A 57,671-nucleotide genomic window follows, 5' to 3' on the forward strand; every position below is an offset into this window, starting at 1 on the left:
AACCAATCTCTCAATGAACTTGCGTGTTTTGCGGGGTGCAAAGGTAAGCAGCGTTTTCAAATCTCACAAGCTTTTTTGAATCTTTTTTTTATTTTGTTTTCTCAAACTTTTCTAAAAAATTAATCCTCTTTTCTTGTCAGTCTATCAGGGAACGTCTGTCTTGTTGCGGGTGCAAAAGTAGCCCCTTTATTCGCATTCACAAGCTTTTTACTTTGCTTTTTTTACCTTTTTTTCAATCTTTTTCTTAACTTACTGGTAATGGTGTTTTTACAAAACTTAAGTTTTTGTGGTTTTTAGGAATTTTCTTTCATGTTGTGGTTTTATCTTGTTGCTGTTCTTTTGGAAGGGCTGATTTTGCTGGGGTTTTGTTCTTTTGAGGGTTTAGACTCTCGGAGTTATTCTTGCTTCTCGGGCTCTCTCTTTACTCTGGATAGTCTCGCAAAGACGCAAAGGCGCCAAGTTTCTTCTTTTTTTGATGTTGGGGCTTGTGGACTTAGAATAATAAACCCGACAGGTTTTGAAAACCTGTCGGGTTGGGGAATATAAACCATTACCACCTACATAACCAAGAAGAAAATCTACTAACAACCTGATTCTACATCAAAAACGCAAAGAAAGATTAGAATCAAACCTACCACCAAACACCCCTCCTCTACCAAATCCATTCATAAACAAAAAACCTACAGCTATTAAAAAACTCAGAGATTCAAAACTTAAATTATCCAGCAATACATTAGAACAACAAAAGCCTTACTAATTATATATGCATATAAACTTCTACTTACATATTGTAAGTGTTTTTGTAATGCGCTATATTTGCATTCACAAAATTATAAACAATGATTAAGATTACTTTACCCGACGGGTCAATTAGAGAGTTTGCCTCAGGTGTAACTCCGATGGAGGTTGCTAAAAGCATTAGTGAAGGATTTGCAAGAAACGTGATTTCTGCGTCTTTTAATGGTACAACAATAGAAACCGAAACTCCATTGACGACCGACGGTAGTCTTATTTTATATACCTGGAATGATGCGGAAGGAAAAAAAGCTTTCTGGCATTCGACTTCTCACGTAATGGCGCAAGCTCTTGAGGAACTTTATCCTGGAATTAAACTGACTCTTGGGCCAGCAATTTCAAACGGGTTCTATTATGATGTAGATTTCGAAGATCAAAAGATAACTGATGCTGACTTCAAAAAGATTGAGGATCGTGTTCTTGAAATTTCAAGAGAGAAACATGAATTCAAAATGCGTCCGGTTAGCAAAGCAGATGCTTTAGCAATGTATAAAGACAACGTTTACAAGACAGAATTGATTTCTAACCTTGAAGACGGAACTATTACATTTTGTGATCATTCCACTTTTACTGATTTATGTCGTGGTGGACATATACCGAATACTGGTATCATCAAAGCCATGAAAATCATGAGTGTTGCAGGTGCTTACTGGCGTGGTGACGAGAAAAACAAACAGCTGACTCGTGTTTACGGAACTTCTTTCCCTAAACAAAAAGACTTAACTGAATATCTGGAACTTCTTGAAGAGGCTAAACGTCGTGACCACCGTAAACTTGGTAAAGAACTTGAATTGTTTGCTTTCTCTCAGAAAGTTGGACAAGGTTTACCTTTATGGTTACCAAAAGGAGCAGCACTTAGAGATCGTTTAGAACAATTTTTAAAGAAGGCTCAAAAGAAAGCCGGATACGAACAAGTAGTAACTCCACATATTGGACAGAAAGAGCTGTATGTTACTTCTGGACATTACGCAAAATATGGTGCAGATAGTTTTCAGCCAATCAATACTCCTGCCGAAGGTGAAGAGTTTTTATTGAAGCCTATGAACTGTCCTCATCACTGTGAAATTTACAATGTAAGACCTTGGTCATATAAAGATTTACCGAAGCGTTATGCAGAATTTGGTACTGTATACCGATATGAGCAATCCGGTGAATTACATGGATTGACTCGTGTAAGAGGTTTTACTCAGGATGATGCACACATTTTTTGCACTCCAGAGCAATTGGATGAAGAGTTTAAAAAGGTAATTGACCTAGTATTATATGTATTTGGTTCATTAGGCTTCGAAAACTTTACAGCTCAAATTTCTTTAAGAGACCAGGAAAACAGAGAGAAATACATAGGTTCTGATGAAAACTGGGAGAAAGCTGAAAATGCCATTATCAACGCTGCAGCAGACAAAGGATTAAACACTGTAATAGAATATGGTGAGGCTGCTTTTTACGGTCCGAAGCTTGACTTTATGGTAAAAGATGCTTTAGGCAGACAATGGCAATTAGGGACTATTCAGGTTGATTATAACCTACCAGAGCGTTTCGAATTGACTTACAAAGGTGCTGATAACGAATTACATAGACCTGTAATGATTCACAGAGCTCCTTTTGGATCTATGGAACGTTTTATCGCTATTTTGCTAGAGCACACTGCAGGAAATTTCCCACTATGGCTAATGCCTGAGCAGGCTATTATCTTGTCTTTGAGCGAGAAATACGAAATATATGCTAAAAAAGTTTTAGATTTGCTAGAAAATCACGAAATTCGCGCCCTAATTGACAACCGAAGTGAAACTATTGGTAAGAAAATTAGAGATGCTGAAATGCAGAAAATACCGTTTATGCTTATTGTAGGTGAGGAAGAGGAGAAAAACGGAACAATTTCTATTCGTCGCCATGGTCAAGAAGGAAAAGGGAATATTACAGTTACAATTGATGAATTTGTCGCTATTGTAAACGAAGAAATAAAAAAGACATTAAAAGTTTTTACAGTTTAACTTAAATTATAAAGTCATAGCAATAAGAAGCAACAGAGGTTACCAACCTCGAGTAGAAAAAAAAGATGCACACAGAATAAATAATCATATTCGTGGTGTACAAGAAGTAAGACTAGTAGGCGAGAACATCGAACCAGGTGTATTTAAGCTTGCTGAAGCTTTACGTTTAGCGGATCAATTCGAATTGGATTTGGTTGAAATTTCGCCAAACGCTGAGCCGCCGGTTTGTAAAATCATGGATTACAAGAAATTTGTTTACGAACAAAAGAAACGTGACAAGGTTTTAAAAGCTAAGTCAACGCAAGTTGTAGTAAAAGAAATTAGATTTGGTCCTCAGACAGATGAGCATGATTACGAATTTAAAAGAAAGAATGCTGAGAAATTCCTTAAAGAAGGAGCAAAACTAAAAGCATTCGTTTTCTTTAAAGGTCGTTCTATCATCTATAAAGATCAAGGTCAGATTTTATTATTACGTTTGGCAACCGATTTAGAAGAGCACGGTAAAGTAGAAGCAATGCCTGTGTTAGAAGGAAAGAGAATGATTATGTTCATTGCTCCGAAGAAAAAGAAATAGTGTTCAGTTTATAGTTTCAGTATTCAGTTTTACAACCTGAAACTTTAAACATGAAACAAAGATATAAGTAAGTAAGAATAAATTAAAACACTAGGAAAAATGCCTAAAATGAAAACAAAATCTAGCGCCAAGAAACGTTTCAAAGTTACTGGTTCTGGAAAGATTAAAAGAAAGCATGCTTTTAAAAGTCACATCTTGACTAAAAAATCTAAAAAACGTAAATTAGCTTTGACACACTCTGCGCTAGTTCACTCAACAGATATGAAAAGCATTAAACAACAATTAAGAATTATCTAATAATTCTTTCGGTTAAAAATTATTTATATAACCTTGGAGTATGGCCATTAAGTTCCTTTGATTTAATTCAGGACGCCTGCTACAAAAACACATTAAAATTATGCCAAGATCGGTAAATTCAGTTGCTAAAAGAGCAAGAAGAAAAAAAATAATGAAGCAAGCCAAAGGTTTCTTTGGTAGACGTAAAAACGTTTGGACAGTAGCTAAGAATGCGGTAGAGAAAGCAATGTGCTACGCTTACCGTGACAGAAAACAGAACAAAAGAAATTTCCGTGCTTTATGGATTCAACGTATTAACGCTGGAGCTAGATTAGAAGGAATCTCTTATTCTCAATTCATGGGGAAAGTTAAGGCTAACGGAATCGAATTGAACCGTAAAGTTCTTGCAGATTTAGCTATGAACCACCCTGAAGCTTTCAAAGCTATTCTTAATAAAGTAAAATAAACGTTTTATAAACTCAATTTAAGATTACTTACTTATCATAGAAAACCCAGTCAATTGACTGGGTTTTTGCTTTTATACCTTCCTCAATAAATCTCTTTTTACAAACTAAATTTAAAAAGTATATTTACACAAAAGTAAAACGCAGCATGTACCAACCTCTTCTTACTCATATCGCAAAATATATCACATTAGAACCTTCTGAGATCAATACTTTGGAGTCTTGCTTACGTTTGTCTAAAATAAAAAAGAAAGAGTGTCTATTACAGGAAGGACAAATTTGCAATACAATGTACTTTATACTAAAAGGCTGCATTAGACAATACATTATTAACGCTAAAGGAACTGAACAAACGCTTCAATTTGGAATTGAAAACTGGTGGATTACCGACTATTTGAGCTATCACAATCATGTTCCTTCACATTTTTATATTCAGGCGGTTGAGAATTGTGAAGTCATTGCTATTGAAAAAACCGTACTTGAATCACTATTACTTCAGATTCCTAAACTGGAACGTTACTTTAGAATTGTATCTCAGAAGTCTTTTGGAGCAGCTCAAATGCGCATCAAATTTTTATTTACGATGTCGGCAGAAGAATGATATCATCATTTTAACAATCAGTTTCCGGAATTCGTACAACGTATCCCTCAGTATATGCTTGCCTCCTACTTAGATTTTTCAGCTGAATTTATGAGTAAAATCAGATCCGGTAAAATTTAATCTTCATTTCTTGAACTACTTCAAGTTTTCTAAAGCTGATTTTGTTGAACTTTGTATCAAACTTTAAAAGACAAGTACAATGAAACCAAGAATAGTTATTCCAAAAGTAGCTCCGGAAGCATACCAGGCAATGTTAGGCTTAGAAAAATACATCGCTTCAACATCATTAAGTCCTATTCATAAGGAATTAATCAAAATTAGAGCCTCCCAAGTTAATGGTTGTGCGTATTGCATCAATATGCATACTACAGACGCCCGTAAATTGGGTTTAAGCGAACAGCGCATTTATTTACTAAGCGCATGGCGTGAGGCTGATGTTTATACTGAAGAAGAACAAGCGATCTTAGCACTAACAGAAGAAGTCACCTTGATAAGTAATCATGTTTCTGAAGAAGTTTACCAAAATGCTGCTCGCTTTTTTGACGAAAAATACCTTGCCGAAATTATAATGATGATCATCACCATCAATGCCTGGAACAGAATTGGAATTACTACAGGCTTAAGGGCTGTATAATTTTAAAGATAATTTTTACAAAAAAAACACTAATGCGAACCCTCACCTGTGAGGGTTTGTTTGTATATAACTGTATATGAGAAATAGATATTATACATTTAAAAAAAAATCTAAAATACCGTATTTATACGTATTGTCATTTGACAGATTTTTCTACTTTTGGCGCAATGATACCACAAAGAATACACACTTACCTCTTTATATTCCTTACTCTCGTTGTTTTCTCTTCTTGTCAAAAGAAGCCTGTTGCTATCACACAAAAAACGAAACCTAATACCGAAATTCGACAGCTGATTGCGACAGCTGATAAATTCAGAACAAACAAACAACTTGACAGTGCTTTCTATTATTATAACAAAGCTAAAATTAACTGTACTCCTACTAACCCCATTAGTGATTATGCGTATTGCGTAACGAATATGGCCGACATACAGCAAACTTTGGGCGATTTCCTTGGCAGCGAAACTACCCTAGTCAAAGCCCTTCCACTTTTAAGCAGCCTGAAAAACCCTGATTCTTTATGGAAAATATATACTATTCTAGGCACAAACTATAGTAACATTTACAATTACGACACTGCACTATCCTACTTTTATAAAGCACTATATTTAAACACTGATGTCGTTAAAAAGTTAACTACAAAAAATAATATTGGAGCTATTTTTATAAAACAAAAAAAATACAATACCTGCTTACAAATTTTACTTCCTTTAACCAATTCTACAAGTGTCCAGGAAAATAGTGAGCAATACTCCAGAATACTGGACAATATCGGTTTTTGCTATTTTAAACTTGAAAAAAAAGAAGCTCTTTTGTACTATACTAAAAGTCTGGAAATAAAATCTGAACTAAAAGACGCTTATCAATTGGGTAAAACCTATTATCATCTAGCCGAATACTATCAAAAAAACAATCTGCCTTTATCAATAAAATACGCCAAACTGAGTTACGAAAAACATCGTAATTCAGATTGCATAGATCAGACATTAAAAGTTCTTGCTTTTCTTATAAAAAATGATTCCGGTAAAGAATTAGAGAAAAATTCTATTACCTATGTAAAATTGACAGACAGTATTTCTGAAGTCAAACAGAAAGCAAAAAATTTATTTGCAAGAATAAAATACGATTCAAAAAAAGAAAAGGATGAAAACTTAAAACTTAAAGCACAAAAAATAAAAAATGAACTACAGCTAGAAGGACAGGAAACGAGAAATAACATCTCATACATCATTATTTTACTGACTCTTGTTCTGATCCTCATTCTGTATTTTTATCTAAACTCAAGAGCCAATCGAGAAAAACTAAAAGCAACTTATCACAGCGAAACCCGCATTTCAAAAAAACTACACGACGAACTTGCCAATGATGTTTATCATGCTATGGCTTTTGCTGAAAACAGAGACCTTTCAATAATCGAAAACAAAAACAATTTAATAAATAGTCTTACTGATATTTATTCCCGAACAACAGATATTTCAAAAGAAAACTGTCCAATCATAACCGACATCAATTACATCATTTCTTTAAAGGACATGATTTCCGGATTTAATACCTCAAATGTCACTATTGTACTAAGTGGTTTAGATACCATTTTGTGGGATGAAATTGAAAAAACAAAAAAAATAACCATCTATAGAATTCTGCAAGAATTGCTTGTAAACATGAAAAAACACAGTAAAGCAACCTTAATCGGGATTACAATAAAAAAGACAGCAGATGTTATCCTTATTAATTACGCTGATAATGGACAGGGTATTGATCTTAAAAAAATAGGGTTTAAAAATGGACTACAAAATATAGAAAATAGAATTGCTACTATAAAAGGAGGCGTTACTTTCGACTCCAATCCAAAAGAAGGCTTTAAAGTTTTTATTAAACTCCCTTTATACCACTAATAAAAACATGGATATTTCTACAAAAGGGCAATCGCTACTGCCTCTTCTATTTAAAATAATTACTGTACTATTGATTACCTTATCTCTACATTCCTGTAAAAAAGAGAATTGGATCAATCGCAAAAAGGAAAAAACTACTACTCAGATCAAGAAAATTATTGATACTGCAGATGTTTTACTCGATCTTAAAAAAAGAGATAGTGCTTACTATTACTTTAATAAGGTGCTCCCCTTAATTGACCCGAAAAGAAATCCTGACGAATTTGTTTACACTTTGACGTGTATGGCCGAAATTCAGCATTTTAAGGGCAACCCTATTAAAAGCGAGTCTTATCTGACCAAGACCATGCCTTATCTGGAAAAAATAAAAAATCGTGGGTACAAATGGACGGTTTATACGATTATGGCCAATAATTACCATACTTCGTACGATCTGAAAAATGCTCTTTTGCACCATCAAAAAGCATTAAACTATACATCCACTACCTTACAAAGAAATCAGACACTGCATAATATAGCACTAGTATATTGTGATCAGGAAAAATACATTGATGCAATAGAAATCTATTTACCGCTTCTCGCGAAACATACTACGGACCCCGAAAATTTAAATATCGACGAGACCAATTATGCCATGGTACTAAACGATCTGGGGCATTGTTATTACAAAACGTACAATCCTAAAGCATTGGAATGTTTTAATGAGAGTTTGAAAATCAACCAACAAATTAAAAATCAGGAAGGGATCATGTTCAATCACTGGTTTATCTCTCTTTATTATTTAAAAAGCAATCCAAAATATGCATCGAAACATGTTAAATTGGCTTATGACATCTCTTGTCGCCATAATTACACAACCAAAAGAATCCAATATTTAAGTGCACTTGTAAAATGCAGTACCGGGCCTGAACAAAAAAAGTATGCGCTTGCCTATATACAGCTTTCTGATAGTATTAAAGAGGTGAGACTGCGAACGAAAAATCAATTTTCTCAAATTAAATACGATTCAAAACTAGACAAAGCCGAAAATTTACAACTCAAAACTCAAAAGGCAGAAAATAAATTACAACTGGAACGAGAGAAAAACCGGAACATCATTTCGTATATCCTGATCTTATTCATTCTGGTTATTTTACTATTTCTCTCCTCTTATTTAATCTTAAAAGGAAGAAGAGAAAAAAACGACGCCATCTATGAGAGCGAAATGCGCATCTCTGCAAAACTAAAAAGTGAGCTTTCTAACAACATTTACAACCTGATTCTATTTGCAAGCACCGAAAATCTGGAAAGCGAGGAAAACAAAGAGCAGTTACTAAATAATCTAGAGGTCATCTATTCCCGAACGAGAAACATTTCAAAGGAAAACAGCAGTATACTAACCGACGAAAATTATACTTTGATTTTAAAAGAAATGATTTCTGAATTTAAAACCCAGGACATCAATATTTTTTCAAGTGGTTTAGATACGATTCCGTGGAAACAAATCGATAAAAACAAAAAAATAATTCTCTACAGAGCACTTCAAGAGTTATTTACCAACATGAAAACACATAGTAAAGCAACTTTGGCAAGTATAACTTTTAAAATAAAAGACAAAAAAATAATCGTAACTTACGCAAATAACAGCGTTGGGACTACAAAAAACAACACTGCCTTAAAAAATAGACTACAAAATGTGGAAAGCCGTATAAAAACTATCAATGGAACTCTTATTTTTGACACCTACTCTCAAAGTGGGTTCAAATTAAGTTTTACTTTTCATTTATAAAAAATATAAATATGTTTAAAAAAGTTTTAGTTGCAGAAGATTTAGACAGCATAAGCATAACTGTTATTCAGGTTTTGGAAGATTTAAATATTCCAGTAATTGATCATGTAAAATATTGTGATGATGCTCTGCTAAAAATAAAAAAGGGAATAGCCGAAAAAGATCCCTATGACTTAATAATTAGCGACTTATCATTTAAATCTGATCACAGGAAAGTAAAATTATCTTCGGGAGAGGAACTTATAGCTGCAATAAATAAAGTTCAGCCTTCCATAAAGAAAATTATATTCTCCATAGAAGATAAGTCCTATCGCATACAATCTCTTTTTAATGACTTAGCCATTAATGCTTATATTTCAAAAGGAAGAAATAGTATCGATGAACTAAAAAAGGCTATTGAAAGAACTTTCAGAAATGAAGAAAAAATAGTATCCTCTAATCTTTCTTCCACTTTTAGTGACAAAGCTGTAATTGAAATTGAGTCGTATGATATTTCAATTTTGAAACTGCTGGCGAAGGGTTATACTTTAGAAAATATTTCAAGCGAATTTAAAAACGTATCCATAACACCAAACGGCACCAGCAGTATTGAAAAAAGAATCAACAAATTAAAGACATTCTTTAAAGCGAACAATAATGTACATTTGATCGCTATTGCAAAAGATCTTGGCTTGATATAGTTGCATTATTTTTACGGGTTTACGTAAGGAATTCTGCTTTTATAATTTTAAATTTGCAGCAGAATCTATTAAACTACGAATGAAGTCGAAATACAGTATTACTAATTTAGAGAAAAATCAAATTCAAAAATTAATCTCAAACACTAGTACATCCAAAAATGAAACTGCTTTAAAAGCTATGATACTTGGCTTTGTATTTGTAATTTGTTTTGCCTTTCTATCAGAGAAAGCTGGATGGCTAAAAGTAAATTGGAATATCATTTTTATCCCTGTTCTTTTAGTTTTGCAAATACTAATTATAACAACTGCATTAAAAAACAGATACAAGAGAATTTAAAAGAATTTGTCTTTAAAGTTTTTCCTCTTTTTTAACAAAGTAGCCCTTTTAGAACGCTATATTTGATCCTTTCCCCTTTTCATGAAAAACATTCTCTGCCTTTTTGTTCTACTTGTAACTTTTCAGTCCTTTTCTCAGGTAAAAATTCTATCCTGGAATATCGAGAACTTTGGAAAATCAAAAACAGAATCTCAATTAGATTTTATCGCCAATACGGTTCGCGACTATGATATTATTGCTGTTCAGGAAGTTGTGGCGGGTCATGGTGGCGCTCAGGCAGTAGCTAAATTGGCCGGTGTCCTGAATAAAAAAGGTTCAAAATGGGATTATCGCATCAGTGATCCTACCAGTGGCAGCAGCTATAAAAAAGAGCGTTATGCTTTTATCTGGAAAATCAATAAAGTCCAACTGAAAGGGAATACCTGGCTTGAAAAAAAATACGGTCTTCAAATTGATCGTGAGCCTTATTTTGCCAGTTTCGAAATTGGAAAAAAAACGATTACAGTAGTTAATTTTCATGCGATTACCAAAAGCAAGCAACCGGAAACAGAAATAAAGTACTTTAAATTTCTACCACAACAATACCCTAATTTAAACTTAATTTTTGCCGGCGATTATAATTGTCCACAGTCTCATACTGTTTTTAATCCCTTAAAAAAAATGGGGTACTCTCCCGTTTTTCAAAACCAAAAAACCACTTTAAAACAAAAATGCAAAGGAGAAACCTGCCTGGCATCAGAATTTGATAATATCTTTTACAGCACCAATTCCTTGTCTCACCTTAATTCGGGAGTAATTTTGTTTTATAAAAAATTTAATTCCTTAAAAGAAGCCCGAAAAATATCGGATCACATTCCTGTTTGGCTGGAATTTTCAGTTAAATAGAATTAGGTTTTCAATTTTTTCTTTCTTGCTGCAGGGAACAATACATTATTTAAAATTAATCGATACCCCGGAGAATTAGGATGCAAGTCTAAAACGGTCGGCGGATCACCTACCTGATGCTGAAAATCTTCGGGATCATGTCCGCCAAAAAAGGTAAACATTCCTTTTCCTTTTTCACCATGAATGTATCTGGACTCTCCATTTAACTCGCAAACTCCCATTACCAACACATTGGATTTAATAAAAGAGGAATCAAAAGAGGTGGTTTGTCCCATAAAACCCTTTACCAATTGTGTATGATTCTGACATAACATACTCGGAATTGGGTCCCATTTTGCAGAAAACTCCATCAATGAGAAGTAATCTTTTTCCATCGGGATTCTACGTTTGGAAGTCATGTCAATATCTGAAAACTCATATACTTCCGGTTTTCTTTCTAGTGTGAAGTTTTTAAAGGCAAATGAATTTGAATAATTCAGTTTTGATTGATAATTGGGTTCACTGGCATCTCCGTCAAACATCGCTTCACAAATATCAACTCCGTCTGCAGCAAGTGCAATATCAAAACTATCCGTTGCAGAACACATGGCAAACATAAATCCTCCACCGATAACAAAATCACGTATTTTTTTTGCCACTGCTCCTTTTTCCTGCGAAACTTTGGGATAACCTAATTTAGTAGCCAATGCTTCTGCATCACTTTTTTGATCAATATACCAAGGAGTATTTTTGTATGCGGCATAAAATTTACCATACTGACCTGTAAAATCTTCGTGATGTAAATGCAACCAATCGTAAAGAAGCAATTGATCACTCAAAACTTCTTCATCATAAATTGGGGTAAAAGGGATTTCGGCATACGTTAAAACTAAGGTTACGGCATCGTCCCAAGGTTGTTTTCCTTTTGGTGTATATACTGCAATCTTTGGTGCTTTCTCCAAAACAACCGATTCCATATTTTGTGAAGGGCTGGAAATTTCGTTTAAAATAGAAGTTTCTTCTGCATCTGAAATTATTTCAAAACTAACGCCTCTGATTTTACATTCTTTACGGATTTCCTCTACATCGGGCAATAAAAAGGAACCTCCCCGATAATTCAGCAACCAACTGGCTTTGTAATCTTTACTCAAACACCAATAGGTAATTCCATATGCTTTCAGATGATTTTGCTGTGTCGTTTCATCCATCGGCAATAGAATAAACGAAGCCTTAGCGGTTAATGAAAACAGAAGTACAACAATATAAACTAGGCTTTTATTCATCAGAAAATTATTTTAGTAAAGATATAAAGGAAGCTGTAAAAAACACAATTGCATCGCCAATTTATTCCGCTTTCCAATAAAATCAGTAAACTGCTACAAGAATAACAAAATCACGTAAAAACACCTGTATTTTAACAACTCTTTCTAATTAAATTTGTTGACCAAAATAACCATTTTTTACTATATCGATGAAGAATTTAACTATGAGATCCAATGAAGGCAACAATAAACAAAAAAAAATAAATATAATTCGAAGAATAGGTGTTTGTGCACTTGTTCTGACTATAATCTTATATTATGTTTTATCGATTCAATTTTTAGCAAGCTAAACTTAAATGTTTAAAACCGCAATTTCGTTTTGAATTGCATATACTACTAATCCGGCAATATTTCTGGATTCTGTTTTAAGCAATAAATTATTACGATGTCCTTCTACAGTTCTTGGACTTAAAAAAAGTTGATCTGCAATTTCAGAAGTTGTTTTTTGCAGGCAAATAAGTTGAAGAATTTCTATTTCTCTAGGGGACAGAAAACCGGTTTCTAAGTTTGACTTATTATTTTTTGAGGAAATAATGGTATCCTGAATGGTTCTTAAAACAGTCTGACTGTAGTAAAACCCCTTTCGTGATACTTCATTAATGGTATGAATTAGATCTTTTGGAGTGGTGTTTTTTATTAAATAGGCAACAGCACCAACCTGTATCATATTAGCGATAAACGATTTTGTATCGTAACTGGTTAAAGCAATTATTTTGATATCCGGATAGGATTTACGAATAATTTTAGTGGCTTCAACCCCATTTAAAATAGGCATTTTTAAATCCATGACTATAATGTCCGGCTTTATTTCATAATCTTCTAAGCAAAAAATAAGGTCTTCCCCATTTGAAGCTTCGAAAATAATTTCAATATTATCCTCTTTTTGCAGTAAAAAAGAAATTCCTTTCCGGAATAAAACTTCATCATCGACTAAAGCAATTTTAATAGCGTTACTCATTTTTTTACTAGGTTTTGGTCGTTTTTAGTATACCGAAATTACAAAATATGCATTGAAAAACAGCGAAATGCCTGTATTTATTGGAAAAAAAATGCTTTTTATTTCAAAATGGACTTTAAAAAGTAAACATTACCGCAATACCACTACCAATTTGAGAGTCTATTTTAATTGTTCCATTCAGAAATGATACCCGACTGTCAATATTTTTCATGCCAAGTCCCTTCTGATTTTCTAATTTCCCGGCATCAAAACCGACTCCGTTATCTTCATAATGGCAAACATTCATCTGATTTTCACTTTTAAAACCAATTTTGATTACATTGGCTTTTCCGTGTCGCAGGGAATTATTCATCAATTCCTGTAAAATTCTAAAAACATGCAAATGGCGGTCCATTTCTAAAGGATCAAACTCAATTTCATTTTTGTAAGATACCTTAATAACTTTACAGCTTTCAAACTCATCACACAATTCTTCAACTGCTGCATGAAGTCCAAATTTTTCGAAAACAGGGGGTAATAAATTATGGGCAATCTTTCTTGAATTCTCTAATGCTTTTGCGGTTAGATTGATAATATTCTCCGTAATTTCTAACGTTTCTTTTTCCGTTAAGTTGGGAGCACTTAATAAATGACTGTTTAAAGATACTATATTCAGTTTAGAACTAATGTCATCATGCAAATCCTGAGCGATTCTTTTACGCTCTTCTTCCTGAGTAAGTATTACAGCCAACAGCTGTTCTTTCTGATAATGAATTTCTAAATTCTTCTTTTCTACTTCTTCTTCAATAATTTTTTTCCTTGAAAAATAGAAAAATACAACCAAAGCGATTGCCATCAACATTAAAAAAAGAGAGGTGTACAATATGATTACCACAATCTCTTTTTCCGGAATTGAAATTAAACTTGTGGAAACTACCGTTAACATTCCATTTTTTTTTATCAGTTATTACTCTAAAAACCAAATGTATTGTATTTTACTTAATTTTAAAGGCAACATATAAAAAACTTAAAATAAAAATCGCTGTCAGAATTTTACCCCTGACAGAGATTGTATTCAAATTCACTCTTTTTTATAGCTTAAAATCATTCAAAATTGGCTGGATCGCCTTTAGGCGGGCATGGTTCCGAAAAATCATAAACAGCTGCCGCCTCTTTTGATGTCGGTGTTGTTTTTTTAATGTCATTATTTTTGTCTAAACCGATCAGAACAGTAGTTACTTTTCCTTTTGTATTCAGACCTAAAAACAAACCAATGTTTGCTGTATTTCCACTGTCCACCATCGCTAAAATCACCTCAGACTCTAAACTAAAATAACGAAAACGTACTCCCTCATAAGAAGTTACCTCTTCTAAGTCAGTAACAGCACTCAATTTCTGTTGCCAGGCTTCAATACCGGCGAAAGCGTCTTTAGGCAACAATGAATGTGCATTTAATAACGCCGTTCTTTTGTTGGTTTTGCTAACAGTCAACTGGTTAAGTTTACTCAGCTTACCGCTATAATTTGATTCTTTTAATACGGTTGCGCTTACAGTTCCTAGTTTTTTGCCGGATTTGTCAACACCTGTCACACTAATTTGAATCGTATGATCAGCATAACCTAATACAAAACGTACAGTTGTGACATTTGGTGTTTTGACTAATGCCTCCATTTTATCTGCCGGAAACAAATAGGCCGTAACCTGTTTTTGCGAACTTGCAAATTTCGAATCCAAAGTAGCCGTAAGCCAGTTTTCCTTTTGTTCTGTTGTCACAACCTTGCTCTCTTCCTGAGCACTTTCCTTTTGGCAGGAAGACATAAAAAACAGCGTCACTAATGCAACGCTTAAAATTGCTTTTTTCATAGTTTATTCTTTGTTAGGGTTAAATTAAAAAAAATCCAGAGTTTGTTTGTCTTTAAAACTCCCTCTGAATCTCAAAATTATTAATGCGATTTACAACTTCCGTAGGGCGGACATGGGCGGACACCATCAAAAATACTGACAGCGATATTAATTCCCCCAGTTATCCCCTGAGCAAACTCTTTTACTGCATTGTTTTTGTCCAATCCAATTAAGATCGTAGTAACCTTGTCTTTTGGATTTAATCCTAAAAACAAGCCAATGTTTACTATATCCTCATGATCCACCATAGCGGCTACAACATCTGCTTCTAAACTAAAATAGCAAAAACGCGATCCCTCATAAGAAGTTATTGCGTTCAGATCAGAAACCGATTTTAGCTTTTCCTGCCAGGCTTCAATACCTGCAAGAGCATCTTTTGGGAGCAACAAATGTTCTTCTACTACCGGTGATCTCATCTCTGTTTCGCTAATAGACAACGCACTAAGCCTGCTTAGTTTCTCTTGATAATTGGATTCTTTCAGTATGGTAGGATTGACGATTCCTAATTCCTTTCCAGACTTATCGACACCGATTATACTAATCTGAATCGTATTGTCTGCATACCCCAGAAGAAAACGAACTTCTTTAATATTGGGGGTTTTAACCAGTGTTGCCATTTCACTGGTCGAGAACAAATAAGCCGTAACTTTCTTTTGAGAAGTTGCAAACTTAGCATCCAGATTTGCAGTCTGCCAATTTTCTTTTTCTTCTTTAGACATAGCCTTGCTTTCTTCCTGAGTGTTTTCTTTTTGACATGATGTCATAAAAAACAGCGCTATCAAAGTAGCACATAAAGTAATTTTTTTCATGGTTGATTTAGTTTAAATTGGGTTAAAATCGGTTTAACAGAACATTTACTTTCTATTAAAATATCATTAATTTAAAAGCAACTAGACAATCTTACTATTCATTTTCAGGATCACTATTCAAGGAGGATATAGGCGGGGTATCCTAAACACAGACAATTTATTTGACGTTGCGGTTCATTCTTTTACGGTATTGTTACTATCTAAAACTATTAAAACAGTAGTTACTTCAGCTTATGAATTCAATCCTAAAAAACGCATCAATTTGTGTTGTACATCCTTTATCAACTACAATAAATTTGAACTAAAGTAGCGAAAACGTGATCCCTTCAATCTCTATTATTGGATCAAGTCAAAAAGTTGTGGAGTAATTTGTGTAAATCTCCTCCATGGCATTAGCATTAACAGCTCTTGATGTTTGTTTTGTTGTTGATTTTCCAGACTTTATTTCTCGCAAAGACACTGTGCCTTCAAGTTTTTGTATTGATTTTTTAACTCCGCGACTTTTCGACTTCGCGAGATTTTTATTTCTTCACAACTTTTGGGCTTGATTCTTTTTACTTCTGGCATGTAGATATAAAAAACAGCGCTACGATGGTAGCGCTTAAAATGTTTTTTTTTATTATTTTCTTTTGTTATTTAATGAATAACAGAAATTTTTAAATTTTCAGAGTTGCTTCTTTTTTCAAAAAGCTCACTTTACATTCGTATAAGTACAATACTTGCTGCACAATAACCAAGCAAGCATTCAATTGCCACGAAATGTATTTAAAATCCTCACTTAAATTCTCAGTCAAATTTCCTATTAAGTACAGAACAGTACTTGGTAGCATGTAAATTATAATACCTATTGTTATAAAATAATATACTTTTTCAGTCGCCAGTTGATTGTACAAATGCATCAACGCATAACAAACCAATAAAAGTGAGGTCAGCGAAATTGCAAATAAGTTAAAGTCAAACAACAAATTGTAATCATACACATATTGACAAGCTATTAAAAACAAACCCAAGTACATACTATACTGCACGTACATTATTTGTTTTTTGTTTGTAAAAAGTGATTTAAAAAACAATCCCAGTAAAATAAATTGTATTATAAAAAAGGTATTTACTACTATTAGATTATGAATCGCCAGTCTGTATAAGACTTCCATTGAAAATTGCATAATGCAGCTAGATACTATATACCATACAAAAAAAACATTAGCTTTTTCCTTTCGAAAAAAGCTAATGCTGTAAAAAATGAGATTTAAAAATAGAAGTACGTAAACTAAGTATATTAAAAAATCATCCATAATTTTACATATCCTATTTAAAATCAATAAGGTGGACTAGGACGCACACCGTCATAGACAACATCTCCAGCTGAGTCCAGACCTTTATTTGCTGTAGGTGGTGGCCCGTAAACGTCTATGTATTTTCCAGTTTTTTCATCTAGTTTTGCTCCCACAAAAAGTAAAGTTTTCTCTTTTTGATCATTGATCCCGATATAAGCACGAACGGCTTCGGTATCAAGTTGCAAAACTAGTTCTAAACTTTCTCTTGGAATCAAAAAAGATTTTACTTTTTTGTCATTCTCTTCGATGGTTTTGTCCTCCTCGTATCTTTTCTCCCATGCTTCGGCTGTAGCTAATGGAACTTGAATAGGATTCGGAAAAGTTTCTTCATTCATAGTTTACAAATTAGAATTAGTTAATAGTATTAGATTTGTTAAATGGTTATGCTAAACTACCGAATTAATTTTTATATAAGAAATATAATCGTGTAAAATTACTACTGAGAACTGGCTAATTATCAATTCAAAAAAAATCCTTACAAGTCGCTAAACTTATAAGGATTTTTATTTACAATTTATTGATTTTAAACGATTTAAAAAGGAACATCGCTGTCATCATCGTCTTCATTCAGATTGCTTCCGAACGCTTCATTTGGTGATGGTAAACTTTTAGTAGCGAATGGATTATCGTCGTGATTCATCTTAGAAGGCAAATCGTCATAACCACCTGTAAAGTCTTCTAGGTTATCAAACTTACCTAAATGTCCAAGGAATTTCAATCGTACATTCTCAAGACTACCGTTACGGTGTTTGGCTATAATAAACTCAGCCTGACCTGCTGTAGGTGATTGTTCGTCATCATCCCATTCTTCAATTTTATAATATTCAGGACGGTAGATAAACGAAACGATATCAGCATCCTGCTCAATTGCTCCGGATTCACGAAGATCCGATAGTAAAGGTCTTTTACTGGATCCACGGGTTTCAACCGCACGGGACAACTGTGAAAGTGCGATTACCGGAACGTTTAACTCTTTTGCTAATGCTTTTAAGTTTCGGGAAATAGTCGAAATCTCCTGTTCACGGCTTCCTCCTCCTTTTCCGTTTCCTCCTGCTGTCATCAACTGCAAGTAATCGACAATGATTAATTTAATTCCGTGTTGTGATGCCAAACGACGGCATTTTGCACGTAAATCGAAAATAGAAAGCGAAGGTGAATCATCAATAAACAGCGGCGCTTTCTCTAAATCTTTTACTTTAGTACTTAGTTGTTCCCATTCGTGTTTCTCCAGTTTTCCTGTTCTTAATTTTTCAGAAGACAATCCTGTTTCTGACGAAATAAGCCTGGTAATCAACTGTACAGAGGCCATCTCCAGAGAGAAAACGGCCACCGCATGTCCATAATCAATAGCTACGTTACGTGCCATCGAAAGTACAAATGCGGTTTTACCCATACCTGGACGGGCGGCTATAATAATTAAATCACTCGGTTGCCATCCTGAGGTGATCTGGTCTAATTTTTCAAATCCTGTTGCAACACCACTCAAACCTTCTTTACCAGCAATTTCCTCAATACGTTTCTTTGCCTGTAAAACTAAACTCTGAGCCGTTTCTGAACTTCGTTTAATATTTCCCTGAGTTACTTCGTATAATTTAGATTCTGCTTTATCCAATAAGTCAAATACGTCAGTTGTTTCATCATACGATTCTTCAATAATTTCAGAAGAAATTCGGATCAAACTTCTCTGAATATACTTTTGAAGTATGATACGAGAGTGAAATTCAATATGCGCCGAAGAGGCAATTTTTTGTGTAAGTTGAATTAAATAAAAATCTCCTCCTGCTAAATCTAATTTTCCATTCTTTTTCAGCTGAGTCGAAACGGTTAACAAGTCAATTGGTTGTGTTTCAGTAAAGAGTTGCACAATTGCTTCAAAAATAAATTTATGTGCATCTTTATAAAAAGCATCAGCCTGTAAAATATCAATTACATCATCCACCCCTTTTTTATCAATCATCATCGCACCAAGAACAGCTTCCTCTAAATCAAGTACTTGAGGAGGGAGTTTTCCTTTCTCTAAATTAATGACTGCGGATTTATCTGCCTTTGCAGGGTATACATTTTTGAAATTTTCCATATAGCGAAAGTAGCAAAATTAAAAAAAACAATGCTATCGAGTTATAACTATTAATTGTTTATAAATAAGTTTTTTTTGTTGATAACCAAAAAAAAATCCGAAACGACAAGGCTTCGGATTTTAAATAATTTTGTAAGAATTTACTCCTTGTATTCCCCCATCTGACTATATTTGTCCATTCTTTGGGCAATTAAGTCGGCTGTTGATAAGTCTTTCAATTCATTATATCCTTTAGTAATATATTCTGCTACTGTTTTAAAAGTAGTTTCACGATCGTAGTGTGCTCCTCCTAACGGTTCCGGAATCACATCGTCAACTAATTTTTGTCTTTTCATGTCAGATGAAGTCAATTTTAAAGCATCAGCTGCACGCTCTTTGTATTCCCAGCTTTTCCATAAAATAGAAGAGCAAGATTCCGGAGAAATTACAGAATACCAAGTGTTTTCTAACATGTAAACTTTATCTCCAACACCTATTCCTAAAGCTCCTCCAGAAGCACCTTCACCTACAATAATAGTGATAATCGGCACTTTTAAGCGAACCATTTCGAAAATATTTCTGGCAATAGCTTCTCCTTGACCTCTTTCTTCTGCTTCTAAACCAGGATAGGCTCCGGGAGTATCTACTAAAGTTAAAACCGGAATACCAAATTTCTCTGCCATTTTCATCAAACGCAAAGCTTTACGGTATCCTTCAGGGTTTGCCATACCAAAATTACGGTATTGACGAGTTTTGGTGTTGTATCCTTTTTGTTGACCTACAATCATAAAAGACTGTCCGTTAACTTTTCCTAAACCACCAACCATCGCTTTGTCATCTTTGAAACTTCTGTCTCCATGAAGTTCTAAAAAAGTATCACCACAGATTGCTCTGATATAATCAAGTGTATAAGGCCTGTTCGGGTGTCTTGACAATTGTACACGCTGCCAAGCCGTAAGGTTTTTATATATTTCTTTCTTGGTTTCTTCTAGTTTCTTGTTGATTTCTTTACAAGTAGGTGTAACATCAACGTCAGATTCTTTTCCAATTATAACGCACTTTTCTAACTGTTCTTCAAGTTCTTTTATTGGAAGCTCAAAATCTAAATATTCCATGGATTTTTGAATTTTGTTTGTAAATCGAACCGCAAATATAAAAATATTATATCATTGGGAGAATTAAATATTGTTTAATGTGTAAAAATGCAATTTTAAAATAAGTAAAATACTATACTTTTTCCTTGTTTTGATAATGTTTAAAAACGCCGTTTAGGATAACTGTAATCACAATTATTATCGCTCCAATATAAAATTCCGTGCTCATTTTTTCTTTTCCTCCAAGAATAAAATAGGCCAGAACAATTCCGTAAACGGGCTCCAAATTAGTGGTTAACATCACCGTATAAGGTGTTAATCGCTGCATCACTTTTACAGAAGCGGTAAAAGCATAGGCTGTAAATACGGAGGCCAAAACAAATAACAGAATCCAGTTGTTTGTTGACATTGTAAAGAAATCAGCATTAAATTTTCCTTTAAATAAAAAATAAACGGAAATAAAAAAAACACCGGCTCCAAACTCATAAAAAGTAATTACGGAAGGCTCATGATTGCTAATTAATTTTCCGTTCATAAGCGTAAACAATACGCCCAGAATTATAGACGCCAACGCAAAATAAACGCCCTGTAAATATTTAATTTCTACCTGTAAAATCAAAGCTAATCCGCCAATAATTATAAGTCCGAAAAAAACTTCATACCATAATATCTTACGCCCGAAAAAGATGGGTTCCAATAAAGAAGCAAAAAAAGCGCCGAGTGAAAATATAGAAAGTGTGATGGAAACATTGGAAATATGGATCGCTTTAAAGAAGAAAACCCAATGTAAGGCAATCAAAAGCCCGACAAAAATGAGTTTGAAAAATTCTTTAACCGGAACCCGAAAAGATTGCTTTTTATAAACAATAAAACATCCTAAAAAAATACCGGCAAGAAGCATTCTGTACCAAACCAGATTCTCAGCATCAATAGTAATTAAAGCGCCCAAGACGGCTGTAAACCCCCAAATAAAAACAATTAAGTGTAAATTTAAGTAACTTTTTAAATTATCGTTTCGCATTACGTAATAGGTAAACTGCTAAAATTCCGAAAACCATATTCGGAAACCAAACAGCAAATAAAGGTGAGAAAGTAGATTTTTCGGCAAGGGTTCCGAATATTTTATCAAAAAACACAAAAGAAAACGCAATTGCAATTCCAATCGCCAAATTGGTCCCCATTCCTCCACGACGTTTCATTGAAGAAACTGCCACGGCGATAATTGTTAAAATAAAGGCGGATACCGGAACACTGTATTTTTTATAAAGTACGACCAAATAAGTATTTATATTTCCTGAACCCCGTTTTTTTTCTTTATCAATAAATTTATACAGTTTCCCTAAACTTAAAGTTTCGGCAATATAAACTACAGGCGTTAAATCCTCCAATTCAAATTTAAAGGCTACATTTTTTTCAGGAACTTTTTCAATGACATCATTTAATTCACCGACTGTTCTTTTGGTGTAATCGTACAGCGTGTAAATTTTCTTTTTCGGATCCCATTTGATACGACTTGCAGTGATTTTATACGTTAGCATGTCCTTGTCAAAATGTTCTAACGTAAAATTAAAGGCTGTTTTAGACTCTTCATTAAAACTATTGACATAGATAAAATCATTATCATTAATTTGTCTGAATACGTTGGTGTTTTCACCGCGCATGAGCTGTTTCCCGTTTCCTTTCAGATAAGTATATCTAAAATTATTAAAACCCTCACTGGCTGCAGGAACAATAAAAAATCCCATTAACAACACAAAAACAGATACAATACTGGCACCGATAATATAAGGTCTCAGAAATCGGGTAAAGGAAATTCCCGAACTTAAAATGGCAATAATTTCGGTATTGTTTGCCAATTTTGAGGTAAACCAAATCACCGATAAAAACAAAAATATCGGGAATAATGAGTTCGCAAAATAGACTGTAAAGTTGTAATAATAGATCGCAATATCCGTAAATGGGACTTTGTTCTCTAACATTTTATTTACCTTCTCCGAAACGTCAATTACGATTCCGATTGGGATAAATAAGAGTATCATCACCGAAAAAGTGGCTAAATATCTTTTTAAAATATACTTGTCTATTATCGTCAGCATATATATTTTTTAGTTTGAAAAGGTTTGGGGTTTCAAGTTTCAGGTTTCAAGTTTCAGGTTTTCTTTTAATACCCATAAACTTGAAACCTGAAACTTAAAACTTCTTATAGTCTTTGACTCATATTTTTAACCATCATTTCTTTCCAAGGTCTGAAATCGCCAGCTAAGATATGTTTTCTGGCTTCACGAACCAACCACATATAGAAACCAAGATTATGAATGGTTGCAATTTGTTTTCCTAAATATTCGTTCGCAGCAAACAAGTGACGTAAATAAGCTTTTGTATATTCTGTATCTACGAAAGTATGTCCCATCTCATCGATTGGAGAAAAATCAGCTTCCCATTTTTTATTCTTGATATTGATCGTTCCGTTTGCTGTAAACAACATTCCGTTTCTTGCATTACGCGTTGGCATTACACAATCGAACATATCAATTCCTAACGCAATATTTTCCAGAATATTAATTGGAGTTCCTACTCCCATTAAATAACGAGGTTTATCTTCCGGCAGGATTTCACAAACTACTTCTGTCATGGCATACATTTCTTCAGCAGGTTCTCCTACTGACAATCCGCCAATAGCATTTCCTTGCTGACCAGCATTTGCAATATACTCCGCAGATTGACGACGCAAATCTTTATACGTACTTCCCTGAACAATCGGGAAAAAAGTTTGCTCGTATCCATATTTATAAGGAACTTTATCCAAATGATTGATACAACGATCCAACCAACGGTGTGTCATGTGCATCGAACGTTGTGCGTATCTGTAATCGCAAGGATAAGGTGTACATTCATCAAAAGCCATAATAATATCGGCTCCAATGGTACGTTGAATTTCCATTACATTTTCGGGTGTAAAGAAATGATACGATCCGTCAATATGTGATTTAAACTTTACTCCTTCTTCTTTGATTTTTCTGTTATTAGAAAGCGAATACACTTGATACCCTCCGGAATCAGTCAAAATATTGCGATCCCAGTTCATAAATTTATGCAATCCACCTGCTTTTTCAAGAATTTCAGTCTGTGGACGTAAATATAAATGGTAAGTGTTTCCGAGAATAATATCCGGATTAATATCTTCTTTCAGCTCTCTTTGGTGCACACCTTTTACCGATGCAACAGTCCCAACAGGCATAAAAATAGGAGTTTCAATAACTCCGTGATCTGTAGTAATACTCCCCGCTCTTGCTTTCGACTGCGGATCTTTTTGTAATAAATCAAACTTCATATACGCGTTTTTCAGTCGGCAAAGATAGGCTAATTTGAGGAAAATTTAATGACAAAATAGAATATCCTTTTTCTATTGCTTCAAAAGATACAAACCTTTAAAATCGCTGCAAATACTGACAATAAATATCCCCAAGATTGAAACTAACAGTATCACATAATTATTTTATTGAGAAAAAAATCAAAAATCATGAAGAAGAAATTAAATTTCAAAAGCAAATCATCTTAAAAAAATCAGGAATTCACTATAATTTTCTCATTAACAATCCTGCGAGAAAAATCCACTAAATTTGAATCACAAAATTAAACACAACACACAAAATGAATTTATCACAAAAACTAGGATATCCGGAAGAGACTAAATTATTACTCATACACGCTGATGATGCCGGATTATCGCATTCTGAAAACAGAGCTACCATACAAGCACTTGAGGCAGGATTAGTAAATTCTTACAGCATAATGATGCCTTGCCCATGGTCTTTTGAAATGGTCAATTACGCAAAAAACAATCCCCAATTCGAACATGGGGTTCACCTAACCCTAACCTGTGAATGGGAAAACTATAAATTTGGTCCGGTTGCACCAATTTCTGAAGTTTCTTCATTAGTAGATAAAAACGGGCATTTTTACAAAAGCAGAGCCGATTTTTTCAGCAATGCCAAACCGGAAGAGGTCAAAAAAGAGCTTCAGGCTCAAATCGAAAAAGCACTGCATTTCGGCTTACAGCCTACTCATCTTGACTCTCATATGTACAGCGTGGGCGTATCTCCTGAATTTTTAGAGATCTACAAAGCCTTAGGCAAAGAATACAACTTAGCTGTTTTTCTGAATAAAGCTTTTATTGAATCTGTTAATTTAACGAGCGAAAGTTTCGACTTCGAAAATGATATTGTGGTCGAACACCTTCATATTGGTCATTACGATTATTTTGTAAAAGACGAACAAAAAAAATACTACAGCAGTGTACTGGACAATATGGTTCCTGGATTGAATGCCATTTTGATACATCCGGCTTTTGATGACGACGAAATGAAAGCTGTCACTATAAACCATCCCAATTTTGGTTCAAAATGGAGACAAATAGACTTGGAGTATTTCACCAGTCCGGAATGCAAACTAAAACTTGAAGCGAATAATATTCAGCTGATTACCTGGAAAGAAATCAAAGGATTAAACAATTAGAAAATGAAACAATTCTAAACATCAAAACTATTTTTTGTTATGAAAAAGACTTTCATTATACTACTGCTTTTTATCATTACAAAAACTTTCAGTCAAGACATGAAAACAGATTGGGCCAATATCTCTAAATATTCAAAAGAAAATCAAGCTTTAAAACTAGAACCGGAAAACAAAAACCGAATTGTTTTTATGGGAAACTCTATCACTGAAGGCTGGAAAACCTATGATCCAGAGTTTTTTTCGAATAAAAATTATATTAATCGAGGAATCAGCGGTCAAACCTCCTCGCAAATGTTGGTACGATTTCGAGCAGATGTAATTTCTTTAAAACCAAAATTGGTGATTATTCTTGCCGGAGTCAATGATATTGCACAAAATAACGGTCCGATTGAACTCGAAGATATTCTCGGAAACATTATTTCGATGGCAGAATTAGCCAAACAAAACAACATTAAAGTGATCCTTTCATCCGTACTGCCTGCTTTAGATTTTAAATGGCGAAAAGGATTGGAACCTGCCGAAAAAATAATCAAACTCAATGAAATGATTCAAAACTATTGCAAAGAAAACCAGATTATTTATACAGACTATTTCTCAAAAATGAGCGACGATCAGAAAGGATTGGATGGGAAATATACTTTAGATGGTGTTCACCCTACATTGCCCGGATATAAAATTATGGAGCCTTTGATCGAGAAAGCTATTCAGGAGACATTAAAATAGAGTTATCATAACTTCTTAGATTGTATCTTTTTCGGGAATCAAACTTCCTGACTTTAACTACTTCTAAAGAAAACTTTTAACTTCTGATTGGTTTAAATCTTCGTATCGGAGAACTACGAAACTTTATAACTCAACATCTCGATATATATAACACATTTCCTTAAAAATGATTTGTCTCCCCGCAAAATAACAATTACTTTTGCAACAGTTTAACTTTTACATATAAAATGAAGCCTAACACACAACAATTAAGCGATTTAACTATCCAAGTAAGAAGAGATATTCTTCGAATGGTACATGCTGTCAACTCTGGTCATCCAGGCGGATCACTAGGTTGTACTGAATTTTTGGTTACTTTATACCAAAATATTATGGACCGTAAAGAAGGTTTTGATATGGACGGAATTGGAGAAGATCTTTTCTTCCTTTCAAACGGACATATTTCTCCAGTTTTTTATAGCGTTTTAGCCCGTAGTGGTTATTTCCCTGTTTCGGAATTGGCTACGTTTAGACTTTTAAATTCTCGCTTACAAGGACATCCAACGACACACGAAGGATTACCTGGTGTTCGTATCGCTTCCGGTTCATTAGGACAAGGTTTATCTGTAGCTCTTGGAGCAGCTCAGGCTAAAAAATTAAATGGCGACAATCATATCATTTACAGCCTACACGGTGATGGTGAATTACAAGAAGGTCAAAACTGGGAAGCCATCATGTATGCTTCTGCTAAAAAAGTAGACAACGTTATTGCTACTATTGACCTTAACGGAAAACAAATTGACGGAACAACAGATGAAGTTCTGGCAATGGGAAGTATCCGCGCTAAATTTGAAGCTTTTGACTGGGACGTTCTTGAAATCAAAGAAGGAAACAATATCGATGCTATCCTTGCCGGTTTAAATGATGCAAAATCAAGAACAGGAAAAGGAAAACCGGTTTGTATTTTGTTACACACTGAAATGGGTAACGGAGTTGACTTTATGATGCACACGCACGCTTGGCATGGAAAAGCACCAAACAATGATCAATTGGCAAGTGCTTTAGCTCAAAACACATCAACTTTAGCAGACTATTAAAAAGTGTTCAGTCTCAGTAATTAGTTTTCAGTTAAAAAAAACTCAGAAACTTAGTCACTGAATCCTTAGAACCTCAAAATGAAAAAACAGAAATGAAAAAATATACAAATACAGGAAGTAAAGATACTCGTTCGGGTTTTGGAGCGGGAATGACAGAATTAGGTCAGAAAAACGAAAATGTTGTGGCGTTATGTGCCGATTTAATTGGATCATTAAAATTTGATGATTTCAAGAAAAATCACCCGGAGCGTTTTTTCCAAATTGGTATCGCAGAAGCGAATATGATTGGAATCGCAGCTGGTTTAACCATTGGAGGAAAAATTCCATTCACAGGAACTTTCGCCAATTTCTCAACAGGAAGAGTTTACGATCAAATTCGTCAATCTGTTGCTTATTCTGATAAAAATGTAAAAATCTGTGCTTCTCACGCTGGTTTAACACTTGGTGAAGATGGAGCAACACACCAAATCCTTGAAGATATCGGTTTAATGAAAATGTTACCGGGAATGACTGTAATTAACACTTGTGATTACAATCAGACTAAAGCTGCCACTCTTGCATTAGCAGACCACCATGGCCCTGCTTACTTACGTTTTGGACGTCCTGTAGTAGCTAACTTTACTCCTGCTGACGAGCCTTTCGTAATTGGAAAAGCTATTTTATTAAACGAAGGTTCTGATGTTACCATTGTAGCTACCGGACATTTAGTTTGGGAAGCTCTTATCGCTGCTGAAGCTTTAGAAGCAAAAGGAATTTCTGCTGAAGTAATCAACATTCACACTATTAAACCACTTGACGAAGAAGCTATTCTAAAATCATTGGCCAAAACAAAATGTGTGGTAACAGCAGAAGAGCACAACATTCTTGGAGGATTAGGAGAAAGTGTTTCCAGGGTACTTGCTTTAAACAATCCGGCTCCACAAGAATTTGTAGCTGTAAACGATAGTTTTGGTGAATCAGGAACTCCGGAACAATTGATGGAGAAATACAAACTAAACAATCAAGCGATTGTTGAAGCTGTAGAAAGAGTTATCAAAAGAAAATAATTTTAGATTTTCTTCTTTATACAAAAAAACCTCGAAAGTGATTTCGAGGTTTTTTTGTATTTAAAAACTTTATTAATTTTTGTAAGGATACGTATTATCTAAATGAATCCTTGTTCTTCCTACTGCTTTATAATCCTCATCAACAAATTTTCGTGGATTCGCAGCAGACTCTGGCTTATTAGGATCTGTAAGCGCTCCGGTTGGTTTTCTAGGAATAGCCCATAGCTCCGTTTCATCTACATTTGGTGTATTAGGATTATCCGCAACCGGATTAAAAGGATAATATTTACTCACCCCAGAATTAACCCCTGCAGGCTTAGTAATTTCCAGAAGCGTGGTATAACCATCCCCGTCATCATCAACGTCTATAAAATCAGCCAAACCATCATGATCTGTATCATCTAAAAGTTTTCCATCTGGAGGATTTGGATATTTTGTTGTATTTCTAAAATCATACATATAACCATCTCCATTTAAATCTTCCTCAAAATCATAAATCCCATCAAAGTCATGATCCAATCTTTGAACACCCAATAATTTAAAACTAAACACCAGACAAGAATAAGCAGGGATATCAGTCTGACCAGAACCATAGTACGCTAATCCGGAAGGCAAAAACATAACACCAGCCCCGAAATTTTCATAGGTTATAACACCACTACCATCTGTTGCCATTTTAGCAGTACCCATCCTAAACTGAGGGAAAATTTCCGGCCATCCTTCTATTACAGATGTTGTCAAATACGGCTCCAGACTAAAATCTCTAGCCAATCCATAAGAAGTATCAAAAACTTTATTGTTTAATGTATTCCCAGAGTAAGAGGCAGAAATTCTGTCATAATTACAAGGAGCAGCACCTGTACCTTTTCTTAAAGACAAATAATAAACGGTATAGTTAACATCATTACTGTAAACCACTCTATTTTGTAAAGGATATACGGTCTGATCCCAAATAGAAACTTGCGCTCCTCCTGCAGGAATTTTTTCTATTTCAATATCAAAATTAGCGCTGACGCTTTTAATATAATTGCTCTTTAAATATTTCATAATCGAATCACTGTCAGCCTTGTACTGTTCCTTGTAATCTCTTAAAGGAACCGTTTCTACATCATCGTCATCATTTTTATTACACGAAACGATAGCGATACCGGCAAGTAATAAAATAAAATAATATTTAAATTTATTCATTATTCTTATATTTTTAGGTGCGCAAGATACAATATTGATTTATTTTTGTAAAGATTTTAACTTCTATTTTAGAAAAATTATGAGAATAGATAAATACCTGTGGTGCGTACGCTATTACAAGACCCGAAATATGGTTACTGAAGCCTGTAAAAAGAACCACATCACTGTAAATGGGCAGGTTGCGAAACCATCAAAAGAGGTTTTCCCGACCGACAGGATTACCTTTAGAAAAGACCAGATCACGCAAATCATAACCGTACTTGACATACCGGAAAGTCGTGTTGGAGCAAAACTTGTTGACATCTATCGCAAAAACGAAACACCGGCCGAAGCTTATGCTCATCTGGAGTTGCTAAAACTTTCTAAAGAACACTATCGCAAAAGTGGAACCGGAAGACCCACTAAAAAGGACCGTAGAGATATTGATGAGTATGGTAATGAGATTTTTGATGATGAAGAGAAAGAGTAAAATTTCAAAAATTTGAAATTCCAAATTCCAACAATCTAATAAACTTTAGTGTTAGAGATTGTAAATTGTTTCAAAATAAAATTCCAAAACTTGAAATTCCAAATTCCAACCATTCAAACAAACTCTATTACTAGGAACTATAAATTGTTTCAAAAAGAGTTCCAAGTAAACACAAATCCGAGCCCAAGCATTGGAATTTGGAATTTTTAAAACTTGGAATTTAATCCCCTAAATATGTATTTTAGCAAAAAAATAAATCATGAATAAGAACATCATCTTAACGAATCAGGAAATCGAACATAAAATAAAACGTATCGCTTATCAAATTTACGAGACTTTTGTTGACGAAGACGAAGTTGTGATAGCCGGAATCGCCTCTAATGGATCTGTTTTTGCTCAAAAACTGGCAGTAGCTTTAGGCAACATCTCAAATCTGAAAGTCTCTCTTTGCGAAGTTAAAGTTGACAAACAAAATCCGCAGTCACCCATACAAACTTCTTTACCGGCCAGCGAATACGCTAACAAAGGATTAGTCCTTGTTGACGATGTCTTAAATTCGGGTACTACTTTAATATATGCAGTTCGTCATTTCTTAGACGTTCCGCTTAAGAAATTCAAAACTGCAGTACTTGTAGACCGAAATCATAAAAAATACCCCGTGAAAGCTGATTTCAAAGGAATCTCTCTTTCCACCTCTTTATTAGAGCATGTTCAGGTTGTTTTCGACGAAAATGGCGGTGATTATGCCTTCTTAAGCTAGTATCGCTATAATATCCTGAACCGTTTCTTCGACTGACTTATCATCAACCGTGACTTTATGTTGTGCCTGGTTGTAATAAAAGCTTCGGTCGAATAAATGTTTCGCAATAAACTCTCTCATTTCTTCTTCATTCATATCAGCAATCAAGGGACGCTTGCTCTTGTTATGAACTAACCTATTATATAATGTCTCTATGGAGGCTTTTAAATAAATTGAAGCAACACCATCGTTCTTCAATAATTCATGGTTATTTGCATAACATGGCGTTCCTCCACCCAAACCAATTATACTATTTTCTGAAGATTGAAGCAATTCAACAAAAATTTCGTGCTCTAATTTTCTAAAATAGATCTCTCCATGTTGCTCAAAAATTTCATTTATTGATAAATTGACTCTATTTTCGATACATTTATCCAAATCCAAAAACGGAATATTTGTAATTTTCGACAAATTTTGGGCAATTGTTGACTTTCCGCACCCCATATAACCTAATAACACAATTTTTTTCATACTAATAAAACCTTATAAACTAAGACGTTGAGAATTTTTCTTAAAAAAAGACAAATTTATAATAAAAATGCTTGGAAACTTCGAAAATAACTCCTTATATTTGCACCCGCATTCAAGGAATTAAATGACTCGATAGCTCAGTTGGTAGAGCACATCACTTTTAATGATGGGGTCCTGGGTTCGAGCCCCAGTCGGGTCACAAATTTTGTGATTAACAAATTAAATTCCTTGAAAGCAATGACTCGATAGCTCAGTTGGTAGAGCACATCACTTTTAATGATGGGGTCCTGGGTTCGAGCCCCAGTCGGGTCACAAAGGTCGAGTAATTCAATTACTTGACCTTTTTTTTTGGCCACGTGGAGAAACGGTAGACTTGCCATCTTGAGGGGGTGGTGCTCGTAAGGGCGTGTGGGTTCAAATCCCACCGTGGTCACTTCATTAAATTAGAAAAAGCTAAACACTAACAATATTTTAGGTGTTTAGCTTTTTTTTGTACTATTAAAAAACAAATAAGGTACAAAAGTTGTGTCGAGATGAAAAATCTCGCAAAGTCGCAAAGCCGCGAAGTTTAAAAAAGGTCAGACGCTCGTAATTCCTCTTCGCCAGAAAACAACATTATACTCCAAAATTATTTCCATTCGCTTTTGCGAATTTAAAGCTGACTGGTTTTTGAAACCTGTCAGCTTTAAATTCACTAGTATTTTTAACTATAAGGAATGCAAAGGAAAATCAAAGACAAATTTACATCTCTTATGTAATATAATTTTTTACTCTCCAAATACAATTCCACACTTATCGTTTTTAAACCACATAAGTAATATAAGTTCATTAAAGTGTCAGCGCTTAAAATGACATGAACTTATATCACTTATATGGTTTAATCTTTTTATTCCTTTTAAAGCATGTCTTCATTTTAAAGCTAAATGATTTCAGAAAATAAGTTCTGAACTGGTCTCTGGAATTTCTTTCTTAAACTTTAAGATTGAAATCTTCGCTCATAAACTCCCGAGCTTACAAAGCTAATTCTCCTTAACCCTAGCAAACAATAAGAATTAAACTACATCTGAACCTATCTTAAAATAAAAAAGCAAAAAAAATAAAACCCCAAACCACACGTTTTCAGAAAAATAAAAAAAGATATGAACTAATGCAAAATTAAGTACACCTAAACACTTGGAAACTTCAATAAAAAGTCCTTATATTTGCACCCGCGTTCAGAAAGCAAATGAATGACTCGATAGCTCAGTTGGTAGAGCACATCACTTTTAATGATGGGGTCCTGGGTTCGAGCCCCAGTCGGGTCACAAAAGGTCAAGTAATTTATTTTACTTGACCTTTTTTTATTTCTGCTATTTTGGAGAGACACTCTTACTATCAAAATCCCAAACCAAATAAGAACAACTTTGCGACGACAAGAATCAAGTTCAGAAGTTGTGAAATAATTTTTAGAAATTTCCTTTTGTTAGAAATAGCAGATCTTATACTTTTTTATCACAGCTTTTTAAGTCTCTAATTTCCCAACTTCTTGCTTTGATGATCTCGCAAAGACGCCAAGCCGCCAAGTTTTTTTCTACTTTTTCATTAAAACTTTGCGATTTTGCGTCTTTGCGAGATTTTTACTTCCCCACAACTTTTGGATTTGATCTTTTTTCGGCAAGTAGTCTAAAATGAGCTTACATCACCTATATGATTTAAATACACTTTTACGGCTACATCAATACTATATAGTAAACTTTCACAACAAATACAGTCCCAAGCTTGCCCATAAGCCTAACTTTTTATACTCGCAAATACCATTCTAGAAACCAAAACATAAAAAACACCACTCTAAAACAAACGGCAAAGAAACAGAACAGACTGTAAAACAGATCACACAAACTACACGCACAAAAAATTTTCATTTGCTAACCATAATTTTACAAAAGCACTTCTGTTAGAAATAAATCTTTCCTAAATTCGTTCCTAATTAATTAACCTACTAATCCCAAATTAGTTTATGAAACATTTATTTTTTCTATCATTTATGATGATTACGTTTTCGAGTTTTGCACAATCTGCAACCGGTTATTTTGACAAAGCCCTAAAGAAAGCAGAAACCGGAAACACAAAAGGTGCCATTGCAGATTACACCAAAGCAATTAGCATGAACTCCAAATTTGTTGAAGCTTACCAAAACAGAGGTGTTGCGAAACTAAAATTGAATGACTTAAAAGGAGCTTCAGCCGATTTCAGTAAAACAATTGATTTAGACAGCATGAATGCAGATGCCTTTACAGGTAGAGCCAATGTAAATTACAAATTACAAAATTATCAAGGCACTATAGAGGACTGTACTGCTTCTCTTGGCTTAAATCCTAAAGATTATATTGCTTACAACCTAAGAGGTCTGGCTTATAATAAAATTGGAGATAAAAAGAACTGCTGCAAAGATTTCTCAAAAGCGATTGAGCTAGGCAGCCAAAGCGCTATAAAAAACAAAGCTACTTTTTGTAAATAGTATCTAACAGCACTCTAACAATACACTAAGCAATCTGTGGTCATCAAGTACCGCAGATTGCTTTTTCATTTTACAGGGCTCTTAATTTCATCTAAAAGTTATCCTTACATTTGTCCTCAAACAAAACAGCAATGGTACTTCTTAAAAAAATAAACAACAAAGCTAAAACAGATCAAAACTCCGGTTTTGGAACCAATGCAAACAGTTATGGCGGAAGATTCGTAAACAAAAACGGAACTGCCAATATAGAAAAAAGAGGCATGCATTTATTGCGTCGCATCAGCTGGTACCATACCATGATCGACATGCCTAACTGGAGATTCCTGTCAATTTTGTTTAGTTTTTATATCGCAATCAATTTTGTTTTCGCCGTTCTTTATTATGCAATCGGCATAGAACACCTGGACGGAATTACAACATCAGGTGGTCTTTTGGACCAATTTGGGCAAGCTTATTTTTTTAGTGCGCAAACCTTTACCACCGTAGGTTACGGACATATTAGTCCAACCGGTTTTCTAACGAGTGCCTTATCTGCAGCAGAAGCTTTAATTGGATTATTGAGTTTTGCGATTGCAACGGGTTTATTCTTCGGAAGATTCAGTAAACCGACCGCTTTTTTAAAATTTTCGCATAATGCACTAATTTCACCTTACGGACAAAACAAAGCTTTAATGATCCGTCTCGTTCCTTTTAAAAACACCAATTTCACAGACGCAACAGCAAAAGTAACTTTAGGAATGAGCATTGAAGAAGATGGCAAAATGACCAACAAGTTTTATTCCTTAGCATTAGAACTAAGTCATATAAATGCACTCTCGTTAAGCTGGACACTCGTACACCCCATAACCGAAAACAGTCCGTTATATAATTTCACTGAAGACGATTTTAAGAAAATACATGGTGAAATCCTGGTCTTCATTACCACTTTTGATGATATGTTCAGCAATACCGTAGCAGCAAGTACCTCCTATACTTTTGATGAAGTTGTTTACGGCGCCAAATTCGAAACTATGTACGACAGAAGTGATGACGGCTCTAAAACCATTCTACATTTAGACAAATTAAACCGTTTTGACCCCGTAAACCTTGTCTAAACTATCATTTTAGGATTGTTTTAAGACGGTATCTCGGATTTTATTTTATTTTTGTTTACTTAATCACCAAAAATGGTAAACAACATAAAAACTGTTTTCAGCATAAAAGACCTTGAGAACTTATCCGGAATAAAAGCACATACCATTCGTATCTGGGAAAAAAGATATAACATTCTTGAACCTATGAGAACGGACACCAATATCAGACTTTATAATCTGCAAAATCTTCAGAAACTTTTAAACATAACATTATTACACGAGTACGGTTATAAGATTTCTAAAATCGCTACTTATCCTGACGAAAAGATCCCACAACTGGTTCGTGAAATCATTTCAAAAAAGAACTCGCAGAACTTCGCCATTACCTCATTTAAAATGGCCATGATGAATTTCGATCAGGAAATATTTTTCAATACTTTTGACTGGTTGATTTCTGAAAAAACATTCAAAGAAGTTTTCAAAGAACATTTTCTTCCCTTATTAAAAGAATTAGGCTTATTATGGCAATCGGAAACCATAACTCCCGCAAACGAGCATTTCATGAGTCATTTAATCAAGCAGAAAATACTCATTTACACCGAAAGCCTTCAAATACAAAAGCCAACCAAAACCGATCGCATTTTTGTTCTTTCCTTACCCTTAAACGAAATTCATCAAATCGGATTGCTTTATCTTCAATATGAAATTCTGTCTAAAGGCTACAAAACCATCTATTTAGGAGAAAGCATGCCGGTCGAAAACCTGCAGGATCTCACAAAACATTTTGACAATATCACTTTTATATCCTTCATGACTGTTCAGCCGGATCGTAGCGTTATCAATCAATACGTAAAATCAATGGGGCAAAAATTACTTCTAAAAAACAACGAAATCTGGCTTATGGGCAAAATGGTCGAACACATTGACCAGAGAAATTTACCGGACAGAATCCGTATTTTCGATTCTATGGACGAAACAATAGAAAGAATATAAAGTTTTGTTTAAAGTTTTTGTACATTTGTTAAACAAATGAAGAAAACCATCATCATAATAGGGTCTGGCTTCTCTGCATTAGCAGCCTCTTGTTACCTTGCCCAGCAAGGGAACAGTGTTACCATTTATGAAAAAAATGAAACGATTGGTGGTAGAGCCAGACAGTTTAAAAAAGACGGCTTTACTTTTGACATGGGACCAAGTTGGTATTGGATGCCCGATGTTTTTGAACGTTTCTTTAACGATTTCAACAAAAAACCATCCGACTATTACGAGCTTATTAAACTCAATCCGGCCTACAGGGTTTATTTTGGAGTAGAAGATTTTATAAGTATTTGCGACAACCTTGAAGCGATACAAGCTACTTTTGAAGGCATCGAAACCGGAAGCAGTAAAAAATTAGCCGCTTTCATCAAAGAAGCAAAAAGCAATTACGACATTGCCATTAAAGATTTGGTTTACCGCCCCGGTGTTTCTCCTTTGGAATTAATCACCCCTCAGACTGCTTTAAAACTAAATCAGTTCTTCAGCACCGTCAGCCGTGATGTCAGAAAGAATTTTAAAAACGAACGTTTGATTCAAATTCTAGAATTCCCGGTTTTATTTCTTGGAGCAAAACCAACTAAAACGCCATCCTTTTATAATTTCATGAACTATGCCGATTTTGGCTTAGGAACCTGGCATCCGAAAACCGGCATGTTTGATGTTGTTCGTGGAATTGAAAAACTGGCTCTTGAACTTGGAGTTACTATTAAAACCAATTCTGTTATTGAAAAAATAGCTGTAACCAATAAAATCACAACCGGAGTAATCATCGACGGAAAACATATTCAAGCCGATATTGTTTTAAGCGGTGCCGATTATCATCATACCGAGACTTTGCTTGACAAACCTCATCGTTCTTATTCTGAGGAATATTGGGAAAGTCGAACTTTTGCTCCCTCTTCCCTGCTCTTCTTTGTGGGCTTCGACAAAAAAATAGAAAATACAACACATCACAATCTGTTTTTTGATGTCGATTTTAATCAGCATGCAATTGATATTTACGATCAGCCGAAATGGCCTGAAGCTCCCTTATTCTATGCTAATTTTCCATCAAAAACAGATGAAACTGCAGCACCAAAGGGAATGGAAAGTGCATTTTTCCTGATTCCATTAGCTCCCGGAATTAAAGATACTGAAGCACTTCGAGAAGAATACTTTGAAAAAATAATCACTCGATTTGAACAGATCACACAGCAAAAAATCAAAAATAATATTATATTTAAGAAGTCATTTTGCAAAAATGATTTTGTAGCAGATTACAATGCCTACAAAGGAAATGCTTACGGAATGGCAAATACCCTATTGCAAACCGCCTTTTTAAGACCCAAGCTGAAAAGCAAAAAAGTTAAAAATTTATTTTTCACGGGGCAATTAACTGTTCCGGGTCCGGGTGTACCGCCCGCCTTAATATCAGGAAAATTAGTAGCTGAGTTAATTCATAAATCTATTAGATCGTAAAAAATGAAATCACTATTTGACACTGTCTCTTACAGCTGCAGCAAATTGGTTACCAAAAACTACAGCACTTCTTTCTCCCTCGCCGTACGCATGTTGGCACCAAGCATTAGAGAAGCCATTTACAGCATCTATGGTTTTGTTCGTTTTGCAGATGAAATTGTCGATTCTTTTCAGGATTACAATAAAGAATATCTAATAAATGATTTTGAAAAAGAATACTACAAGGCAATGGAAATGGGCATTAGCTTAAATCCTATTTTAAATGCATTCCAGCATACCGTAAAACAATACAATATTACAGACGATCTGATTCAGGCCTTTTTAAAAAGCATGAAACTTGATCTCGTAAAATCGACTTACAACACACAAACGGAATATGAAGATTACATTTATGGTTCTGCCGATGCTGTCGGATTAATGTGTCTCAAAGTTTTTGTGGCTGGGAAAGATCAGAAATACGAACAACTCAAAGCGGAAGCCATGCGACTGGGCTCTGCTTTTCAAAAAGTAAATTTTTTACGCGATCTAAAAGAGGACAATCTGATTTTAAACCGCAATTATTTCCCCGGAATCAACTTAAATTCTTTTGATGAAAATGCAAAAAATGCCATTATCAACGAAATTGAAGAAGATTTTAAAATCGCCTATCAAGGCATCGTAAAACTCCCCATTGAAGCTAAATTCGGAGTGTACACCGCCTTTATTTACTATAAAAAACTATTACAGAAACTCAAAAATACGCCTTATTATGAAATTGGAAATTCGAGAATCCGAGTTTCAAATTATACGAAAGCGGGACTTTTAGCGCAGTCTTTTGTAACTTATAAATTGAAACTGGTCTGATCTTATTTTTATTTTTCAGGGTTATTTTTCAGCCTTTTTACTGACAACTATACAAAAACATAAAATGATTTCTTTTTTAATTTTTCTAAGTGTCTTTCTGTTTATGGAATGTGTAACGTGGCTTACGCACAAATACATTATGCATGGCTTAATGTGGTACTTTCACGCAGATCATCACCAACCCAAATACGAACATACTTTTGAACGCAATGACATCTTCTTTGTCATTTTCGCTACTCCAAGTATTACTCTTTTTTATTTTGGTGTTGAAGGCGGGTTTAATTATTTGTTTTTCATCGCTTGCGGTATTACCCTTTATGGTGTTTGTTATTTTTTAATACACGATGTGCTCATTCATCAGCGTTTTAAATGGTTTAAAAACACCAAAAACAAATACCTCATCGGACTACGAAAGGCACATAAAATGCACCACAAACATTTAGGCAAAGAAGACGGAGAATGCTTTGGAATGTTGTTCGTTCCTTTTAAATATTATAAAATGTAATTGTTTTGATACCAGTCTCAGAATAAGTGTGTTTGTTTCTATCATTTACTTCTTTTACCACTTAAAACATCCTGCATAAATAATTTTTGTTTGAACTCCTGACGCAGACGTTACGAATACTCAGAATTATAGTAATACTACACATTATGAAATTATACAAAATAGAAACTACGCAACATATAAATGCAAGTATAGAAGAATGTTGGGATTTCTTTTCCAGTCCAAAAAATCTTCAAACTATTACTCCAGACACTATGCGTTTTGAAATTTTAGATTTCGACAACAAACACATGTATCCCGGTCAAATCATTACTTATACCCTGAAACCACTTCTGGGAATTAAAATCTCATGGGCAACCGAAATTACCGTTTCAGTAGAAAATCAATATTTTGTCGACATACAACTTTCTGGTCCTTATAAATTGTGGCACCACAAACACTTTTTTGAAACCACGGAAACGGGTGTAAAAATGATCGATATTGTGCATTATGCCTTGCCATTTGGCTATTTAGGACGCATTATGAATAAACTGGTTGTAGCAAACAAACTAAAAGCCATTTTTAATTATCGCTATAGCAAAATCGAAGAGCACTTTAACACAAAAGTACAATGAAACAAAAAGTGGCTATTTTCTGGTTCCGACGTGATTTACGATTAGATGATAATGTTGGTTTATTCCATGCATTACATTCTTCGTTCCCGGTAGTTCCATTATTTATTTTTGACGAAGATATCCTGGAAAGCCTTCCGAAAAATGATGCCCGAGTAAGTTTTATATACGATTCACTTCAAAAAATAAACGAAGAGCTTCAATTAACAGGGTCTTCTCTTTTAATTAAAAAAGGAAAAACTACTGAAGTCTGGCACTCTCTTTTAACGGAATATGATATCCAAAATGTAACATTCAATAAGGATTACGAGCCTTATGCGATAAAACGGGATTTAGAGATTTGTAATTTATTACAACAAAACAGCATTGCTTTTTCATCGTATAAAGATCACGTGATTTTTGAAGAGAAAGAGATCACCAAGTCAGACGGGCTTCCTTACACGATTTACACTCCATACAAAAACAAATGGCTGGAGAAATACCACTTGAACGGAACTGTGACGGAATGTGACACAAAACCTTTGTTTCCTAATTTTGCTAAAAACCAATTTCAATTCCCGGAATTATCACAAATAGGCTTTGAAAAAAGCACGATAAAAGTACTTCCGCATAACTTAACCCAAATTAAAAGTTATAAAGAAACCAGAGACTTTCCGGCTCTGGACAGCACCTCATATCTTTCTCCTCACTTGCGTTTTGGAACGGTTAGTATTCGGAAATTAGTGAACTGGGCCAACAAAACAAATCAGACTTTTTTGAGCGAATTGATTTGGCGTGAATTTTTTATTCAAATCCTCTTTAGTTTTCCTAATGTTGTCAATCATAATTTCAAATCGGCTTATGATGGCATTCAATGGCGCAATAACGAAGAAGACTTTAAACGTTGGTGTACGGGCACAACCGGATACCCTATGGTCGATGCCGGAATGCGTCAGCTTAACGAAACCGGATACATGCACAATCGGGTACGTATGGTGGTGGCGAGTTTTCTATGCAAACATTTACTCATCAGCTGGCAATGGGGAGAGGCTTATTTTGCCGAAAAACTATTAGATTTTGAACTGGCATCAAATGTAGGCAACTGGCAATGGGCTGCAGGAACAGGTTGCGATGCAGCACCCTATTTCAGAGTCTTTAATCCCGAAATTCAACTAAAGAAATTTGATGACAAAGGAATCTACATCCGCAAATGGATTCCCGAATTTGATTTGGGTTATAATGAACCTATGATCGATCATGCTTTTGCAAGAGATCGCGCTATTGCTACTTATAAGACTGGGATTGTTAAGTGAAATTTCAAAGTTTTTAAATTCCAAATTCCAATTTTGGTGGAGGGGTAATTTCTTGTAGATTGGGGGGATTGGGGAGGTTTTTTTGTTTCAGGTTTCAGGTTTTTGCTTCACGCAGATTTGGCAGATTGAGCAGATTTATTCTTGTTTTTTGTCCTTTCGACGAAGGAGAAATCACACAAGCTGCTCCGTTTCAATTTTCCGCAATATTGTCATACTGAGGAACGAAGTATCTTCATGAGATAATCCGTGAAGTGAAGCTCAACGCTATGGATTCAGCAAACGTAGATCCTTCGTTTCTCAGGATGACAAACTGTATGGAGTTTCTGGTGTTATTAGTCATGCCTTGAAATTGCAAGGTTGCGCGTGTAACATAAAAAGAAATCTGCTCAATCTCCATGAAGCAAAAACCTGAAACCTAAAACCTAAAACCTAAAGCTTGAAACTTGAAACCTGAAACTTGAAACAAAAAAAACCGAAACAAAAAAAACCTCCTAATACTTCAAATAATTCTCCACCGTAATTTTCGCCTTCAGATCAAACATTAAATTATACAGTCCAAAGAAAGTTCTATTCATGTAAATAAAGTGTTTAGAACCTCTGTTTCCGTTCATTTTTTTGAGATTCGTATCATTTGTGAAACGCTCTCCCAATTTGGCGATGCTATCGAAAAAAGTTTCATCGGCAAAATCAAACGTTTCATTTTGAAAAGGTCTGGTGAAAAGAGATAGCAAATCATGAAACATCTCGGTAAAATATTCAATTTCTGAAGGAGAATCATCCGGACGAAGAATTTCTAATTCGAATAATTTCTGATTAAAAAGCGTCTCGTCTGTAATGACATTTTTATTGATCAATTCAAAATAAGGCACATAAAACTCTTCGGGAATTTGTTTCATACATCCAAAATCAAGTGCAATCAAATGATTTTGGTCGTCTACCAAAAAGTTCCCCGGATGTGGATCTGCATGTACTTTTCTTAAAACATGAATTTGATACATATAAAAATCCCAAAGTGCCTGTCCAATTGCGTCACCGACTACTTGGTCCGTATTTTTGGCGGTAAATTCAGAAAGGTGTATTCCAGTCATCCAATCCATTGTGATGATTTTCTCTGACGAAAATTCAGGATAATAGTTTGGAAAAAGTATGTTTTCAATTTTACTGCAGGCTTCTACTACTTCCTGGCTTTGTTTTAATTCCAGTAAATAATTCGTTTCTTCGATCAGTTTATCTTCTACTTCTTTAAAATACTTGTCAGAGTCTTTCCCTTGCAAATTAAACATTCTGATTGCAATGGGTTTTACCAAAGCTAAATCAGAAGAGATACTATTGGCAACTCCCGGATATTGAATCTTAACAGCGAGTTTTTTATTATTTTTGACCGCTAAATGCACCTGACCAATACTTGCGGCATTTACAGAATTGGCATTAAACTCATCAAAAATTTCGTAAGGTGTTTTTCCAAAATTCGTTTTAAATGTTTTCAAAACCAGGGGCGCAGAAAGCGGCGGTACAGAAAACTGAGACAACGAAAATTTCTCCACATAGGCCTGAGGCAGGAAATTTTTATCCATACTCAGCATTTGCGCTACTTTCAACGCACTACCTTTTAGACTTTTAAGTCCATCGTAAATATCTTCGGCATTATTTTCATTTAGTTTGTCACGAGTCAAATCGGAATTCACCATTTTTTCGGCATAGTGCTTAATGTAGTTAACTCCTATTTTTGCACCGGTCTGAACCAATTTACCGGCTCTTTCTATTTTTGAGGTTGGGATATAATCGATTGTTTTCATTATCTGCTGTAAATTTTTTCTTTGAATAAAAATTTTCCAAAATCCAAAAGGTGATTCATTGGCGCTACATTCATTAACTCAAATGACGCATTAACCGATTTTTCGATAAAAATATCTGTTTTCTCAAAACCTGCAGAAGCATCACTCATCCAGAATTTCAGCGTTAACATCAATTGCAACCAAGCCGATTCCTGAATTGTTTTCTCTTGAAATTTCTGAAATCTCTCTTGTTCTAATCTATAATCATCCGTCAAAATTTCAGCAACGTATTCTTTAAAAGCTTCCCGAAGCGAAGTCAGCTGCACCAAATTTTTAATCGGATTGAGATCTGCTTTTAAGGTTTGCAAAACATAACTTCTGTTTGCCGTCAGAATTTCGAAAAAAGTAAAGTAAAAACTCAACATTTTATTTTTCATGTCATACTCTAAGTAGTCTGTGTTTTTATTTAACAAGTCTATAGTATTCGCAAAAAACAATCTAAATATTTCTTTTTCTAAACTCTCAAGTGTTCCGAAAAAGGCATAAAATTCAGCCTCAGTAAAATCTTTCCCTTTTACAAAATGAAATACGGATGCTGGTCTTTTTCCTGCTTCTAAAACATCATTCATATAGATTGAAACAATATCATCTCTGGTAATTATTTTTTTCTTTGTTGCCATTTTATTAAATTTAGATTTTGCCTTAAAGGTAAACAATGTTTAAGTACCTTTATTTATGCGGAAACACAACACTATGTTAAATAAATGATAAATCAGATGTCTCAAAATGTACTCATTACCGGCGGAACAGGGTTTATTGGCAAATACCTGACTCAGGTGCTGCTTGCCAATAATTTTACAGTGTCTATTTTAAGCCGTACTCCAAGAAAAAGCAGTGGCTTGATCACCTATTACCAATGGAATCCCGAACGTGATTACATTGAAGAGGATGCAATTCTCAATGCCGATTACATCATTCATCTGGCCGGTGAAGGAATTGTAGAAAAAAGATGGACCGCAAAACGCAAGAAAAGCATTTTAGAAAGTCGTACAAAACCAATAACCCTTATTTATACTCTTCTAAAAAAACATAATAAATCATTAAATGCCTTTATCTCAGCCTCCGGAATTGGAATTTACGGAGCTAATACCAGTGAACAAATTTGCACAGAAGATACTCCGGCTGCAAACGATTTTTTAGGTTTAACCTGTCAGGAATGGGAGAAAACGGCAGACACCATCGGAGCATTAGGAATTCGGACGGTAAAAATCAGAACCGGAATTGTTTTTGGGAGAGCGGGAGGTTTTCTAAAAAAGATAACTCCGGGTTTCAAAGCCGGTTTCGGAACCATTTTAGGAAGTGGTTCACAATATTTGCCCTGGATACATATAGAAGACTTATCACAAATCTACTTAAAATCAATTCTCGATACCAAAATAGAAGGCCCCTATAATGCAGTGCTTACAGACGACACTACGCAATTAAAATTTGCAAAAACACTCGCTAACTTATATGGATATTCGATATGGCTTCCAAAAATCCCTCAATCACTGCTTAAAATTGTTTTAGGTGAAATGAGCGACGCTATTTTAAAGGGTCAAAGGGTTTCTTCTGAAAAAATACAACATACAGGTTTTGAGTTTCAATTTGCAACGTTGGAGACCGCTCTTTATGACTGTTTAAAATAAAAAATCATTTCATAATACCACTCAAATCGGTTTGCACCGTTTTTGAAATTTTATTGGCTACTATATACGGGATTTCGATATTAAAATCAGCAACCGAAATCGGGAAATTTGAAATAATCTGTATGCCGTCAGGAACTTTCTTGATCAATGCTTTTACCGAAATTGCTCTGGATTTTCCATGCAGGTAAAGTTTGCCTACAACATCGTATTCTTTTTCGTTTTCAGTAACCTCTTTCAAATCAAATTTTTGTATTTTACCTTTAAAAACTGCTTTGGGATAGCGGTGACTTTCGATATAATTTTCATTAAAATGTTCCTGCATTAAATCCATTTTAAATTGAAAATCTTTGATAACAACCGTGCAAACCAGTGTACTAGAGTGGGATTCCAACACAATGATTGCAAGCTTATTTACTGCTTTCACTTCTTCAAAAAACGGAACGGAAGCCTGAAAATTTACAACGGCCGAACTGGTTTTGAATTTATCCTGAGCGAGTATAGAAAATGCAGTAAAAAGTAAAATAAGTAAAGTAGTTTTTTTCATAATCGTTATTATTTAAACAATTATGTCATTCGATTCTTTTTAATTTAAGAGGAGAAAAAAAACTGAACTTAAGTAAGTCTGAAAAAAATCAAATGGCAATACTCCGTGAAAATCTGGTAGCTGCAACCTTATACTTAAAATTACGAAATTATCTGCTATTTAGTTCTTGATTTACTGCTAAATATTTGTGAAATGTTTTACTATTGTGAAGTGTAAAATTGTGAGATGTGAGATGGCTTTTGAAATTATGATCTGCCTTTAATTAATGCTTGAATCACATTGACAACAAAAATGACCTGTGTGGCAATCATAGTACCGACAGTTATGAAGATTCCCAACAACATTTTATCGTTAAAAGTCATATCTGCTATATAAGATTCAATATCTCCGGGTGCCACTTCACGTTTGAGTTGAGAAAAGATCCAAATCAAAAGTAAACCACCTACAGAAACAATAACATGTGTACTAATCAGCCATTTTATAAGGGGAAAATTTAATTTTATCAAAGCAAAGTAAAGGATTGCCAGGAAGGTATAAATAACAGACAACAACACCGCGAAGTACAAATAAGAAATAACAAAATAAGTATCGTGAATATTAATATCTAAAGTTTCTTCAGCATTTAAAAAACCGATTGCTAAAAAAATTACGATTAAAGCCAGAAAAATAAAATAGGGGTTCTTTTGTATATACTCCATCAATGGGGAAAAATTATTATAATTAATTCAAGTTACTAGTTCTCTTGTCTCTAAAATGAAACAAGTTATTAGGATTGTCAAAAAAAGTCTCACGCAGATTTTATCCAAATGAAATAAAAAAAATCCGCAAAATCTGCAGAATCTGCGTGAAAAAATAGCGTAATTTAATTACATTGAGCTAAAGCAGGAGGTTACTCAAATAGTAACCAATTCAAAAAGAATAATTAACTAACAACTTGAATTAATTAATACTCCTTATTCTTTAAACGTTATCAAAAAGATAACACTAGTAAATTTACCCTTGTACTTCGGTACAAATCTCAATTAGAAAGCCTTCTAAATCTCTTACGTAAGCCACGATTTGTCCCCAAGGTTTTTGTACGGGCTCTTTTACCAGTACTGCCCCAAAAGAAGTTGCTTTTTGAACTGTTCCGGCCACATCATCTGTCAGGAAGCCTAATTCGATTGCAAAAGGTTTTTCTTCTAAAGTACTTTCAATAAAACCGTCTTTTAAATTTTGAGCTGCCAGTTTTTTGGAAGCAAATGAAATGGTCGTTTCTCCGGTACTTAACTCCCCATAATCCTTCTCCGGAGTTATAAATTTCCTTGAAAACCCGAATGCATTTTCATAAAACACAATCGAAGTTTCAACATTTTCCACATACAAAATCGTATAACCAAATTTTATCATTTCTCTTAAATTTAAATTAATGTAAAATCATTTTACATTTTACATTTCACACTTTACATTTCACAAAATCCTATCCAATTTCCAGCAAGACATTGTATTGCTCTAAGCTGGCTAAATCTTCAATAGAACTTACATTGGTAACCTTAGCGTGTTCTTCTACCTCTCTTTTTGATTCAATCTGTTTGATCGCTTGTCTAAAACGACGCACTTCATCCAAACTGGACAAAATAAGTCCCGGAACCTTGACACTTTTGCCTTCTTTATCTTTGGCAACCATTGTAAAATAAGACGAATTACAATGTTTTATTACTCCGGTCTGAATATTTTCGGCCTCTACACGAATCCCTACAATCATAGAACTTCGGCCTACATAATTTACACAGGCTTTCATGGTTACCAATTCGCCAACTTCAATTGGTTTCAAAAAATTCACCGTGTCTACCGAAGCGGTAACACAATAATTCCCTGAGAATTTGGACGCACTGGCAAAAGCGATCTGATCGAGTAATCCTAAAATATAGCCTCCGTGAATTTTTCCGCTAAAGTTAGTGTGAGACGGCAACATGAGCTCTGAAATGCTTATTTTAGAGGAAGAAACGGGCTTAAAATCTGGTATCATTGTATTTTATTTAAATTTAAATGGGGAATTTTCTTTTTTAACAGCGGTAACGAAAAAATGTGTATCACCCCACCAACTAAAGGTTTTATAGCGTTCAACATAGGTTAATTTTACATACTGTCCCTCCAGTTTGTTCAAATCATCAATTACTTTTTGGTCACTGTCTAAAACGGAGAATCTAAAAATCTGCGAACCGGAAACACCCTGACTGATTTCTCCTTCCCAGGTTTTCATGATCACCCCTTTATGGCTCATCCTGATTAATTCTCCTGAACGATACCCGTTGCTATAAGGAACATAATATACAAAAGCAAAATAGCTTGCTAGAATCAATAGGCAACTTACAGCAATAATAATTAAAATTCTCTTCATATGACTTTAATTTAAAGATTGGTTTTCTTCTGAATTTGATGCTCTTGCAATAATATTCTCCGGAAGCGCTTTCTTGGCCTTCGCTCCCATTTTCTTTAATTTCTCAACACTGGTAATTAAATTTCCTTTTCCGTCAACCAATTTATTCATCGCGCTGTCGTACTCGGTTTTAGTATCCTTGATTTTGTTGCCGATTCTCACCAAATCAGAAACAAATCCTTCAAATTTATCGTATAATGCACCGGCTTGTCTGGCAATTTCGAATGCATTTTCCTGTTGCTTCTGGTTCGTCCACATACTGTCAATAGTACGTAAAGTAGCCAACAAGGTACTTGGCGTTACGATTACAATATTCCTGTCGAATGCTTTATTGTACAGGGTTGGATCTTCGTTTAAAGCAATCGCGAAAGCGGGCTCTATCGGAATAAAAAGCAATACAAAATCGGGGCTCTCGATCTGATACAACTCATGGTAATTTTTACCTCCAAGCTGATCAACATGTCTTCTAATTGAATTGATATGCTCCTTAAGAAATTCGATTTTTAAAATTTCCGATTCTTCGTTGATCCATCTTTCGTAAGCAACTAATGAAACTTTAGAATCCACAATCATTTTCTTTCCATCGGGCAAATTAATTACAACATCGGGATACACTCTTGCTCCTTCGGCAGTTGTAAAACTTTGCTGTACCTCATATTCACGTCCTTTTTCCAATCCTGACTTTTCTAAAACACGCTCTAAGACTAACTCTCCCCAATTTCCCTGCATTTTACTATCGCCTTTCAATGCTTTGGTCAAGTTTAAGGTTTCTTTGCTCATTTGCGCATTCAACTCGCTTAACCCTATAATTTGCTGGCGTAAAGCGGCATGATAATCAATACTTTCTTTGTGAGTCTGCTCGACCTTTTTTTCAAAAACCTGAATTTTATCCTGTAAAGGCAACAGAATATTTTTCATGTTCTCGCTATTTTGCTCTGTAAATTTAGCGGACTTTTCTTCGAGAATTTTGTTGGCCAGATTCTCGAACTCTTTGGTAAATTTTTCCTGTAATTCCGTTATCTCGTTTTTTTGTTCTTTATGACGTTCCCATAAATTCTCAAAATCCACTTCTTTTTTTGAAAGCTGAATGGCCAGACTGTCTTTTTCGGTTCTGATATTTTCTTTTTCGGAATTGTTTAAATAAAACTGTTTTTCAAGATGGTTTCGCTCTTTTTCAAACTGTTCTTTTTGTGCTTGCAACTGATTTACTGCTGCATTTAATCTTTCATTCAAACTCACTTTTTCTGATTGGGCTCTGGCCGAAAACAATAATTTTCCCAAGTATATCCCTAAGAACAAAGCAAGCGGAAAAACCAATAAAAGCGGAAAAAAATCAAACATAACTAAAATTATTTTTAAGTAAAAGTATGCAATAATCTGTAGTGCTTCCTTATGAAGTAAAGAAAAAAAAGTTTTTATCACGCAACCTTTTTAAAAAAGCTACATCTATTAAATATAATTTATTACAAACACATTATGAAAAAATTAATACTAGGCTTATTTGTAGTTTTCGGAATTAGTGCCTGTTCATTGGGTAATGACGATATTGATACCAGCTGTGGATCAAATGTAAACACCACTTTTACCGGAATCCCACTTTTATGCAATTACAGTGTAAAAATTGAACCTGAAAAGTCTGGTGCATTAGTGGTTACTACAGAAGAAAAATTACTTTCTTTTTTCACCAAGCATCCAAACAGCTGTCCAAATCCAAGTGATCCTACAATCGATTTTACAAAAAATTACTTAGTAGGTCTTTTTGCAGGTCAGAAACCTACAACCGGTTATAGCATAAAAGTAGCTTCAATTGTAGAGAACAACTGTGAGATTATCATCAATTTATATGAAAAAGCACCTCAAACCGGAGAATCTACAGCGCCAACCGTAACCTATCCTTCTGATTACATTTTGATTCCCCGAACATCAAAAAAAATCTTCTTTAATAAGGTTACCAATGAAACTACAGACAATGTAATAATTGGAAGTTATGCCAAACCATGTACCGGAGATGATTGCCAGAAGTTCTACCAATTGAATGAGTTTAATGTTTTAAAATTCCTAAACGTAGTAGCGGGAAGCTATGAATTTGGCCAATACAAATATCTTGCAACCTCTAAAAGAGGAGAATATAGTCTGTTTACAAAAAATATCCCTGCTGAAATTTTAGCCATAAGAGGACAAACCAAAACCTATGGTACACCGGATACCTCAACAAAAGGCGGAACTTATTTTGAACTGCGTCAAGGTACAACTGTTACTAAAATTTATATCGATAATAATGACACCGAAGATCAAAGTGCTGCTATAAAGGCTTTCAAGAAGACCATTCAGGACAAAATAACAGCTCTAAAACAGTAGTCAAATCTTGCTTTTTGACGAATACTTATTCTTAAAAATTAGAACAAAAATTCAAATGCTTACTTAATTACTAATTATAGGACCGGGAAGAAAATATAGGAGAAACACCATCTCCTATATTGCTAACCGGAAACGAGTTTCAAAAAAGCACTACCCATAAACAACTAGAGACAACCTGAATACCGACCAAATGATTTGCTAAAGACGACTTTGCGAGTTAAAAAAAACTAATTTTACCAAAATTAATTCAACCACTTTTTGAAAGACGATTTAGAAATATATATTAAGCAATGCATGCAAAACAACAGAGAAGGACAACTGAAAATTTATCAGCTGTTTTCTCCTGTTTTATATGGAATTTGCCTAAAGTATATGAAAAACGAAGACGATGCTAAAGATGTTTTTCAGGAAGCTTTTATCATTGTTTTTCAAAAGATAAGTCAATACAAATTTGAAGGAAGTTTTGAAGGCTGGCTGAAACGTATTTTTATCAATAAACTTATTGAAACTTTAAATAAGAAGAAAAAGGAGAATTTCTTTTTAGATGTTTTCGATCCGGATACCGATTTTGTAGACGAAGAAGAATTGGACATTATTCCGATACAACAGGAAAAACTATTAGAATACATTCGGGATTTACCGGATCAATACCGGACCGTTTTTAACTTATATGTTTTTGAAAAAATGAAACACAAAGAAATAGCCGAGTTATTGAAAATCTCAGAAGGAACATCAAAATCAAATTTAAACAGAGCTAAGGGAATATTGCAAAAGAGAATTTTGAGCATAAAAAATTTTAAAATAGCATGAAGAAGCAGAAAATAGAGACTATTTTTTCATCAATGGAAAACTTTTCAAGTGTTCCGCCACCCGAATTATGGGGTCAAATTGAGGAAAAATTAAACAAACCTAAAAAGAAAAAGAGAGTTATTCTTTGGTGGTCGGCTGCTGCATGCTTATTATTAGGCCTTGCAATTCCTTCTGTTCTTCATCTTAATTCAGATTCCGGAATCAAAAATGCCGGAACGACTACTACAGAAAATAACAGTGTTGTTGTAAATAAAAACAACGCGACATCTACTCAGGACAAAACAGTCTCTGATAAACCAACCATCATCAATCAAAAAACGATCAACAGTAAAAATCCGGTTTCAGGAGCTACCGACAATCAATTAGCTACCTCACAACAAAAAGAAGAAACAGCTTTAGCCCAAGCTGCTTCTAAAAACAACACAAATCCAAATCTACCTTCTCCGGAATTAAACACGGAAAAGAAAAACAGCAATCAGGCTGTAGCTCAAAAATCATTTGTTTCGGAAAAACAAAATGCATTCAATTCTGCTTCGACAAATCAATTGTTTAACACTGAAAAAAGAGCGCAAAATCAAACTATAGCGCAGAAAAACTATAGTCCGGAGAGAGAAAATGCGTTTGCTTCAGTTTCAAAAAATCAAACGGCAGATCCTGAAACAAGAAAAGCGAATCAGATTTTGGCCGAAAAGACCTTTAGTGCCGGTAAACAGAACCCGTTTAATGCTACTTCAAAAAATCAGGTTTCGAATTCACTTTTTAAAGAGAAATTGCATTCAAAAAACACGAACAGTTTTGCTTACAATTCCTCCAATTCAATTTTAAACCTGCAACAGAATAAAGGTAGTAAAAACGAAAAAGAGTTTAGAAACGGAACGATTTATACTGAAAAAGCAGTTGTTGAACATCAAAAAAACAACTCCAAATTCAATAATGTATTGAGTAAAGAGGATTCTGTTCAGTTGGCCGTACTTCAGAATTTAGAAAAAGGTATAATCACTCCTGAATCTAAAATTGAAAAGGAAACAAAACCTCTTTCTGCCGCAGAAAAATGGGCTGTTGAAGTTTTTGCCGGTATTGCTAATTCTGAAAACTATAAAAATGACAAAACTTTAGGATATAACAATGATTCTAAACAAAGTAGTACATACGGAGTAAAGACAAAATACAAAATCAATAATAAATGGGCTGTTGGATCGGGATTCAAGATCAATGAATTGGGTCAGAGTATTGCCAATATTTCGTATATGGATGTGAGAGGACAAAAAAATATGGCTTTAGGCATTGCTGATTTTTATGTTCAAGAGTCGCCTACTCCTCAGATTGCAGCAACTAACGATTATGTATTTGTTTCAAACAGTACTAAAGAGGTAGTAAGCAGTGAGAGCATTCAAAGCGGTACTTTAAATCAGACTCTTAAATATATCGAAATGCCATTGGAAGTTTCCTACGCCGTTTTTAGTAAAAACAGAACTACTGTCAATTTAAATACGGGAGGTTTTGTTGGTAAGCTAATTTCAAACAATGTAGCTTTGGATGGTACTACTATTGGAAAAAATCTTGATGCCAATGACTTTGTTTATGGCTCTGTATTAAGTAGTACTTTACAATACCGTATTTACAAAAAAACAAATGTTTTTGTTGAACCGGCAATGAATTACTACATAAACCCCTTAAACAACCAGTCTTTTAATCAGTTCCAATGGGGGTTAAACTTTGGATTGAATGTTTCGTTTTAAAGCCGTTTTTGTTGTAATTTTCAAAAAAAAGACAACAAAAGCAACTCCTTCATAATGAACATTAAAAACAATTGGAATACTTCGAACTCCATTCCGAACGATCTACTGATCGCCAAAAAACGGGTTTATGATCTCCTTAATTTTGAAGCTACACAACCGGAGCCTGAATCTGAAAGCATGGAATACAGTGCGTATCGATTGCAATTAAACACCAAACTCATTTGTTATCGGGAAGCCAAAATAACGCCCACAAAAACGGGTCAGTTTGTAACTTTATGGAAACGCAATCCGTCGAAAATCATTGCTTCTTTTGATGCTACAGACGCGATTGATTATGTGATTATCAGTGTCCGAAAAGAGGATTTATTAGGGCAATTTATATTTCCTAAATCTGTCTTATTAGAACGCGGAATTTTTTCGACTAATACCAAAGAAGGAAAAAGAGCCACAAGAGTTTATCCGCCTTGGGATGAAACCACCAACAAACAAGCCCAAAAAACGCAACAGTGGCAATTGAATTACTTTATCGAAATACCTCTTCATGAAGCTGTCGATTTAGATCGGTTTAAACGTTTATTCAACGAAAACTAGAAAGATTTCTCCTTAGAGGAGCGCATAATTTTGACACGAATTTCACTAATTGACACGAATTAATTTGTGTAATTTGTGCAATTCGTGTCTGTTTTTTTGTGCGTCACAAATTATAACGCAACAGTGGCAATTGAATTACTTTATCAAAATACCTCCTCATGAAACTGTCGATTTAGATCGGTTTAAACGTTTATTCAACGAAAACTAGAAAGATTTCTCCTTAGAGGAACGCATAATTTTGACACGAATTTCACTAATTGACACGAATTAATTTGTGTAATTTGTGCAATTCGTGTCTGTTTTTTTGCGTCACAAATTATAACGCAACAGTGGCAATTGAATTACTTTATCAAAATACCTGCTCATGAAACTGTCGATTTAGATCGCACTAAACGTTTATTCATCGAAAAGTAGAAAGATTTCTCTTAGCCAGGAGCACATCATTTTGACACGAATTTCACCAATTGACACGAATTAATTAGTGTAATTTGTGCAATTCGTGTCTATTTTTTTTGCATCACAAATTATTAATCCTTTAATCTGTGGCAAAAAAAAACAGGCAGCTTATTCAGCTGCCTGTTTCATTTACCGTTGTATCTCTACTTACTTTTTAATAATCTTGCTACTATATATAACCTTATTGTTTTCTGTTAAAGTATACATATAGATTCCTGTTTTAAGATTGCTAATCTGAATTACGGAATCACTTTTTTCAGGAGTCCCTTTTATTTCAACCGGGCTTGCAACCAAACGCCCCGACATATCATAAAGTCTTAACTTCAAATTTTTATCATCATTTGTTTTCACGGCAATATTTACAACATCTGATGCAGGATTAGGGTAGGCTTGCACAAAATATCCGTTTTTAGTTTGGAAATCAACCGTCGATAAATTATCCTTTTTCAATTCAAAACGGGCAATTACCGGTCCATGGTCTGAAGTTGTATTTACATAATTTGTAATGTCTGTACGCGGATCGTACACCGCAATAGAATTTGGAATATACTGATCTGTCAATTCATTAGAAATAATAATATGATCTAAGAATCCACCTGAACTTAAAAAGCTATAGGCTCCAGCCTGACTAATTCCTAAAGTTAAAGCATTGTAACGATCCGTATCTTCCACCATTTTCTGGTAAGAAGAAGGGGTGTTTGTACCCACAACCGATATTTTTACATCATCATTAAAATCGCCCAATATCATAAAGTTTGAATTTGGGTAGTGCACATCTAAACTGTCTTTTAGTAATTCAACATCATATTTACGCATATTGTATCTTGAGATGTCAGTTCCACTATTGGCGCGAGCATGAAGATCGATCAGGTTAATTTCTTTTTGGATTCCACCAATATTAGTTTCAATTTTAACCATGTAAGGCAAACGACCTGAAGAGAAAAAACTAGCTCCGTTACCACCAGGATAGTTAGGTAAAGTCACGGCTCCCGAACGTACATTATCGTACAAATCCTTAAACATTACACGCGTACTTTTCACAGTAGTTGTTTGGGTATTATAAAGTACCACCAATTTTTGAGGAGGAAAATTTGGATCCGGTACATTAAACGAATACGACCATGATGTCGAAATTGTTTTATCAAATGTCTTTCCGTTAATACTTATTTTTTGAATCAAAGCATCTATAGAAGGATCATCTGAAACTTCTTGCACTACGTAAACATCAGCATTTAACTTATTCATTACTTTGGCTACATTGTCGATTTGTAATGCATCGTCAATTGGACCAAACTCCGCTCCGTCAGTCCCTTTTACATCACTTCCAAAAAACTCTAAATTGTAAGTCACGATATCAAAAGTTTCTGCTTTAGGCAAAGAAGAACCTGTCAATGCTCCGATTTGTTTGTTTAATCCTGCTCCAGTCACCGTTAAAGGTCCGGAAATAGCTAATGCTTTTACAGAAGGTACAAATCTTGCATAAAGTGTTTTACCAGCCGCCGCATCAGCATTACTAACCACTATACTGGATTGAAATAAAACATTATCTAAAGACAATTGATAATCTGTAGGCGCTGTAAGGGTGATATCACCATATCCATCAGCTTTGAAGTCAAAAGACTGACTTGCCGATATAGTATTGGGACTAACATCTCCAAAATTTAAATTTGGATTTGAAGCCACATATCCCACCTCATTTGTAACCGCAAAATCATCAAATGACCATTCTGCCGCATTATTAGTTCCTCCGGCTGTGGTTTCATAAACCCACGCCAAATAGGTATGACTGGTTTTATACGCTCCTAAATTGATGTATAAGGATTGCGCGTAAGTTCCCGTTGCTGTTGGAAAATTACCATTTAACTCTGTCCAAGTAGCCGTTTCAGGACTGCTTTTACCGTCATAATTTACTGAAACCATCAATTTTAAACCTGTTCCGGCATAAAATTTACGGGAGTAGAAAGACAATAAAGGAAATTGATTGAAATTATCTAAGTGTAATTTTGGTGAAATCAACCAATCTTCGCTTGGACCATTATCAGAATACCCATTCATAAGAACAGCACCGGTTCCGGAATTTACATTTCGAGCGACGGTTGTTGATCCCCACTTATTTTTAGTTCCGGCCACATTGTATTGTGTCCAGCCACTATTTGTTAAAACATTTACGTCATTAAAACCTTGCACATACGGATTGATTCCTGTTCCTGCAAGAGCGACTGTTTTGGTCGTTGCTCCGGTTGACTCATGCTTTATTTCTCCCGAAAAAGTACCGGTAGCATTTGGAGCAAACTTAACATAAACGGTTGGCGTTGCGTTTGAATCAAAGTCAGACACATTGTAGGTTACTGCTGATTGAAAAACAGTATTGTCCTTAGAGATCGTAAAATTACCTGAAGCAGTCACTATAACATTATGAGTAAGATTACTACCTTGAATCTGATAACTTGCTATTTCTGATTCATAACCCGCTTCAGAGAATCCTAAATCAAGCGAAGTACTTGTCGTTACTAAAGAAGGAATTGCAACACTTGAAGTTGTAACCTCTAATTTATGAACTGAAGCCTGAATATTATGGTATGGATCTTCAGAAATCGAGTAAACAATATAGGCTGTGTTAAGAGCTAAACCATCAAAATTTTTCACATATACCTGTGAGGCATCAACAATATCCAAAAAACCGGATTGTAAAGCTGCCGTTCCATTTGCATCAAGACCGGACTTAAGTTGCGCTACGGTTGGTTCAGCACTTCCGCCATTTAGTAAAACATAATAAGTTTTTCCTTTTTCATCTAATTTAGATGAAAAATCAAAGCTTTGTGATAAAACATTATCCGCTTTTGGATAACCTGCAACATTTACCGGAGCTGTAATATCACTTCTCACGTCGATATTATCAATTGCAAAAGAAGGACGAGAACCTCCTCCGGAATTTTGCTTAGAAATCCATCTGATCTGAACAATACTTTGATTATCACATTCCGCAGGCAGTGTTATTTTTATCGTTCTTGTATTTTGAGGATCAGTAACCGCTCCTGTCTGTTGCGTTGTATTATTTGTATAAGCGGTTTCCAACAAAGTTGTAAAAGCAGCGGTTGTACCCACACGGTACTGCAAAACCATCTCATTTATTCGCTCCGATGTTGTTGTACCCGACACTAGCCCATATGGATTACGAATGGTCATCACGTCATACTGCACCTGAACACCCGTTTGTCCGGTGCTCGAGAAAGCCAAGGCAATTGTAAGATCAACTGATCCGGTATTAAGAAAACCTATTTTACCATTATAATTATGAATGTTACCGCTTGTAGTCGCTGCTGTGCTGCTATTTGTGCTTCCGGCCGTCAACGCCTTATCTGCAACTAAAGTAGCTGCTGTAACATAAGCACTTCCGGGTGCCGTGGCCGCACTCCAACCCTGCAATCCTGCTGGATATGCAGTGCCATTAGCTGCTAAACCGTCAAAATTCTGTGTATACGGCAAGGGTTGTGCGCCCGGCATCGTAACCTGTGCAACGAGGCTTGCCGAACAGCAACAAAAAAAACTTAAAAAAGCCACCAAGTGGCGCATCGTGTAAATGTTTTTCATATGTTTAAATAATAGAGTTTTTAGAAACCAAATTTATAGTCTTTAAAGTTAAGAGAATATTGTAAAATCTTAAATTTAACGCTTCCTATTTTATAAATATTCACTACTATTAACTAATTTATTCAACAAAAAAGTTAATTATCATCAATAAAAACAAGCTTTAATAACATTATATATTTTTAGAAAAATTTACTTACAACATTGTTTTTAACAAGCAATACCACACGAAAATAGTATTTTTTCTTTACAGATGAAGTAAAAAAAGAGTCCAAAAAAACAAAAAAACGTCAATTTAATGTACGAATACACCTCTAAATACTGTTTTTATTCTAATCGTAATCATACAGTATCCTTCGTACTAATTATCCGAATATGAAATAAACATCTCCATAATCTCCTCTTTGGTTTATGGTATATTTTTTGTACATTAATTTCGTTTTTATCACCATCTTTAAAAAAATTGAACGCTATGAAAAAGTTAATATGTATTGCAACAGTTGCTTCTTTAGTACTTGCTTGTAATTCTAAAAAAGAAGAACAAACTACGGCGCCTGAAAACGAAAAAACTGTAACCAAAACGAATGAACGCTTCAACAAAACATCCGTGTTTGAAGGAGTATTGCCTTGCGCGGATTGCAGTGGAATTAAAACTACTTTAAAAATAGATGCCGATTATGGCGTAGCTCAAAACAATAGATTTGAATTGATTACGGTATATCAGGGAAAAGAACCTGAAAAGGAATTTAGCGAAAAGGGAAATTTTAATATCGAAAGAGGATTGGACAATGATCCTGACGGTACCATTTATGTTCTGAATTGGGATCAGCCCTTAGAGAAGCAAATTTACTACGGATATTATAGCGCAAATCCCGAAAAAATATACTTATTGGATCGTGACAGAAAAATAATCAAATCTGAGTTGAACTACTTTTTAACGAAGAGAAAGTAATTCTTCTTTTAGTACTCCTAAAACAAAGCTATCTTTGCCACAAAAAACAACATGCATCGACACTTTATTCTTTTTAAACCTTATGGCTATCTAAGCCAGTTTATCTATGAGTTAAAAAGAAAGAAAAAACTTTTGGGAGAATTACACGATTTCCCTGCAGGTACAATGGCCATCGGCCGATTAGATGAAGATTCTGAAGGTTTACTTTTACTAACCACGGACGGAAAAGTAAGCGAGCAAATAAGAAGCAAAAAAGTAGACAAAGAATACTATGTACAAGTTGATGGTGTTATTACTCCCGAAGCTATTGAGCAATTGCAAAAAGGTGTGGAAATTGGTTTCGACGGTGGCAAATACATTACCAAACCCTGCAAAGCTTTTATCGTTACCGAAATTCCTGATTTTGGACTGAGAGCCAAAAAAATCAGAGATGAGCGCCACGGACCAACTACATGGGCTTCGATTACGGTAAATGAAGGCAAATTTCGTCAGGTCCGAAAAATGACGGCCGCGGTTGGTTTTCCAACTTTAAGATTGGTTCGCGTTCGGGTAGGAAATGTATATTTGCAAAACCTAAAAGCCGGAGAGGTACTGGAGGTTTCTGATTTTAAATTAGATAATGTGGTAATTTGATAATGTGCCGATTTGATAATGTGTCAATTAGATAATGTGACAATTAGATAATTACTAGAAACCTTTAAACTTTTACATCTAACTTATAACTTTTAACAAAAAAATCAATGCTGAATATTGTTCTTGTAGAACCTGAAATACCAAATAATACCGGAAATATAGGACGATTGTGTGTGGG

Annotated in this window: 55 protein-coding genes and 4 tRNA genes (1 of these 59 running past the window's edge); 36 read left to right on the top strand and 23 right to left on the bottom strand. The window is 34.6% G+C overall.

The annotated features are described in order from the left end of the window. The first annotated feature begins 839 nt into the window (after window positions 1–839). The 10 genes from thrS to AB674_RS03115 all read left to right on the top strand — a co-directional run bounded on the left by thrS (window position 840) and on the right by AB674_RS03115 (window position 10,900). Window positions 840–2,786, top strand: a complete 1,947-nt coding sequence (gene thrS / locus AB674_RS03065; protein WP_047773799.1) for a threonine--tRNA ligase — start codon at window positions 840–842, stop codon at window positions 2,784–2,786. Between the two features lie 22 nt (window positions 2,787–2,808). Beyond that, window positions 2,809–3,360, top strand: coding sequence for a translation initiation factor IF-3 (gene infC / locus AB674_RS03070; protein ID WP_082210583.1), 552 nt, complete (start codon window positions 2,809–2,811; stop codon window positions 3,358–3,360). A gap of 99 nt (window positions 3,361–3,459) precedes the next feature. Continuing rightward, window positions 3,460–3,657, top strand: coding sequence for a 50S ribosomal protein L35 (gene rpmI, locus AB674_RS03075; RefSeq protein ID WP_007810722.1), 198 nt, complete (start codon window positions 3,460–3,462; stop codon window positions 3,655–3,657). Window positions 3,658–3,757: 100 nt separating this feature from the next. Then, window positions 3,758–4,102, top strand: coding sequence for a 50S ribosomal protein L20 (gene rplT, locus AB674_RS03080; RefSeq protein ID WP_047773802.1), 345 nt, complete (start codon window positions 3,758–3,760; stop codon window positions 4,100–4,102). Between the two features lie 146 nt (window positions 4,103–4,248). Beyond that, window positions 4,249–4,701 carry a Crp/Fnr family transcriptional regulator gene (locus AB674_RS03085; protein WP_240478062.1) on the top strand — a complete coding sequence of 151 codons (453 nt, stop codon included), beginning with the start codon at window positions 4,249–4,251 and terminating at the stop codon, window positions 4,699–4,701. A 199-nt stretch (window positions 4,702–4,900) separates the two neighbouring features. Continuing rightward, complete coding sequence (locus tag AB674_RS03090; RefSeq protein WP_047773803.1) at window positions 4,901–5,335, top strand: carboxymuconolactone decarboxylase family protein; 435 nt, start codon at window positions 4,901–4,903, stop codon at window positions 5,333–5,335. Between the two features lie 167 nt (window positions 5,336–5,502). Further along, window positions 5,503–7,230: an ATP-binding protein gene (locus tag AB674_RS03095; protein WP_047773805.1), complete on the top strand. Its 1,728-nt coding sequence runs from the start codon at window positions 5,503–5,505 to the stop codon at window positions 7,228–7,230. A 7-nt stretch (window positions 7,231–7,237) separates the two neighbouring features. Next, complete coding sequence (locus AB674_RS03100) at window positions 7,238–8,998, top strand: tetratricopeptide repeat-containing sensor histidine kinase (RefSeq protein ID WP_053004186.1); 1,761 nt, start codon at window positions 7,238–7,240, stop codon at window positions 8,996–8,998. Between the two features lie 11 nt (window positions 8,999–9,009). Beyond that, complete coding sequence (locus AB674_RS03105) at window positions 9,010–9,678, top strand: DUF5932 domain-containing protein (protein WP_047773807.1); 669 nt, start codon at window positions 9,010–9,012, stop codon at window positions 9,676–9,678. A gap of 418 nt (window positions 9,679–10,096) precedes the next feature. After that, window positions 10,097–10,900, top strand: coding sequence for an endonuclease/exonuclease/phosphatase family protein (locus AB674_RS03115; protein ID WP_047773810.1), 804 nt, complete (start codon window positions 10,097–10,099; stop codon window positions 10,898–10,900). A 2-nt stretch (window positions 10,901–10,902) separates the two neighbouring features. Here the strand turns inward: AB674_RS03115 and AB674_RS03120 are convergent, their stop codons facing one another. From AB674_RS03120 to tgt, 12 genes are all read right to left on the bottom strand, one after another. Further along, window positions 10,903–12,162, bottom strand: a complete 1,260-nt coding sequence (locus tag AB674_RS03120) for a hypothetical protein (protein WP_047773811.1) — start codon at window positions 12,160–12,162, stop codon at window positions 10,903–10,905. Between the two features lie 331 nt (window positions 12,163–12,493). Further along, entirely contained in the window at window positions 12,494–13,159 is a 666-nt protein-coding gene (locus tag AB674_RS03125; RefSeq protein WP_047773813.1) for a response regulator transcription factor, read from the bottom strand. Between the two features lie 115 nt (window positions 13,160–13,274). After that, a complete protein-coding gene (locus tag AB674_RS03130) occupies window positions 13,275–14,084 on the bottom strand; it encodes a sensor histidine kinase (protein ID WP_047773815.1) in 810 nt (269 codons plus the stop codon). 158 nt (window positions 14,085–14,242) lie between these two features. Continuing rightward, window positions 14,243–15,001, bottom strand: coding sequence for a hypothetical protein (locus AB674_RS03135; RefSeq protein WP_047773816.1), 759 nt, complete (start codon window positions 14,999–15,001; stop codon window positions 14,243–14,245). An 80-nt stretch (window positions 15,002–15,081) separates the two neighbouring features. Continuing rightward, window positions 15,082–15,849, bottom strand: a complete 768-nt coding sequence (locus AB674_RS03140; RefSeq protein ID WP_047773818.1) for a hypothetical protein — start codon at window positions 15,847–15,849, stop codon at window positions 15,082–15,084. Window positions 15,850–16,505: 656 nt separating this feature from the next. Further along, on the bottom strand, window positions 16,506–17,003 hold the full coding sequence (locus tag AB674_RS03145; RefSeq protein ID WP_047774439.1) for a hypothetical protein: 498 nt from the start codon (window positions 17,001–17,003) through the stop codon (window positions 16,506–16,508). A gap of 164 nt (window positions 17,004–17,167) precedes the next feature. After that, window positions 17,168–17,521, bottom strand: a complete 354-nt coding sequence (locus AB674_RS03150; protein WP_047773819.1) for a hypothetical protein — start codon at window positions 17,519–17,521, stop codon at window positions 17,168–17,170. A 197-nt stretch (window positions 17,522–17,718) separates the two neighbouring features. After that, window positions 17,719–19,263 (bottom strand): replicative DNA helicase, encoded by a 1,545-nt coding sequence (gene dnaB / locus AB674_RS03155; RefSeq protein ID WP_047773821.1) that lies wholly within the window; start codon window positions 19,261–19,263, stop codon window positions 17,719–17,721. A gap of 140 nt (window positions 19,264–19,403) precedes the next feature. Further along, the gene (locus tag AB674_RS03160; protein ID WP_047773822.1) at window positions 19,404–20,357 is read right to left on the bottom strand and encodes an acetyl-CoA carboxylase carboxyltransferase subunit alpha; all 954 of its coding nucleotides are present in this window, start codon (window positions 20,355–20,357) and stop codon (window positions 19,404–19,406) included. Between the two features lie 112 nt (window positions 20,358–20,469). Further along, complete coding sequence (locus AB674_RS03165) at window positions 20,470–21,357, bottom strand: DMT family transporter (RefSeq protein ID WP_047773824.1); 888 nt, start codon at window positions 21,355–21,357, stop codon at window positions 20,470–20,472. Beyond that, window positions 21,344–22,432: an LptF/LptG family permease gene (locus tag AB674_RS03170; protein ID WP_047773826.1), complete on the bottom strand. Its 1,089-nt coding sequence runs from the start codon at window positions 22,430–22,432 to the stop codon at window positions 21,344–21,346. The genes AB674_RS03165 and AB674_RS03170 overlap by 14 nt, the downstream gene beginning before the upstream one ends. Window positions 22,433–22,536: 104 nt before the next feature. Beyond that, window positions 22,537–23,667 carry a tRNA guanosine(34) transglycosylase Tgt gene (tgt, locus tag AB674_RS03175; RefSeq protein ID WP_047773828.1) on the bottom strand — a complete coding sequence of 377 codons (1,131 nt, stop codon included), beginning with the start codon at window positions 23,665–23,667 and terminating at the stop codon, window positions 22,537–22,539. Between the two features lie 320 nt (window positions 23,668–23,987). Between tgt and AB674_RS03180 the strand changes: the two genes are divergently transcribed. From AB674_RS03180 to AB674_RS03195, 4 genes are all read left to right on the top strand, one after another. Beyond that, entirely contained in the window at window positions 23,988–24,851 is an 864-nt protein-coding gene (locus AB674_RS03180) for a polysaccharide deacetylase family protein (protein WP_047773830.1), read from the top strand. A 39-nt stretch (window positions 24,852–24,890) separates the two neighbouring features. Continuing rightward, window positions 24,891–25,574, top strand: coding sequence for an SGNH/GDSL hydrolase family protein (locus AB674_RS03185; protein WP_047773832.1), 684 nt, complete (start codon window positions 24,891–24,893; stop codon window positions 25,572–25,574). A 227-nt stretch (window positions 25,575–25,801) separates the two neighbouring features. Next, on the top strand, window positions 25,802–26,650 hold the full coding sequence (locus tag AB674_RS03190) for a transketolase (protein WP_047773834.1): 849 nt from the start codon (window positions 25,802–25,804) through the stop codon (window positions 26,648–26,650). 92 nt (window positions 26,651–26,742) lie between these two features. After that, window positions 26,743–27,696 (top strand): transketolase family protein, encoded by a 954-nt coding sequence (locus tag AB674_RS03195; RefSeq protein WP_047773835.1) that lies wholly within the window; start codon window positions 26,743–26,745, stop codon window positions 27,694–27,696. A 72-nt stretch (window positions 27,697–27,768) separates the two neighbouring features. On the opposite strand, the gene AB674_RS03200 is transcribed toward AB674_RS03195, so the two are convergent. After that, the gene (locus tag AB674_RS03200) at window positions 27,769–28,884 is read right to left on the bottom strand and encodes an FKBP-type peptidyl-prolyl cis-trans isomerase (RefSeq protein WP_047773837.1); all 1,116 of its coding nucleotides are present in this window, start codon (window positions 28,882–28,884) and stop codon (window positions 27,769–27,771) included. Window positions 28,885–28,963: 79 nt separating this feature from the next. Here AB674_RS03200 and AB674_RS03205 point away from each other — a divergent pair, with 79 nt between their 5' ends. Then, window positions 28,964–29,353, top strand: coding sequence for an RNA-binding S4 domain-containing protein (locus AB674_RS03205; RefSeq protein WP_047773838.1), 390 nt, complete (start codon window positions 28,964–28,966; stop codon window positions 29,351–29,353). A gap of 259 nt (window positions 29,354–29,612) precedes the next feature. After that, on the top strand, window positions 29,613–30,113 hold the full coding sequence (locus AB674_RS03210) for a phosphoribosyltransferase family protein (protein WP_047773840.1): 501 nt from the start codon (window positions 29,613–29,615) through the stop codon (window positions 30,111–30,113). Here AB674_RS03210 and AB674_RS03215 read toward each other — a convergent pair. After that, window positions 30,105–30,623: a shikimate kinase gene (locus AB674_RS03215; protein WP_047773841.1), complete on the bottom strand. Its 519-nt coding sequence runs from the start codon at window positions 30,621–30,623 to the stop codon at window positions 30,105–30,107. The two genes, AB674_RS03210 and AB674_RS03215, sit on opposite strands and share 9 nt — an antisense overlap. 126 nt (window positions 30,624–30,749) lie before the next feature. On the opposite strand from AB674_RS03215, the gene AB674_RS03220 reads away from it, so the two are divergent. The 12 genes from AB674_RS03220 to AB674_RS03275 all read left to right on the top strand — a co-directional run bounded on the left by AB674_RS03220 (window position 30,750) and on the right by AB674_RS03275 (window position 39,940). Next, window positions 30,750–30,822 (top strand) — tRNA-Lys (locus tag AB674_RS03220). A gap of 40 nt (window positions 30,823–30,862) precedes the next feature. Then, window positions 30,863–30,935 (top strand) — tRNA-Lys (locus AB674_RS03225). A gap of 38 nt (window positions 30,936–30,973) precedes the next feature. Further along, window positions 30,974–31,056: transfer RNA gene (locus AB674_RS03230), tRNA-Leu, on the top strand. Window positions 31,057–31,854: 798 nt separating this feature from the next. After that, window positions 31,855–31,927 (top strand) — tRNA-Lys (locus AB674_RS03235). A 692-nt stretch (window positions 31,928–32,619) separates the two neighbouring features. Beyond that, on the top strand, window positions 32,620–33,120 hold the full coding sequence (locus AB674_RS03240; protein ID WP_240478063.1) for a tetratricopeptide repeat protein: 501 nt from the start codon (window positions 32,620–32,622) through the stop codon (window positions 33,118–33,120). Window positions 33,121–33,251: 131 nt separating this feature from the next. Then, the gene (locus AB674_RS03245) at window positions 33,252–34,214 is read left to right on the top strand and encodes an ion channel (protein WP_047773847.1); all 963 of its coding nucleotides are present in this window, start codon (window positions 33,252–33,254) and stop codon (window positions 34,212–34,214) included. 72 nt (window positions 34,215–34,286) lie between these two features. Further along, on the top strand, window positions 34,287–35,186 hold the full coding sequence (locus tag AB674_RS03250) for a MerR family transcriptional regulator (protein ID WP_047773849.1): 900 nt from the start codon (window positions 34,287–34,289) through the stop codon (window positions 35,184–35,186). A 36-nt stretch (window positions 35,187–35,222) separates the two neighbouring features. Then, window positions 35,223–36,689 carry a phytoene desaturase family protein gene (locus AB674_RS03255; RefSeq protein ID WP_047773850.1) on the top strand — a complete coding sequence of 489 codons (1,467 nt, stop codon included), beginning with the start codon at window positions 35,223–35,225 and terminating at the stop codon, window positions 36,687–36,689. Between the two features lie 3 nt (window positions 36,690–36,692). Further along, window positions 36,693–37,532, top strand: coding sequence for a phytoene/squalene synthase family protein (locus tag AB674_RS03260; RefSeq protein ID WP_047773852.1), 840 nt, complete (start codon window positions 36,693–36,695; stop codon window positions 37,530–37,532). Window positions 37,533–37,596: 64 nt separating this feature from the next. Continuing rightward, the gene (locus AB674_RS03265; RefSeq protein ID WP_047773854.1) at window positions 37,597–38,037 is read left to right on the top strand and encodes a sterol desaturase family protein; all 441 of its coding nucleotides are present in this window, start codon (window positions 37,597–37,599) and stop codon (window positions 38,035–38,037) included. Between the two features lie 146 nt (window positions 38,038–38,183). Continuing rightward, window positions 38,184–38,651: an SRPBCC family protein gene (locus AB674_RS03270; protein ID WP_047773855.1), complete on the top strand. Its 468-nt coding sequence runs from the start codon at window positions 38,184–38,186 to the stop codon at window positions 38,649–38,651. Further along, the gene (locus AB674_RS03275) at window positions 38,648–39,940 is read left to right on the top strand and encodes a cryptochrome/photolyase family protein (RefSeq protein WP_047773857.1); all 1,293 of its coding nucleotides are present in this window, start codon (window positions 38,648–38,650) and stop codon (window positions 39,938–39,940) included. Before AB674_RS03270 ends, AB674_RS03275 begins: the two co-directional genes overlap by 4 nt. Window positions 39,941–40,431: 491 nt before the next feature. Here the strand turns inward: AB674_RS03275 and AB674_RS03280 are convergent, their stop codons facing one another. Beyond that, entirely contained in the window at window positions 40,432–41,736 is a 1,305-nt protein-coding gene (locus AB674_RS03280; RefSeq protein ID WP_047773859.1) for an ABC1 kinase family protein, read from the bottom strand. After that, window positions 41,736–42,395: a TetR family transcriptional regulator C-terminal domain-containing protein gene (locus AB674_RS03285; protein WP_047773861.1), complete on the bottom strand. Its 660-nt coding sequence runs from the start codon at window positions 42,393–42,395 to the stop codon at window positions 41,736–41,738. Before AB674_RS03285 ends, AB674_RS03280 begins: the two co-directional genes overlap by 1 nt. An 84-nt stretch (window positions 42,396–42,479) precedes the next feature. On the opposite strand from AB674_RS03285, the gene AB674_RS03290 reads away from it, so the two are divergent. Then, window positions 42,480–43,403: a TIGR01777 family oxidoreductase gene (locus tag AB674_RS03290; protein WP_240478064.1), complete on the top strand. Its 924-nt coding sequence runs from the start codon at window positions 42,480–42,482 to the stop codon at window positions 43,401–43,403. A gap of 4 nt (window positions 43,404–43,407) precedes the next feature. Here the strand turns inward: AB674_RS03290 and AB674_RS03295 are convergent, their stop codons facing one another. The 6 genes from AB674_RS03295 to rmuC form a co-directional block, all read right to left on the bottom strand. After that, entirely contained in the window at window positions 43,408–43,947 is a 540-nt protein-coding gene (locus AB674_RS03295; RefSeq protein WP_047773863.1) for a YceI family protein, read from the bottom strand. A 245-nt stretch (window positions 43,948–44,192) separates the two neighbouring features. Then, window positions 44,193–44,645, bottom strand: coding sequence for a hypothetical protein (locus AB674_RS03300; protein ID WP_047773865.1), 453 nt, complete (start codon window positions 44,643–44,645; stop codon window positions 44,193–44,195). Between the two features lie 295 nt (window positions 44,646–44,940). Next, the gene (locus AB674_RS03305) at window positions 44,941–45,336 is read right to left on the bottom strand and encodes a VOC family protein (RefSeq protein ID WP_047773866.1); all 396 of its coding nucleotides are present in this window, start codon (window positions 45,334–45,336) and stop codon (window positions 44,941–44,943) included. 70 nt (window positions 45,337–45,406) lie between these two features. Next, window positions 45,407–45,955 carry an acyl-CoA thioesterase gene (locus AB674_RS03310; protein ID WP_047773868.1) on the bottom strand — a complete coding sequence of 183 codons (549 nt, stop codon included), beginning with the start codon at window positions 45,953–45,955 and terminating at the stop codon, window positions 45,407–45,409. 6 nt (window positions 45,956–45,961) lie between these two features. Then, on the bottom strand, window positions 45,962–46,327 hold the full coding sequence (locus AB674_RS03315) for a hypothetical protein (protein WP_047773869.1): 366 nt from the start codon (window positions 46,325–46,327) through the stop codon (window positions 45,962–45,964). Between the two features lie 6 nt (window positions 46,328–46,333). Further along, window positions 46,334–47,707, bottom strand: coding sequence for a DNA recombination protein RmuC (gene rmuC / locus AB674_RS03320; RefSeq protein ID WP_047773871.1), 1,374 nt, complete (start codon window positions 47,705–47,707; stop codon window positions 46,334–46,336). Window positions 47,708–47,842: 135 nt separating this feature from the next. On the opposite strand from rmuC, the gene AB674_RS03325 reads away from it, so the two are divergent. From AB674_RS03325 to AB674_RS03340, 4 genes are all read left to right on the top strand, one after another. Beyond that, window positions 47,843–48,724: a protease complex subunit PrcB family protein gene (locus AB674_RS03325; protein ID WP_047773875.1), complete on the top strand. Its 882-nt coding sequence runs from the start codon at window positions 47,843–47,845 to the stop codon at window positions 48,722–48,724. Window positions 48,725–48,982: 258 nt separating this feature from the next. Next, on the top strand, window positions 48,983–49,534 hold the full coding sequence (locus AB674_RS03330; RefSeq protein WP_047773877.1) for an RNA polymerase sigma factor: 552 nt from the start codon (window positions 48,983–48,985) through the stop codon (window positions 49,532–49,534). Next, window positions 49,531–51,273, top strand: a complete 1,743-nt coding sequence (locus tag AB674_RS03335; RefSeq protein WP_047773879.1) for an outer membrane beta-barrel protein — start codon at window positions 49,531–49,533, stop codon at window positions 51,271–51,273. Before AB674_RS03330 ends, AB674_RS03335 begins: the two co-directional genes overlap by 4 nt. Window positions 51,274–51,327: 54 nt before the next feature. Then, on the top strand, window positions 51,328–51,864 hold the full coding sequence (locus AB674_RS03340; protein WP_047773880.1) for a MepB family protein: 537 nt from the start codon (window positions 51,328–51,330) through the stop codon (window positions 51,862–51,864). 603 nt (window positions 51,865–52,467) lie between these two features. Here AB674_RS03340 and AB674_RS03345 read toward each other — a convergent pair. Next, window positions 52,468–55,911, bottom strand: a complete 3,444-nt coding sequence (locus AB674_RS03345; protein ID WP_047773881.1) for a T9SS-dependent choice-of-anchor J family protein — start codon at window positions 55,909–55,911, stop codon at window positions 52,468–52,470. A gap of 469 nt (window positions 55,912–56,380) precedes the next feature. On the opposite strand from AB674_RS03345, the gene AB674_RS03350 reads away from it, so the two are divergent. The 3 genes from AB674_RS03350 to AB674_RS03360 all read left to right on the top strand — a co-directional run. Then, a complete protein-coding gene (locus AB674_RS03350) occupies window positions 56,381–56,860 on the top strand; it encodes a copper resistance protein NlpE (protein WP_047773882.1) in 480 nt (159 codons plus the stop codon). A 51-nt stretch (window positions 56,861–56,911) separates the two neighbouring features. Further along, window positions 56,912–57,493, top strand: coding sequence for a pseudouridine synthase (locus AB674_RS03355; RefSeq protein WP_047773883.1), 582 nt, complete (start codon window positions 56,912–56,914; stop codon window positions 57,491–57,493). A 107-nt stretch (window positions 57,494–57,600) separates the two neighbouring features. Then, window positions 57,601–57,671 carry the beginning of a tRNA (cytidine(34)-2'-O)-methyltransferase gene (locus tag AB674_RS03360; protein ID WP_047773884.1) on the top strand. Its footprint extends 385 nt past the window's final position, so only the first 71 of its 456 coding nucleotides appear in the window; its start codon is at window positions 57,601–57,603; its stop codon lies off the right edge, out of view.

It is taken from the genome of Flavobacterium sp. ABG (genome assembly GCF_001027725.1).
GTDB classification, from domain to species: Bacteria; Bacteroidota; Bacteroidia; order Flavobacteriales; family Flavobacteriaceae; genus Flavobacterium; species Flavobacterium cupriresistens.

Excerpts from the sequence above, each read along its gene's own strand:
- thrS (WP_047773799.1), top strand. The coding sequence starts at position 840 with ATGATTAAGATTACTTTACCCGACGGGTCAATTAGAGAGTTTGCCTCA.
- rpmI (WP_007810722.1), top strand. The coding sequence starts at position 3,460 with ATGCCTAAAATGAAAACAAAATCTAGCGCCAAGAAACGTTTCAAAGTT.
- rplT (WP_047773802.1), top strand. The coding sequence starts at position 3,758 with ATGCCAAGATCGGTAAATTCAGTTGCTAAAAGAGCAAGAAGAAAAAAA.
- AB674_RS03085 (WP_240478062.1), top strand. The coding sequence starts at position 4,249 with ATGTACCAACCTCTTCTTACTCATATCGCAAAATATATCACATTAGAA.
- AB674_RS03090 (WP_047773803.1), top strand. The coding sequence starts at position 4,901 with ATGAAACCAAGAATAGTTATTCCAAAAGTAGCTCCGGAAGCATACCAG.
- AB674_RS03095 (WP_047773805.1), top strand. The coding sequence starts at position 5,503 with ATGATACCACAAAGAATACACACTTACCTCTTTATATTCCTTACTCTC.
- AB674_RS03100 (WP_053004186.1), top strand. The coding sequence starts at position 7,238 with ATGGATATTTCTACAAAAGGGCAATCGCTACTGCCTCTTCTATTTAAA.
- AB674_RS03105 (WP_047773807.1), top strand. The coding sequence starts at position 9,010 with ATGTTTAAAAAAGTTTTAGTTGCAGAAGATTTAGACAGCATAAGCATA.
- AB674_RS03115 (WP_047773810.1), top strand. The coding sequence starts at position 10,097 with ATGAAAAACATTCTCTGCCTTTTTGTTCTACTTGTAACTTTTCAGTCC.
- AB674_RS03120 (WP_047773811.1), bottom strand. The coding sequence starts at position 12,162 with ATGAATAAAAGCCTAGTTTATATTGTTGTACTTCTGTTTTCATTAACC.
- AB674_RS03125 (WP_047773813.1), bottom strand. The coding sequence starts at position 13,159 with ATGAGTAACGCTATTAAAATTGCTTTAGTCGATGATGAAGTTTTATTC.
- AB674_RS03130 (WP_047773815.1), bottom strand. The coding sequence starts at position 14,084 with ATGTTAACGGTAGTTTCCACAAGTTTAATTTCAATTCCGGAAAAAGAG.
- AB674_RS03135 (WP_047773816.1), bottom strand. The coding sequence starts at position 15,001 with ATGAAAAAAGCAATTTTAAGCGTTGCATTAGTGACGCTGTTTTTTATG.
- AB674_RS03140 (WP_047773818.1), bottom strand. The coding sequence starts at position 15,849 with ATGAAAAAAATTACTTTATGTGCTACTTTGATAGCGCTGTTTTTTATG.
- AB674_RS03145 (WP_047774439.1), bottom strand. The coding sequence starts at position 17,003 with ATGGAAGTCTTATACAGACTGGCGATTCATAATCTAATAGTAGTAAAT.
- AB674_RS03150 (WP_047773819.1), bottom strand. The coding sequence starts at position 17,521 with ATGAATGAAGAAACTTTTCCGAATCCTATTCAAGTTCCATTAGCTACA.
- dnaB (WP_047773821.1), bottom strand. The coding sequence starts at position 19,263 with ATGGAAAATTTCAAAAATGTATACCCTGCAAAGGCAGATAAATCCGCA.
- AB674_RS03160 (WP_047773822.1), bottom strand. The coding sequence starts at position 20,357 with ATGGAATATTTAGATTTTGAGCTTCCAATAAAAGAACTTGAAGAACAG.
- AB674_RS03165 (WP_047773824.1), bottom strand. The coding sequence starts at position 21,357 with ATGCGAAACGATAATTTAAAAAGTTACTTAAATTTACACTTAATTGTT.
- AB674_RS03170 (WP_047773826.1), bottom strand. The coding sequence starts at position 22,432 with ATGCTGACGATAATAGACAAGTATATTTTAAAAAGATATTTAGCCACT.
- tgt (WP_047773828.1), bottom strand. The coding sequence starts at position 23,667 with ATGAAGTTTGATTTATTACAAAAAGATCCGCAGTCGAAAGCAAGAGCG.
- AB674_RS03180 (WP_047773830.1), top strand. The coding sequence starts at position 23,988 with ATGAATTTATCACAAAAACTAGGATATCCGGAAGAGACTAAATTATTA.
- AB674_RS03185 (WP_047773832.1), top strand. The coding sequence starts at position 24,891 with ATGAAAAAGACTTTCATTATACTACTGCTTTTTATCATTACAAAAACT.
- AB674_RS03190 (WP_047773834.1), top strand. The coding sequence starts at position 25,802 with ATGAAGCCTAACACACAACAATTAAGCGATTTAACTATCCAAGTAAGA.
- AB674_RS03195 (WP_047773835.1), top strand. The coding sequence starts at position 26,743 with ATGAAAAAATATACAAATACAGGAAGTAAAGATACTCGTTCGGGTTTT.
- AB674_RS03200 (WP_047773837.1), bottom strand. The coding sequence starts at position 28,884 with ATGAATAAATTTAAATATTATTTTATTTTATTACTTGCCGGTATCGCT.
- AB674_RS03205 (WP_047773838.1), top strand. The coding sequence starts at position 28,964 with ATGAGAATAGATAAATACCTGTGGTGCGTACGCTATTACAAGACCCGA.
- AB674_RS03210 (WP_047773840.1), top strand. The coding sequence starts at position 29,613 with ATGAATAAGAACATCATCTTAACGAATCAGGAAATCGAACATAAAATA.
- AB674_RS03215 (WP_047773841.1), bottom strand. The coding sequence starts at position 30,623 with ATGAAAAAAATTGTGTTATTAGGTTATATGGGGTGCGGAAAGTCAACA.
- AB674_RS03240 (WP_240478063.1), top strand. The coding sequence starts at position 32,620 with ATGAAACATTTATTTTTTCTATCATTTATGATGATTACGTTTTCGAGT.
- AB674_RS03245 (WP_047773847.1), top strand. The coding sequence starts at position 33,252 with ATGGTACTTCTTAAAAAAATAAACAACAAAGCTAAAACAGATCAAAAC.
- AB674_RS03250 (WP_047773849.1), top strand. The coding sequence starts at position 34,287 with ATGGTAAACAACATAAAAACTGTTTTCAGCATAAAAGACCTTGAGAAC.
- AB674_RS03255 (WP_047773850.1), top strand. The coding sequence starts at position 35,223 with ATGAAGAAAACCATCATCATAATAGGGTCTGGCTTCTCTGCATTAGCA.
- AB674_RS03260 (WP_047773852.1), top strand. The coding sequence starts at position 36,693 with ATGAAATCACTATTTGACACTGTCTCTTACAGCTGCAGCAAATTGGTT.
- AB674_RS03265 (WP_047773854.1), top strand. The coding sequence starts at position 37,597 with ATGATTTCTTTTTTAATTTTTCTAAGTGTCTTTCTGTTTATGGAATGT.
- AB674_RS03270 (WP_047773855.1), top strand. The coding sequence starts at position 38,184 with ATGAAATTATACAAAATAGAAACTACGCAACATATAAATGCAAGTATA.
- AB674_RS03275 (WP_047773857.1), top strand. The coding sequence starts at position 38,648 with ATGAAACAAAAAGTGGCTATTTTCTGGTTCCGACGTGATTTACGATTA.
- AB674_RS03280 (WP_047773859.1), bottom strand. The coding sequence starts at position 41,736 with ATGAAAACAATCGATTATATCCCAACCTCAAAAATAGAAAGAGCCGGT.
- AB674_RS03285 (WP_047773861.1), bottom strand. The coding sequence starts at position 42,395 with ATGGCAACAAAGAAAAAAATAATTACCAGAGATGATATTGTTTCAATC.
- AB674_RS03290 (WP_240478064.1), top strand. The coding sequence starts at position 42,480 with ATGATAAATCAGATGTCTCAAAATGTACTCATTACCGGCGGAACAGGG.
- AB674_RS03295 (WP_047773863.1), bottom strand. The coding sequence starts at position 43,947 with ATGAAAAAAACTACTTTACTTATTTTACTTTTTACTGCATTTTCTATA.
- AB674_RS03300 (WP_047773865.1), bottom strand. The coding sequence starts at position 44,645 with ATGGAGTATATACAAAAGAACCCCTATTTTATTTTTCTGGCTTTAATC.
- AB674_RS03305 (WP_047773866.1), bottom strand. The coding sequence starts at position 45,336 with ATGATAAAATTTGGTTATACGATTTTGTATGTGGAAAATGTTGAAACT.
- AB674_RS03310 (WP_047773868.1), bottom strand. The coding sequence starts at position 45,955 with ATGATACCAGATTTTAAGCCCGTTTCTTCCTCTAAAATAAGCATTTCA.
- AB674_RS03315 (WP_047773869.1), bottom strand. The coding sequence starts at position 46,327 with ATGAAGAGAATTTTAATTATTATTGCTGTAAGTTGCCTATTGATTCTA.
- rmuC (WP_047773871.1), bottom strand. The coding sequence starts at position 47,707 with ATGTTTGATTTTTTTCCGCTTTTATTGGTTTTTCCGCTTGCTTTGTTC.
- AB674_RS03325 (WP_047773875.1), top strand. The coding sequence starts at position 47,843 with ATGAAAAAATTAATACTAGGCTTATTTGTAGTTTTCGGAATTAGTGCC.
- AB674_RS03335 (WP_047773879.1), top strand. The coding sequence starts at position 49,531 with ATGAAGAAGCAGAAAATAGAGACTATTTTTTCATCAATGGAAAACTTT.
- AB674_RS03340 (WP_047773880.1), top strand. The coding sequence starts at position 51,328 with ATGAACATTAAAAACAATTGGAATACTTCGAACTCCATTCCGAACGAT.
- AB674_RS03345 (WP_047773881.1), bottom strand. The coding sequence starts at position 55,911 with ATGAAAAACATTTACACGATGCGCCACTTGGTGGCTTTTTTAAGTTTT.
- AB674_RS03350 (WP_047773882.1), top strand. The coding sequence starts at position 56,381 with ATGAAAAAGTTAATATGTATTGCAACAGTTGCTTCTTTAGTACTTGCT.
- AB674_RS03355 (WP_047773883.1), top strand. The coding sequence starts at position 56,912 with ATGCATCGACACTTTATTCTTTTTAAACCTTATGGCTATCTAAGCCAG.